We start from the raw sequence: 54,561 nt of genomic DNA, 5'->3' as shown, positions 1-54,561 counted from the left end.
CCACTGGGGCCCCGAGGCGCACCACGCCAAGCTGCCGCGGGGACGCCGGGTCGCGGTCGACCGCGTGGGTCCGCTCGAGCAGATCCTCTACGGCCCCGCGCCCGTCGCCGACGGCACCGCCAATCTGATCGGCGCGCTCAAGAAGTCGATGGCCACCACCGGGTACTCCGACCTCAAGGAATTCCAGCGCGTCGAGGTCGTCGTGGCCCCGTACGGTCACTGACGCCGGAGACCGCATGACGTCCACTCCCGCGACCGCCCCCGCACCGCCTCAGATCTTCCCGCCCACGCTGCGGGAGGTCATGCTGCGGCCTCGGTGGATCGCCCTCCTGGCGTTCTCGCTCGTGGTGGCGGGAGCGCTCGCGTGGCTCGGGCAGTGGCAGCTCGGGAGAGCCGTCGACACGTCGCCGCCCGAGCCCGGGCAGACCGAGGTCGTGCGTCCGCTCGACGACGTCGTGCAGCCGGGCGACTACCTGCCCGAGCCGCTCGTCGGGCAGAGGGTCGAGGTGACCGGCACGTGGGTGGCATCCGATTTCATCGTCGTGGCGTCGCGCTTCAACGACGACGTCGAGGGCTACTGGGTGACGGGCCAGCTCCGCGTCTCGGGGACGACCGAGCCGACCTCGATCGCCGTGGCGACGGGGTGGACGAGCGATCTCGGCCGGGCGAACGCCGCCGCCGCGCAGTTGCAGGCCGACGCCCAGGCCGACCCGGGTGCCGAGGTCGAGGTGACCGGTCGCCTGATCTCCGACGAGGGCCCCTCGGTCCCGCCCGCCGGGGCCGATCCGCAGACGCTGGTGAGGATGTCGCCGGCCATGCTGCTCGGGCGCTGGAGCGATACGGCGGGGCTGAACGTCTACCGGCAGTACATCGCGTCGCAGACGGCCATCGGCCCCCTCGACGCCATCGCGTCGCCGGCGCCCGACGAGCGCTCGCGCGTCAACTGGCTGAACATCTTCTACGCCGCCGAGTGGGCGGTCTTCGCGGGTTTCGCTCTCTACCTCTGGTACCGCCTGGCGCGCGACGCCTGGGAGAAGGAGGTCGAAGACCTCGAGGACGAACAGTTCGAGGGCGAGCAGCCCGACCCCCTCGCGGCAGAACCCGCGGAACCCCGCGACTAGACTGGCATCCATGCCCCGCGCCCCCAAGCTCGCCTCGTTCCCGGCGATCCGCGGAGCCCTGAAGCTCTACCAGATCTGCTCGATCATCACCGGTGTCGGCCTGCTGCTGCTGGTCGCCGAGATGATCCTGAAGTACACGCCCATTCACGTGGAGCTGTTCCTGGGCGGATCCGGCGGCTTCCTGTGGTTCGCGGATGCCGTCCCCGGCCCCGACTGCCAGTGGTTCTCGCTCTTCGTGCCCGGCGGCAGCGGGTGCGAGATCCTGTCGACCGGCGACGGCGTCAACGTCTCGCTGGCCATCCTCGTCGCCCACGGCTGGTTCTACGTCGTCTACCTCTTCTCGTGCTTCCGCGTCTGGAGCCTGATGCGGTGGCCGTTCCGTCGGTTCGTCTTCCTCGCCCTGGGTGGCGTGGTGCCGTTCCTCTCCTTCATCCTGGAGGTGCGCACCGCCCGCGGCGTGCGCGCCTATCTCGCCGAGCGCGAGGCCGCCCCGGCCTCGGCTCCCGTCTCCGCCCCGGAGGGCACCCGGTGACCGAACAGACCGAAACGTCCCAGCGACCCGTCCTCGTCGTCGACTTCGGCGCCCAGTACGCGCAGCTCATCGCCCGCCGCGTCCGCGAGGCCGGCGTCTACAGCGAGATCGTGCCGCACACCGCCTCGGCGGAGGAGATCGCGGCCAAGAACCCGGTCGGCATCATCCTGTCGGGTGGTCCTTCGTCGGTGTACGAAGCCGGGGCCCCGAGCCTCGACACCGACGTGTTCGACCTCGACGTGCCCACGCTCGGCATCTGCTACGGCTTCCAGGTCATGGCGAAGGCGCTCGGCGGCGAGGTGGCCAACACGGGCCTGCGCGAGTACGGCGCGACCGACGCCACCGTGGTCACCGAGGGGACGCTGCTGCAGGGCCAGCCCGCCGAGCAGAACGTGTGGATGAGCCACGGCGACCAGGTCTCGCGTGCTCCCGAGGGCTTCGAGGTCCTCGCCCGCACCGCGCACACGCCCGTCGCCGCCTTCGCGAACGACACCCGCCGCATGTACGGCGTGCAGTGGCATCCCGAGGTCAAGCACTCCGATCACGGACAGAACGTGCTCGAGAACTTCCTCCACAAGGCTGCGGGTCTGCCCGCCGACTGGAACAGCGGCAACGTCATCGCCGAGCAGGTCGAGCGCATCCGCCAGCAGGTCGGCACCGGTCGTGTGATCTCGGCCCTGTCGGGTGGTGTCGACTCCGCTGTGTCGACGGCGCTCGTGCACGAGGCCGTCGGCGACCAGCTGATCGCCGTCTTCGTCGACCACGGACTCCTCCGGAAGGGCGAGCGCGAGCAGGTCGAGAACGACTACGTCGCGTCCACGGGCGTGAAGCTCATCACCGTCGACGCGCGCGAGACGTTCTTGAACGCCCTCGCCGGGGTCAGCGACCCCGAGCAGAAGCGCAAGATCATCGGCCGCGAGTTCATCCGTGCGTTCGAGAAGGTGCAGGCCGACCTCGTCGCCGAGGCCGCGGCCGAGGGTGAGCAGGTGCGATTCCTGGTGCAAGGCACGCTGTACCCCGACGTCGTCGAGTCCGGCGGAGGTGCCGGCACGGCGAACATCAAGAGCCACCACAACGTCGGCGGCCTGCCCGAAGACCTGCAGTTCGAGCTCGTCGAGCCGCTGCGCACCCTCTTCAAGGACGAGGTGCGCGCGATCGGCCGCGAGCTCGGCCTGCCGGAAGCCATCGTCGGCCGCCAGCCCTTTCCGGGGCCCGGTCTTGGCATCCGCATCGTGGGCGAGGTCACCGCTGACCGTCTCGAGATCTTGCGTGAGGCCGACGCCATCGCGCGCGCCGAGCTGACCAAGGCGGGCCTCGACGACGAGATCTGGCAGTGCCCCGTCGTGCTACTCGCCGACGTGCGCTCGGTGGGCGTGCAGGGCGACGGCCGTACCTACGGCCACCCCATCGTGCTGCGCCCGGTGTCGTCGGAGGACGCCATGACGGCCGACTGGACGCGCCTGCCCTACGACGTGCTGTCGAAGATCTCGAACCGCATCACCAACGAGGTGCGCGACGTGAATCGCGTGGTGCTCGACGTGACGTCGAAGCCGCCGGGGACGATCGAGTGGGAGTAGGCGTCTAGCCTGCTCCCGCGCCGACGTCGTCGGCCGGCTCCGGGGCACCGCCTTCGGGTCGAGAGCGGGGCCCCTACCCCGATCGACCCGAAGACGGTGCCCCTGCGCCGTCCGGCGACGGCGGCGCTCTGTCGGTCCGCTGAGGGTGTGGGGTCGAGAGCGGGGTCCCTTCCCCGATCGACTCGAAGACGACACCCCTCCACCGGAGGGCGGCGTCGTTGCTCTGTGTCAGCCGGTCGAGGTATGAGCGCGCCTGCGGCGCGCAGGTCGAGAGCGGGGCCCCTACCCCGATCGACCCGAAGACGGTGCCCCTGCGCCGTCCGGCGACGGCGGCGCTCTGTCGGTCCGCTGAGGGTATGGGGTCGAGAGCGGGGTCCCTTCCCCGATCGACTCGAAGACGACACCCCTCCACCGGAGGGCGGCGTCGTTGCTCTGTGTCAGCCGGTCGAGGTCCCCTTGGCGGCGAATCCCCCTCAAACCGTGTCACGAGGTGGCCCCGGGGCCACTTTCGTCGCCCCGGGCCACGCACGGCACTCGCGACGTCTGCAGCTGCACGCGCGGCGCCCCGGGGCCACCTTCCGCGACCCGACGAGCAACGCGAGATCACCGAGTCTCGGGCACGCCGCGGGGTGAGCTGCGGGTGGGGGAGGATGGGGACGTGAGCGACGCTGAGTTCCCCGACGCCTGGTACCTCATCCTGTCGAGCAGGCTCATCCCCGACCTCGACGGGGGGTACACGATTTCGACCCTCGCGCGGGCGCGGCAGATGGCGGATGCCGGAGCGGCGCCTCTGCTGCTGACCGTCGACCCGGGAACCGCCGACGCCCACACCGCGCACCGGCAGACCTTCGTCGAGCGAGGGGCCGTGTCGGCATCCGGGCTCTTCCGCAATCTCTTCGACGAGGCCGTCGCCCCTGACGGCGGAGCCGCGGAGTGGGTGCGCGACGCTGCCCACGCGGGTGAGCCGGATCCCTCTCTCGAATACCGGGACGTCGCCGGAGGGGCGGTCGCGCTGCCCACCGTCGTCGACCCCGACTGGCACCTGACGACGGCGCCGATCGTCATCCGGGATGCCACCGGCGGTTCCATCGGGGTGATCGACGGGTTCGGGGCGCTCTACCGCGCGTGGCTCACGCACCTCGGCACGCAACTGCGGGCGCAGAACGAGCGACCTCTCGTCGTCATCTGCGAGTCGCGGCAGCTCGGCGAGCTGGTCGTCGGGTGGGGCGACGAGGACGTCCGGATCGTGCACACCGTCCACACGATCCACCTCGAACCGCCCTACCGTGCCGACTCCGCGCTCAACCCGCTCTGGACGCGCTGGTTCGAGATCGCCCCGCGCTTCGACGCGGTGCTCTGGCCGACGGCGCACCAGCGCGACGACGTGCGCGAACGCTTCGGAACCGCGGCGAACGACCTCGTCGCGCCGCACGCCGTCCGCGCGCCCGGGACGGTCGTCCCCGCGGCGGGTCGCGACGCCGACCTGGTCGTCGTGCTCGGGCGCCTGGCTCCCGGCAAGCGCCTCTCCGCAGCCGTCCGCGCGTTCGCCCGGGTCGTCGCCGAGGTCCCGACGGCACGCTTGGAGCTCTGGGGGGCCGGTGCCCAGCGGGACGAGCTGGACTCCCTGATCGCCGAGCTCGGGCTGGCCGGCGCCGTGTCGCTCCCGGGGCTCACGAACGACCCCGGCGCCGTCCTCGATCACGCGGCGGTGTACCTGACGACCTCGGCGTTCGAGGGTCAGGGGCTCGCCCTCGCCGAAGCCCTCGCGCACGGGACCCCCGCGGTGGCCTACGACATCCGCTACGGCCCGCGCGACATGCTGGCCCGAGGCGGCGGCATCCTGGTTCCGGACGGGGATGAGGATGCGCTCGTCTCGGCTCTCGTCCGGGTGCTGACGGATGCCGAGGCGCGCGAGAGCCTGTCGGCGGAGGCCGTGGAGGCGGCGTCGGCCCTCAGCCCCGCGCGCGCGATGCGGACGCTCGCGGCAGCCTGCGGCGACGCGCTCTCGCGCCCGCGGCGTCGCTGAGCCCGGCGCTGGTCGTCACGCGTCGTCGCGTCGATAGTCGGTGAGGTCCGGGCTCAGGCGCGCTCTGTCTGGCGGATCGCCTTCATGGCGGCGGTCCGTCGGCTGCTGCGATCAGGCGCGCGCGGCCTGGCGGACGGCGCTCACGGCGGCGGCCGGTGAGCCCCGGAACGCCGGTCCGTGACCGGGGAGGACCCAGTCGGCATCCAGGTCGGCGATGTGCGCCAGCGAGGCCACTGCCTCGGCCGGGTCGTCGGTGAAGGGCGCGGGACCCGGGCCAGTGCGGCCGGTGAGCACGTGGCGGGTGGTCAGAGCATCGCCGACGAAGACGGCGCGGACCTCGGGGGAGAAGACGGCGATGCTGCCCGGCGAGTGTCCGGGCATCGAGATGACCCGGGGCGTGCCGGGGAGGTGGAGCGTGGTGTCGCCGTCGATGACCTCGACGTCGGTCAGCCACTGCGGTCGCATCCCCTTGCGGAGGCCGAACGCGGCGAAGCTCACCAGCGGGCCGAGCCGGATCGGGCCGACGGGGTTCTTCGGCTTGTCGCCGCCCCGCGCGCGGTCGGCGTCGGCGGCGTGGACGAACACCGGAACGCCGTGGTCGCGGCGGAGGCGCTCGGCGAAGCCGACGTGGTCGCTGTCGCCGTGCGTGAGGATCACGCCGCGGATGTCGTCGAGCGGGCGGCCGATGGCATCCACCTCGCGCGTCAGATCGGCGTACATGCCGGGCAAACCGGCGTCGACGAGGGTGATCCCGTCGGGCGTGGAGATGAGGTACGAGGCGACGATGTCGTTGCCGAGGCGGTGGAGGGAGGGGGCGAGTCGCATGGGATGACCTTTCGCGGGATGGCTACGAGCAATAGCCATGATAGCTTATCTGTGTAGCCATGAGGAGGCCCGATGCCGACACCAGAACGCACGTCGCTCGCCGAGATCGTCACGCAGGCCGCCCGCCTGCTCGAGAGCGGCGGTCCGGCCGCTGTCACGATGCAGGCGGTGGCGGCGGCCGTCGGGGTCAAGGCTCCCTCGCTGTACAAACGCGTCCGCGACAGGGAGGCGCTCCTCGGAATGGTCGGCATCTCGACGGCGGACGAGCTGACACGTCGACTGTCGGATGCCGGGGGAGACCTCGGCGAACTGCTGACCGTCTTCCGCCGCTTCGGACAGGAGCGGCCCGAGGCGTTCCGTCTGCTGTTCGCGTCATCGATCGATCCGGAGCGGCTCGCGGCGACCAGTGAACCCGTGCTTCGCGCGACGGCGGCCATCGTCGGGTCCGAGCGTGCCCTCGATGCGGCGCGGTTGCTGACCTCGTGGGCGCTCGGATTCATCACGATGGAGCTGACAGGCGCCTTCCGTCTCGGGGGCGACCTCGACGAAGCGTTCGCCTACGGGATGCGTCACATCGTGGGTTCGTTGACAGCGGATCAGGACGCGGTGCGGCCGGCCCAGGGGTCGTAGTCGGCGATCAGCTCCTCCTGCGCCGGGCGCTCGGCATCCGGGATGTGCTGGAGGTTCACGCGGACGCGGTACCAGAGCGAGCTCGAGCCGCGCATGCCGTCGACCATGACATCCGCCGGATGAAGGGCGGCGCTCGCCCGCGGATGCCGCGTCTTCCACGCCTCGAGGGCGTCGAGCGCCTCGGGCTTGGTCTTGGTGCGGGCGACCTCGATGAGCGGCATGGTCGAGGCGCGACGGCCGGAGCCGTCGGAGCCGCGCGGGGGCTTCTCGGCGGGGCCGAGCTCCGTCGCGAGGGCGAGGAGCGCGTCGAGGGATCCGGCGCTGTCGTCGATCCCCGCGTGCGGGTCGCCGATCGCGCGGAATCGTTCGGGCACGGTGAGGACGGTGAACTCCTCGGGCCGACGGTCCCGCACCTCGTCCCACGTGAGCGGGGTCGAGACGCGGGCGTCGGGGAGCGCGCGGATGGAGTACGCCGAGGCGACCGTGCGGTCCTTGGCGTTCTGGTTGAAGTCCACGAAGACGCTCTCGCCGCGCTCCTCCTTCCACCACCGGGCCGTGGCCAGTCCTGGCGCACGGTTCTCGACCTCACGTGCGAGGGTCTCCGCGGCCAGGCGGACGTCGGCGTACTCCCACTCGGGGCGGATGCGCACGAGGATGTGCAGGCCACGGGATCCCGAGGTCTTCGGCCAGCCGGTCAAGCCGTGGTCGGCCAGCACGTCCCGCGCGATGAACGCGACGTCGACGATCTGCGACCAGTCCACGCCTGGCATCGGGTCGAGGTCGACGCGGAGTTCGTCGGGGTGGTCGAGGTCTTCTGCGCGCACGGGGTGCGGGTTGAGGTCGAGGCAGCCGAGGTTCACGACCCACGCCAGGCCCGCGGCATCCCGGATCACCGTCTCTTCGGCGGAGGTGCCGGAGGCGTAGCGCAGGGTCGCGGTGTCGATGAAGGCGGGGTGGTTCTCGGGTACGCGCTTCTGGAAGAACGGCTCCTGGTCGAGACCCTTCGAGAAGCGCTTGAGCACCATGGGCCGCCCGCCCGCTCCGCGCAGGGCGCCGTCGGCGACGGAGAGGTAGTACCGCACGAGGTCGAGCTTGGTCAGGCCCGGCTCCGGGAAGACGACACGGTCGGGACTGGTCACGCGCACCTCCTGGCCGTCGATGTCGAGGATCTCGGGAGGAGTCTTGGCGGGGCTCATGCCGGGAGGCTAGTGCCGCGGCATCCGGCGCCCGTACCCCTTGCGGCAGTGCGGGGGTGGTGTGCGGGTGTCGCGCCGCGGCCTGCGCGGCGCGGGCGTGAGTGTCCAGGACACGCCGCGTGTCGTCCCCGGTCGCGGCGTGTCTTGGACACTCGACGGGAGAGAGGGGCGTCAGCGCGGGAACGACGAAGGGCCGCCCCGAACGGGACGGCCCTTCGCGCGACGGATGGAGACGTCAGTTGTTGCCGCGGACGATCGCGATGAGACGCAGGATCTCGACGTACAGCCACACGACGGTGACCATGATGCCGAAGGCGCCGACCCAGCCGTAGACGCGGGCGGCACCGTTGCGGACGCCGCGCTGGATCTGGTCGAAGTCGAGCACCAGCGAGTAGGCGGCCATGATCACCACGAAGACGCCGATGATGACGCCGAGCGGGATGCCGAAGATCTCGACGTTGCTGCGCAGGCCGAAGGCTCCACCGGCGATCGGGACGTTGAACAGCATCAGGCCGAGGTTGACCAGGCTGAACACGAGGTAGCCGACCATCGCGATCATGAAGATCTTGGTGGCGCGGGCCGACGCGCGGATCTTGCCGCTCGCGAACAGGGCGAGCGTCACACCGACGACCGACAGGGTGCCCAGCGTCGCCTGGAGGACGATGCCGGGGAAGATGAACTCGAAGAACGCCGAGATGCCGCCGACGAACAGGCCTTCGAACGCCGCGTAGGCGACGAAGACGGGGACGGAGGGCTTCTTCTTGAAGGTCGCGACCATGGCCAGCACGAAACCGACGAGGCCACCGACGATCATCGGAGCGGCGCTCGGGTTCGGGTTGGCCGCGCTGACGCCGGCCATCGACCAGATCCAGCCGACGACGGCGGTGACGATCAGGATGCCGAAGAGGGCCAAGGTCTTCATGACGGTGTCTTCGACCGTCATGCGGCCGGTGTCGACGGCGCTCGCCGACGGTGCGGCGTACGCGCCTTCGATCGACGCGGCGGCGGCGGGGTCGACGGCCGGGGGCGGGCTGTAGCGCGTCTGGGCGCCACCGGCTCGAGGGTCCTGGAACGCCGGGTTGTTGAATGCCGGGTTGTTGAGGGCCACGGGAACTCACACTCCAAAAGATGGTGATCACAGCACCGTGCTGTCAGACAACACTAGCCGAGAGGGCCGCGGGAATCCTTGTGCTGACTGGGATTCTGCTTTGAGCGGACCCGCTGTTCACCCGCCCTCGCTACCGTGACGGGGTGCCTGTCGTCATCGGTCATCGCGGCGCCCCCGGATACCTCCCGGAGCACTCCCGATCCTCTTATATGCGTGCGATCGCGGCGGGGGTGGATGCCGTCGAGCCCGACGTCGTCCCCTCGAAGGACGGCGTGCTCGTGGTGCGGCACGAGAACGAGATCTCCGCGACGACCGATGTCTCGACCCGGGCGGAGTTCGCCGCACGGCGCACGTCGAAGGTGATCGACGGAGAGCGTCTGACGGGCTGGTTCACGGAGGACTTCACGTGGGCGGAGCTGCAGACCCTCCGCTGCCGCGAGCGCATCCCGGCGATCCGGCCCGCGAGCGCCGCGCACGACGACGTCGATCCCGTACTGCGCCTGCGCGACGTCCTCGATCTCGCGCGCGACGGCGGCGTCGGGGTCGTCCTCGAGATCAAGCACGCCGCGGCCTTCTCCGGCCTCGGGTTCGACATGGCCGAGCTCGTCGCGGCCGAGGTGCGCGAGAGCGGATGGGCGGATGCCGCGGACGCGCTGGTGATCGAGTCGTTCGAGCCCCTCGTGCTCGCGCGGCTGCGGGAGCGCGGCATCCGGGTTCCGCTCGTGCAGTTGATCGAGGCGGACGGGGCTCCCTGGGATCTGCGCGAACGCGACGGCTCCGACGCCGCGACCTACGTCTCGATGCTGACGGGGACGGGGTTGGACGCGCTCGCCGATACGGCCGAGGGCATCAGCCCCGACAAGAGGCTCGTCCTCGCCCCCGACCGGTGGGGGCGTGCGAAGGGACCCGCCGCGTTCGTCGGCGCGGCGCACGACCGCGGCCTGCGCGTGTTCACCTGGACGTGCCGCCCCGAGAACGCCTTCCTCCTGCCGGGGTACCGCCGGGGTGGCGGGAAGGCCGCTCTCGGCGACTGGCGGGGGGAATGGGCCGTGCTGCGCGACGCCGACCTGGACGGGGTGTTCGTCGACCACCCCGACCTGGGCGTGGAGTTCTTCCGGGCGCAACCCCGCCCGTCCTCCGGCGCGTCCGCGTGAGGATGACGGCATGACGGTGGATGTGACGGTGGTCGGCGGCGGCATCTCGGGGCTCGCCTGCGCGCGGGCGGTTCAGGATGCCGGGCGGTCGGTGCGCGTGCTCGATCGCGGTCGGCGCGTGGGCGGGCGTCTGTCCAGCCGCACGATCGACGGGCGCGCGGTGGATCTCGGGGCGTCGTACTTCGTCGTCGGCGAGGCGGAGGGGTTCGCCCACGTCGTGGCCGACTGGGAGGAACGCGAGCTCGCGCGCCCCTGGACCGACACGTTCCAGGTGATCCAGCCCGACGGCTCGCACGCCCCGAAGCCCGGACCGATGCGGTGGGCGGCTCCCCTCGGACTGCGCTCCCTCGCGCTCGATCTGGCCCAGGGGCTGGACATCGAGGCGGAACGCGTCGTCGGGCGCGTCGAGCCCTTCCGCGTCGACGGCGAGGACGCCGGCGAGGTGGTGCTGGCCATGCCCGCGCCCCAGGCCGCGCGGCTGACGGGGGAGGCCCCGGGCGGGGAGCAGGAGTGGGAGCCCGTGATCGCCGTGGTGCTGCGGTGGGACGAGCGGCGGTGGGATGCCGACCTGCACGGCGCTTTCGCGGCCGATGACGCCGACGTCTCGTTCCTCGCCGACGACGGCGACCGGCGCGGGGACGGCGCCCCTGTGCTCGTGGTGCACACGACGAGCGAGCGCGCGCACCGCCACCTCGACGATCCGGACGCGGCGGTCGCGCCCGTCGTGGCCGCGACGAAGCGTCTGCTGCGGATCGACGACGACCCGGTCGCCACCCACGCGCACCGGTGGACGTTCGCTCGTCCGACCGAGACGACCGGCGAGCCGTTCTTCCGCTCGCCGGGCCTGTCGGCGTGCGGCGACGCCTGGGGCGAGAGCGCGGCGGTGCGCACCGCGTGGACCTCGGGCGATGCGCTCGGGCGGACGCTCGCGGCATCCTGAGCCGTCGTCGGGACAGAGCCGACCGCGGCTGCCGGACGAGCGGATCCGAGCGCGCGCGACACGCGCGGGCGGCGAGCGGATCGAATCGGCGCGTTCGACTGCCGAGGCGGGCGAGGCGCCCGTGCGCCGGCACACGCGGGGGATCGGCGTGCCCGGGGGGTCGACCTAGGGTGGGCCCATGGAAGCCGGAATCGATGTGGCGGGGGTCAGGCGCTCGTTCGGCGCGGTGCAGGCGGTGCAGCACGTCACGTTCTCGGCGGCGCCGGGCCGGGTGACGGGGCTCGTCGGGCCGAACGGGTCGGGCAAGACGACCCTCATGCTGATGCTCGCCTCGCTGCTGCGTCCCGACGACGGCACGATGCGTATCCGCGGGGTCGACCCGCTGAGCGATCCCGCAGGTGCTCGCCGCCTCCTGGGATGGATGCCGGATTCTCTCGGCGCCTGGCCGGCCCTCTCCGCGCGCGAAGTGCTGGTGGCCACCGCGCAGCTCTACGGCCTGTCGCGCGAGCACGCCCGGGCTCGCGCGGACGAGCTCCTCGTGCTCGTCGACCTCGTCGGTCTCGCCGACTCCGCCGCGCGGGTGCTCTCGCGCGGGCAGAAGCAGCGGCTCGCCCTGGCCCGTGCGCTCGTCCACGATCCGCAGGTGCTGCTGCTCGATGAGCCGGCGTCGGGTCTCGACCCGCAGGCCCGCATCGCGCTGCGCGTGCTGTTGCGGCGCCTCGCGGCAGAGGGGCGCACGATCCTGATCTCGAGCCATGTGCTCTCGGAGCTCGAAGAAGTGGTCGACGACGCCGTCTTCGTGGTCGACGGGCGCACGGTCGGTGGCGACCGGGTCGCCGCTGCCGCCACCCGTGTGCGGCCGTGGCGCGTCCGTCTGCTGACCGACCCCTCGCGTGCGAGCGCGGCCGCGCGCGCCGACATCGCTTCAGCGCTGGGGCGCACGGCCGCCGAGGTGGGTGTCGACCGCCGCGACGTGCTCGTCCCGTTCGTCGACGAGACCGCGGCCGTCGCCGGATTTCGCGCGCTCGCGAGCGCCGGGTTGCCGGTCGTCGAATTCGCCCCGGCCGTGGGCGACCTGGAGCATGCGTTCCTCGACCTGCGCGCGGACACGCGCGCGGCGGAGGGTGCGCCCGGGGCGTCGGACGCCGCCCCGACCCCGCCGGGTGAGGCATCGCAGACGAACACGGCGCCGGGCACGTCACCGGGAACCGGGGGCGACTCCTCGGTCGACCGATTCGACGACGGGAGCCGCGCATGAACCTCCACCGACTGGGAACCATCGTCGGGGTCGACCTGCGTCAGCGTGTGCGTTCGGTCGCCTGGTACGTGCTTTTGGGCGTCTTCGCGCTCATCCTGCTCGGTCTGCTGCTGCTGTCCTTCGCCTCGTTCGCCCTGTGGAGCGGCGGTGACGAGTGGTTCTTCTCGATCGTCATCATGCTCGTGCTGCTGCTGGTCCTGCTGGTGTCGCCGACGCTCAGTGGAAGCGCCGTCAACGGCGACCGGGATGCCGCGACCCTCGCGCCGGTGCAGGTGACGCTCGTCACCACGGGGGAGATCGTCATCGGCAAGTTCCTCGCCGCATGGATCTCCGGGCTCGCCTTCCTCGTGGTGGCGGTGCCGTTCCTGCTGGTGTCGACGTTCGCCGGAGGGCTGAACCCCCTCGTCATCCTGAGTTCCCTGGCGATCCTCGTGGTCGAGATCGGGATCGTGGCGGCCATGGGTGTCGGACTGAGCGCGATCGTGGCGCGCCCGCTCTTCTCCGTGGCGAGCACGTACCTCATCGTCGCCGCGCTGACGATCGGGACGCTGCTGGTCTTCGGGCTCGGGGCGACGGCCCTGCGCACCTCTCAAGAGGTCGTGACGCGCGACTTCGACTTCGCGGCCGTGCCCGACGGGTGCGACCCGTTCGCGACGTCGTCGCAGAACGGATGTCCGTCCGCCGGCGAGATCGGCTGCGTCGAGAACACCAGCTACACCGATGTGCCCCGCTTCGATCGCGTCTGGTGGGTGCTCGCGGCCAACCCGTTCGTCATCCTGGCCGACGCCACGCCCCCGACCTACGACCCCGACCACGGCTCCCCGAGCGACCTGTTCTCACAGATCGCCTACGGCGTGCGCATGGCGCAGATCGCGCCGGAGCCGCGCGTCGAGTACGACTCCTGTGCGACGTACACGTCGGAACAGGTTCCCGACTACACGACCCCCGCGCAGCAGATCGAAGGCACGGCGCCCAGCTGGTTCGTCGGTCTGCTCGTGCAGATCGTCGTCGCCGGTGGATTGTTGGCGTGGGGAACGGCTCGGACGCGCACGCCGGCGAGGCGCCTGCCGCCGGGGACCCGGATCGCCTAGGCACCCGCCCTCGGGCGCGGAACGCCGCCGCGGCTCAGGCGTGGCCGTCAGCCGCGGGGAACCCCGGGTCGGGCTCGACGGCGTCGCCGGTGTGGTCGTCGAGGTCGACGTGCTCCTCCGCCTCGGCGGCGTCTTCGCGGACCTCGTCGGTGACGGCGTCGGTGGGCGCGGCGGAGTCGGCGTGGGCGTCGTCGGAGTGGCGGGAGGGGATGTCAGGAGTGCTCATGACTCCACCGTGCTCCTCGACGCCGTGCATGCGAACCGGCTTGACACGTGCGTGCGGGTCAGTCGCCGGCATCCGGGATCGAGGGCTGCGTGGCGGGCCAGGCCGGAAGGGGATCGGCGAACGCCGCCCAGGCGGCCGGGCCGGCCGCGAGCTCGGCGTCGGTGAGGGCGGCCTCGTCGAGGATGTGCGCGAGGCGCGGCGCCGACAGATCGAGACCGGTGAAGGCGATCTCCTGACCGAGGCCCATGCGGCCGTCGTCGGCGCCGAGGGGTTCGATCCACATCGCCGAGCCGACGTGCTCCCAGCGGGCCAGGATGCCGGGCCGCGAGGCGAGGCGGCAGAAGCCCGCTGAGCGCACGAGACGACCGGCCGCGCCGTCGTCCAATCGGTCGAGGGCGGCGGACAGGCGCTCGGGGTGGAAGGGGCGCACCTGCTCGTAGACGAGCGTCGCGACGCGGTTGTCGCGCATGAACGGGGCGTGTTCGCCGTTGAGCGCCCGCACCCATCCCGCGCGCTCGAGCAGCTCGCCCTCGTGCCTCGCGGGGGAGCGCAGGTCGCTCACGGGATCACGGGACAGTCGCAGCACGGCGCGGGGATTGAGGTGCGAGGCGAGTGCCATCTGCACGGCGAGAGCGGGTGTGGGGACATGCTCCCAGTTGATCCACACGATGCGGGTCGCGAGCTCGAGCGCGAGCGCGGCCTGGCGCGCGCGGGCGCCGACGTCGCCACGGGTGTCGCCGGGGCGGGCGGATGCCACCAGGGCGGCGTCGTCGAGCAGGTCGCCGATCATGTGGCGGGCGTCGACGACGCAGACCGCGTCGACGTCTGCTCCTCCGCGAGCCACGAGCGCGTGGATCAGATCGACGTCGCTGGCGAGGTCGACGACCGCGTGGTCGTCCGAGGCGCGGGGGCGCGGGGTCGGGAGAGCGTGCGCGGCTCGTAGACCGGCGAATCGCAGAAGGTGAAGAGGGCGTTCGAGAGCGACGGCGGTCCTCTCGGCGTAGGACCGGCGTTCCGGGGCGCAGACGCCCATGATGGCGATCGTGCGGGGCATGGCATCCACCTCTCGGTTGTCTCGGGATCGTGAACACCCTAGCCTGTTATTGATAACGGTTATCAAAAAGGAGGATGCCATGAAGGTCCGCGCATCAATCAAGTCCTTGAAGAAGCAGCCCGGCGCGCAGGTCGTGCGTCGGCGCGGCAAGGTCTTCGTGATCAACAAGCTGAACCCGCGCTTCAAGGGGCGGCAGGGGTAGGCCCAGGAGTGACGCTGCGATAACGCGAACGAGAACCGTTCCCGACATGACAAGCACATTGCAATCTGTTTATGCGTCCGGTGGAGTGAGGGCGTGGACAAGATCGCGGGACTCGACGAGGCCGCGGAGCTGTTCAAGGTCCTCGGCAGCCCGTCGCGCCTCGCGCTCGTCTGGCTGCTGAACCGCGAACCGCTCACGGTCGGCGCGCTGGCAACGTCATCCGGACTCTCTCAACCGCTCGTGTCGCAGCATCTGCGCACTCTGCGGCAGGCGGGCCTGGTGACCTCGGAGCGTGACGGGAAGGAAATCCGCTACGCCCTGGCCGACCAGCACGTCGCCCATGTCGTGCTCGACGCGATCGCCCACGTCACCGAACCGACCGACCAGGGGAGCGAACAATGAGCACCGCCGAAACCCACGCCGAGCACACCGTCGACGAGCACGCCCACGGCGACGACTGCGGACACCAGAAGATCGAGCACGGCGATCACATCGACTACGTGCACGGCACCCATCACCACGCCCTGCACGGCGACCACTACGACGAGCACGAATCCCAGGCCGAGCACTCGGTCGGCGACCACCGTCACGGCGACGACTGCGGCCACGAGAAGGTGGAGCACGACGACCACGCCGACTACGTGCACGACGGCCACCGTCACGCGCTGCACAGCGACCACTACGACGAGCACTGACCTGCTCCGGCGGCATCCCGTGTCACGAGCGCGGGATGCCGATCTTCGGGCCCGTCTTCCCCGCGAGGGGAGGGCGGGCCTCTGCCGTGTCCCGGCGGGCGCGAGAGCCGCGCGCTCCGCCGGCTGCGGGCCTCAGATCTGGACGCGGAAGGAGCGACCCTCGAAGGCGATCACGTCGCCGGCCTGCAGCTGACGCCCGCGTCGCCGTTCGATCTCGCCGTTGACCTGGACGTAGCCGTCGATGATCGCCTCTTTGACGTCACCGCCCGAGTCCAGCACGCCCGCGAACTTCAGGAACGGGCCGAGGCGGATCATCTCGCTGCCGACCGAGACGTCCTGGGGTGCGGGGGAGGTCATTCCTCCAGCATGGCAGGTGACGGGGAGTGCTCGGCATGGTGCCTCGGCGGCGGGGACGTGGACGCGACGGCGGGAGTCGAACCCGCCACGCCTTCGGTTATGAGCCGAGGCCCGGGACCGCCCGGATCGCCGCGATGTGCCCCCACGCTAACCTCGCCCCGCCGTCCCGACGAAGGTGCGTTGCGGTGCGTGACGGGAGGTGTCGCCGCGTGTCGCTCAACCCGCGCGCCGCCGCTCGATGATCGCCCGCGTCGAGTGCTCCAGGTGCGCACGGACGGCGTGTTCGGGGTCGCGCAGCGCCTCGGTCACGTAGGCGCCGTGCTCCTCGGTGAGGGCGCCGGACGAGTACGCGGGCCGCACGTGCGTCAGCAGCAGGTGCATCTCGGAGTCGAGGCGGCGGTATTCCTCCGCGATCCGCGCGCTGCCGGCCGCTTCGACGAGCGCCAGATGCACGCGGGCGTGGGCTGCGAGCGTCGCCGCCCAGTCACCCGATGCCTCCGCCGCAGCCAGCTCGTCGAGCGCCGCGTCGACGTCGGGAGGACGGATGCCGCGGTCGCGGACGATCCGCAGCGCCTCGGTCTCGAGGGCGCACCGCAGCTGCTGCAGCGCGACGAGAGCGTCATCGTCGAGCGACGACACCCGCACGCCGCGGTAGGGCTCGGCGGTGGCGAGTCGTTCGGCGGTGAGCCGCGCGAGCGCCGTCCGGGCGGTGTGGCGCGAGACGCCGAAGGTGTCGCTCAGCTCCTCCTCGCGCAGGGGTGCGCCGGGCGCGAGCTCCCCCGACAGGATGCCGGCGCGGACGGCGTCGGCGACGACATCGGCCGCGCGAGGACCCGGGGTGGGGGCGTCACGCGCGAGACGTGGCATCCGGAACCTCCTGACGCCGACGAACGGGAGCCGAGACCACGGCGAGACCCGCCGCGATGAGCGCGAGACCGAGGGCGCCCACCGGGGTGAGGTGCTCCTCCAGCACGAAGAGGCCCAGGAGGGTCGCGGCGAGCGGCTCGGCGAGGGTGAGTGTCGACACCGTCACCGCGGTGAGGCGCGCGAGCCCCCATCCGAAGAGCAGGTACGCGACCGTGGTCGTGACAACGCCCAGCCAGAGCGCGAGCGCGAGACCGTTCGGGGTGAGCAGCCACTCCGTGCCCGCGAGCAGGAGGACGGGGACGCTCGCGACCGCGGCCACGCCGAAGACCGTACCCATCACGCGCGTGGAGTCCCACCCCCTCTCGATCAGGGCCTTGCCGCACACCGTGTAGAGCGCGTACGACATCCCCGCGCCGACCGACCCGAGCAGTCCTCCGGGGGCCAGCGCCACGGTGCCGCCGGTCACCCCCGACACCAGCACCACCCCGGCGAGGGCGACGGCGGTGGCGAGCATCCACCGCGCAGAGGGGGCGCGGCGCAGGCGCACGGCATCCACGATGCCGGTCGCGATGGGGGCCGACCCGAGCGCGACGACCGTGCCGATGGCGACGCCGTTCTCGCGCGTGCCGAGGAAGAACAGCGGCTGGTAGGCGAGAACGCCGATCGCACCGACCGCGATGAGCGCGGCGGTCGACGCCCGCGTCGCTGTCGCGGGGCGGGGCGCGGATCTGCGGGCGAGGGCGAGCACTCCCAGGATGCCGCCGCCGACCACGATGCGTGCCGCGCCGACGGCGATCGGCGAGGCGTCGACCCCGGCCAGGGCCTGCGCGGTGCCGGTCGTGGAGAAGCACAGCGCCGCAGCGAGGATCGCGAGAGCGGGAAGCATGGATGGATTGTTACACAATCCGCCCGTGACCTCAGATCCGGAGGGCCGCCACCATGGAGCGCAGCGCGCGCAGGGCGGCCTGCTGCTCGGCATCCGTCATCCCGTGGAGCATGCGCCGCTCGACATCCCGCACGGCCGCGCTCGCCGCGGCGAGCGTCTCGTGGCCCTTCGCCGTGAGGCGTGCGGGCAGGACCTTGCCGGAGGTCGGGGTCGCGGGTCGCTCGACGATGCCGTCGCCTTCGAGGGTGTGGAGGAGCACGTTCATCGACTGCCGGGTCACGAATGCCCCGCGCGCGAGGTCGGAGTTCGACAGGCCCGGGCGCTGCGCGAGCAGCTCGAGGCAGGAGTAGTGCGTGATCGTCATGCCGAGCGGGCGGAGCACGTCTTCCATCGCCGCTCGCAGCGCGCTGGCCGCCTCTTTCAGCAGATAGCCGAGGGAGGTGTCGAGATCGATCCGCTCTTGCGTCATGTCAGTATTCTGACATACGCTTGATGTCAGATAACTGACACACAAGGAGTTCTCATGCCTGTCACCGGTCCCGACTTCGTCTCCCTGCAGGTGCGCGACCTCGCCGCCTCCCACGCGTTCTACGAGCGCTACCTGGGCCTCGAGCGATCGCCCGCCGGCCCGCCGCACGCGGTCGTCTTCTCCACCGCCCCCATCGCCTTCGCGCTCCGCGACCTCGCCCCGGGCACCGACCTCTCCGGCGTCGCGCAGCCCGGCGTGGGCGTCGCCCTGTGGCTGCTCGCGACCGACGTGCAAGCGATCCACGACGCCCTCGCCGCGGACGGCCAGCGCATCGTCATGGATCCGATCGACGGTCCCTTCGGTCGCACCTTCACGTTCGCCGATCCCGACGGCTATCACGTCACCCTCCACGACCGCGGCTGAGCGGCCCGGGGAGGCGGTCGAGCCCCGACCGCCCCGAGCGGACGCCCAGCCTGCGACGGGTAACGTTGACGCATGGCGACGACGGCGGGGCGAGGCATCCTGGCCCTGGGCGTCTTCGGCATCCTTCTGGCCTTCGGTGCGGTGATCGCCGTGCTGGTGGATCCCTTCGCGCGGGTGCCCATGATGGTCGACCCCACGACCGAGTGGCTCGCGCGCGTGCTTCTGGCCCTGGGCGTCGCCTGGCTCGTGATCGGCATGCTCGCCGCTCGCACGAGCCTGGTCCGTCGGCCCGGCGCCGCGGCCGCGCGCGCGACCTGGATCGCCTCGACGCGACCCTGGCGGGCCCGCGAGTCGAGCCTGGGTCTGCTGCCGTTGGATCGCTGGCTGATGATCCTCCTACCCGGCGGGCTGCTCGTCACCACGCGCATCGTCCAGACCCCGCGTGACGGACTCCTCGGCGTCGCCGTCGCGATCCTGGGGTGGCTCCTGTTCGCCACCGCCGTGCGGCTCCTGCTCGGCCGCCGATCGCCGTGGCCCATCATCGCGGCGGTCGGGGGAGCCCTCGTGCTGCGCTGCGTCGTCGGGCTCCTGGCCGTCGCCCTGTCGGGCCCCGACGGCGTATGGCCGTCGCTGTGGGCGGTGCCGGCCGTGCGAATCCTCTACCTGATGGTGGCGTTCGCCCTCGTGGCGTGGGTCTTCGTCGCCGCGGGCTGGTCGCTCGCTCCGCAACTCGGTCGCCCTCGCGCCGCGGGCATCGCCCTCGCGGGCATGGGGATCGGCTACGCGCTCCCCGCCGCCACCGTCGCCGTCGCGGGAGCGGGCGACGCCCTGCGCTCCTGGAACGAGCAGATCGGCATCCTGCCGTGGGATCTCGCGCGCCTCACCGGTATGCGCGACGGCGCCTTCCCGGTGGAACTCGTGAGCGTCACGGCCGTGATCGGCGCGATCGCCACGATCGTCGGCATCCTGCTCGCCCTGCCGCGCCGCGTGTACGCACGCCGCACGCGCTGAGACTCGGCGCCCTCGAGCGCCCGATCGCGGACGCCCCGCCCGCGTGGGCGACGTTCAGCGACCGAGCGTCTGATCGAACGGTCCGCCGCGGCGGATCTCGCGCACCTCTTTACCGAGCGGGAACAGCGAGACGGGCACCAGCTTGAAGTTCGCGATACCGAGCGGGATGCCGATGATCGTGACGCACAGCACGAGCCCCGTGACGATGTGCTCGAGGGCGAGCCACCAGCCGGCGAGCACGACCCACACGAGGTTCCCCAGGAACGACCCCACGCCCGCCGTCGGCTTCGCCACGATCTCGCGGCCGAACGGCCACAGCGCGTACAGCCCGATGCGGAACGAGGCGATGCCCCACGGGATCGTCACGATCAGGATGCAGAGCACCACCCCCGCGGCGAGGTAGCTGAGGAAGAGCCAGAAACCCGACAGCACGAGCCACAGGACGTTGAGGATGAGGCGCATGCGTCCATCCTCGCGGTTCGGAACGCGGCGCCCGACGGGTTTGACACCGCTTCACCTAACCTCCCGACGGTGGGGGTGCAAGCGCCCTTCGCACACCACCTCGGGGGTCTAGCGTGGGGCACCCCGAGGGAAGGAACCGATCATGTCCGACGTCACCCGCGCCACCCCCGAACGCCGCGTCCTTTCGAGCTTCAGCGACTACACGGGGGCACAGGCCGCCGTCGACCGCCTGTCCGACGCCGGGTTCCCCGTCGAGCACACCGCCATCGTCGGACACGGCGTACGCATCGTCGAGCAGGTCACGGGGCGCATGACCCGTGGACGGGCGGCGCTGCTGGGTGCCGCGTCGGGCGCGTGGTTCGGCCTGATGATCGGCGTGCTGATCGGTCTGCTGAGCGTCGGAGGATTCCTCGGGTTCGTGCTGCTGGGTCTCGTGCTCGGTGCCGTGTGGGGCGCGGTCTTCGGTTTCGCCGGACACGCCTTCACCGGTGGTCGCCGCGACTTCTCGTCGGTGCAGGGCTTCGAGGCCGAGCGCTGGGACGTGACGGTGGATGCCGAGCACTTCTCCCGCGCGCAGTCGCTGCTGTCGTCGGGTGCGGCGGGGGAGGGTCGCGCGTAACGTCGGCGGCACTGCTGTCGGGCGGGTTCCGGCGTCGTGGGGCACCGCGCGTGGCCCCGGGGCGTCGGGGGTGACCCCGGGCCACCGGCGCGCGTCGCGCTCGTGAGGCCGCCCGGCCGCGAGGCCGATGTCGGAGGCCCCGCCTAGACTTGAAGGCGCCATGACCGACGCCTCCACGCCCCTCATCGTCGGCGGTTCCGCACCGTCGGCCGCCCGACCCGACGCCGATCTGCTCGAGGGGCTGAACGGTCCGCAACGGGAGGCCGTGACCTACCGGGGTCAGGCGCTGCTCATCGTCGCCGGCGCCGGCTCGGGCAAGACGAGCGTGCTCACCCGGCGCATCGCCTCGCTGCTGCGCACGCGCGAGGCGTACCCGAGCCAGATCCTCGCGATCACCTTCACCAACAAGGCCGCCGGCGAGATGCGCGAGCGCGTCCATCAGCTCATCGGGCAGAAGGCCGACGGCATGTGGATCTCGACCTTCCACTCCGCGTGCGTGCGCATCCTCCGCCGCGAGGCGGAGCAGTTCGGCTTCACGAAGTCGTTCACGATCTACGACTCCGGCGACTCGCGCGCGCTCATCAAGCGTCTCGTGAAAGAGCACGAGGGCGACTCGTTCGGCCTCACCCCCGCGGGGACGCAGAGCCGCATCTCGAAGCTCAAGAACGAACTGGCAGACGCCGAGTCGTACGCCCGCTCCGCCAACATGAGCGACCCCGCCGAACGCGTCTTCGTCGAAATCTTCTCGTCCTACCAGCGCGAACTGCAGCGGGCCAACGCCTTCGACTTCGACGACCTCATCGCCCAGACCGTCTACCTCTTCCGCGCGTTCCCCCAGGTCGCCGACGTCTACCGCAAGCGGTTCCGGCACATCCTCGTCGACGAGTACCAGGACACCAACCACGCGCAGTACGCACTGATCCACGAGCTCACGCGCCCCGTCGGCTCCGACGCAGAGCCGTTCTCCTCGGGCGGCATGATGATCTTCGACGCGGAGCCCGCGGGCGAGGACGCGGCATCCCTCACCGTCGTCGGTGACTCCGATCAGTCGATCTACGCGTTCCGCGGTGCCGACATCCGCAACATCAGCGAGTTCGAGCGCGACTACCCGGGCGCCAAAGTCGTGCTGCTCGAGCAGAACTACCGCTCGACGCAGAACATCCTGTCTGCGGCCAACGCGGTCATCGCCAACAACTTCGACCGCAAAGACAAGAAGCTCTGGACCGACGTCGGCGCGGGCGACCCGATCATCGGGTTCACCGGCTACTCGCAGCACGACGAGGCGCAGTTCGTGGCCGACGAGATCGAGGCCCTGCACAAGAAGGGCGTCGACTACTCCGGCGTCGCGGTGTTCTACCGCACCAACTCGCAGTCCCGTGCGCTGGAGGAGATCTTCATCCGCTCCGCGGTGCCCTACAAGATCATGGGCGGCACCAAGTTCTACGAGCGCGCCGAGATCAAGGACGCCCTCGCCTACCTCGTGGCCGTCGCCAATCCGGCCGACTCGATGGCCCTGCGCCGCATCCTGAACCGTCCGCGTCGCGGTATCGGCGACGTGACCGAGACGGCGATCGCACGCTATGCCGCCGAGCACGACATCACCTTCCGCGACGCCCTCGCCAACTCCGCTCAGCTCGGTGTCGGCCCCAAGCTGCAGAAGGCGATCGATCAGCTCGACGCCGTGCTCACCGAGGCCACGGCGGTCATGCTGCCGGCATCCGGAGAACTCGCCCCCTCCACCTCGGTCACCGAGGGCCTGACGCTGCTGCTCAACAAGAGCAGCTACTTCGACGCTCTGCGCGCGAGCAAAGACCCGCAAGACGAAGCGCGCCTCGAGAACCTCGACGAGCTCATCGCGGTGACGCGCGAGTTCGCGCGCAACAACCCCGAGGGCACGATCATCGACTTCCTCACCGAGGTGACCCTCGTGGCGGATGCCGACGACCTCGACGACGCGTCGGGCTCGGTCTCGCTCATGACCCTGCACACCGCGAAGGGCCTCGAATACGACGCGGTGTTCCTCACCGGAGTCGAGGAAGACCTGCTGCCGCACCGGATCTCGGCCAACGAACCGGGCGGGCCGCAGGAGGAACGTCGTCTGTTCTACGTCGGCATCACGCGCGCCCGCAAACGACTGCACGTCTCGCTCGCGATGACCCGCGCGCAGTTCGGCGAGGTCACGGTGGCCATGCCGAGCCGGTTCCTGCAGGAGATCCCCGCCGACCTCATCGACTGGCGTCAGTCGCCGGGCGACGTGAACGGCCGCGGCGGATCGCAGTCCCGCGCGCTCAACGCGCGCGGCCGTCGCCCCGGCCAGCCCGGCGGGGGCAATCGCTACGGCGACGACCTCGTCCCCCTGCCCAAGCGCGCACCGGCCGACCCGAGCAAGTTCCCGAACCGCATCCCCGCGAAGGTGCGCGACAACGGCGACATGGTTCTGGCCGCGGGTGATCGCATCCGCCACGACGACTTCGGCGAGGGCCGAGTGGATGCCGTGACCGGCGAAGGCGCGAAGCGCGTGGCGCACGTGCGCTTCGACACGGTGGGTCCGAAGAAGCTGCTGGTGAAGATCGCGCCGATCGCGAAGCTGTAGCGCGTCCGCGCGAGGCGGGGGAGGTCACGCGGGCCGACCCGCTTCGGTGCCTGCTGAGGCGGGCGACGGGCTGCGTCGGTGCGTGCTTCGGGCTGCGGGGAGTGGGGCCGCAATGTGGTTCGGGGCGAGTTTTTGCGTTCCGGGCGTGATTTCTCCGCCCCGAGTCGAGGAATTCGCCCCGAACGCCCCGCACGGCGACCCGCCGCCGCGCACGCCGACCCGCCGCCCCGCACGGCGCCCCGACGCCCCGCACGCCGACCGCCGCCCCGCACGCCGACCCGCCGCCCCGCACGGCGCCCCGCCGACCCGCCGCCCCGCACGGCGCCCCGGCGCCCCGCGCATCAGCGCGTTGCCGCGCCCCGCCAGGGCCCACGGGGCCCTGGCCCCCGGACCGCCCGGATAGGCTGGCGGAATGGCTCTGTTCTCGCGCCGCAAGAAGTCCGAATCCGACGACGCATCGGTCGACCGGCCCGACACCATGATCGAACCGGGCGAACAGCCCGTCGACCCCGCCGGCCCGAGCGATGCCGCTCCCGCCGCTGACGCGACCCCCGCCGCTCCGGCCGAGGCCGCGCCGACCGTCGGCATCTCGATGTCGTCGTTCCGCGGAGTGGGGGCGGGGCCCGAGCCCGCACCGACCTTGACGAACGCCCCGCCGGTCGCCGCACGCCCGTCGGCCCGTCAGCCCGGCCCGATGGAGGCCCCCGAGGCGCCCGAGACGGTGCAGGGCCTGCGCGACAACGCGTTGCTCGGCAACGCCCTCGCCGAGATCTCGGGGCAGCCCGAGCCGGCCCAGCTGCTCAACGTCGCGCGTCAGCTGCTGCAGGGTCACGTGTTCCTGCGCGTGAAGGGTGACGCGCGGGCGCTGCTGGCCGAGGGCAAAGACCTTCCGCTCGCCGTCGCCAACCGCGGCGACGAGCAGCTCGTGCTCGCGTACAGCGGGGGCCTGGCGCTCCGCGCGAGCGTCGAGGCGGACGGCGACCACGACACCTCCGCGATGGGCCAGCCCATCATGGCCCTGCTGCGACACGTCCTCTCGGGCTCCTACGCCGGAATCGTGCTCGACCCGGCATCCGGTGACAACCGCGCCGTGCTGCCCAAGGCGCTCCTCGAGCGCATGGTGGCCGAGGTCGACCCGGAGCTGCGCATCAAGACCGCCCTGTGCGACACGCGTACCGACGAGACGGTGGCCACGATCGTCGAGGCGATCGTCGCCGAAGCGCCGATGTGGATCGCCGTCAACCGCACCGAGGAGGGCGGACCGATCGGCGTCGCCGAGTCGCGTTCAGCCGCGGGCGAGCGTTTCCTCGAGGTCTTCAGCCACCCGCTCGAACTCCTCGCGCTCGGCCGCGGTGATCAGCCGCTGCCCATCAGCCGTGCGCAGCTGTCGAAGGCCCTCGCGAGCGACCCCGCGCTCACCGGCATCCTGATCGATCCGGCGGGCCCGTGGATCCGCCTCACGCGCGAGGAGCTCGCGCCCGTCATCGACCTCGCCGCGCAGGACGCCGCCGCGGAGTCCTGAGCGCACGACGACAGCGGGCCGCCCCCTTCTTGGAGGGGCGGCCCGCCGTCGTTTCCGACCGGATCCTGGATGTCGAGGAGCTCGGCCCTCACACCCCGTACAGTTCGCCGACGGGGACCGCCACCGGCAGTACGTTGCCGGCGGGAGCGAGCGGGCACGCCCACATCGGGTCGTAGGCGCACGAGGGGTTGTAGGCGAAGTTGAAGTCGATGACGAGGGTGTCGGGGGCGGCTCCGCGGCCGAGGTCGGCGCCCTTGATGGTGTCGAGCAGGTAGCGTCCGCCTCCGTACGTGCCGCCCGGCCGACCGGCGGCCGCGTCGCGCACGGGCACGAACAGTCCGCCGCCGTAGGACGTGAGGCGCCAGACGTCGAGTGATCCGGTGTCGGGGAGCTCCACACGACCGATGCGCTCGAAGCCGACCTCGCCGTCGGTGCCGGTGGTCGCGACGAACGACGCCTCGTCGGCGTCGAGCAGCGGCACCTCGAAGCGCCAGGCGGCGTCGTAGGGGGCGAGGGGCAGGCCCACGAATCCGTCGCGCTGCTCCGGGAGCAGCGGCGTCGCGGGGTGATCGGCGAAGAGCGCGTCGCGCTCGATGCGCCAGAGCTCGTGGGCGTCTTCGGGGTCGTCGGCCTCGCGCACGGCGTCGTAGAGCGCGAACACGCGGCGGCGCCAGTCGGCGATGTCGAGGGCGGTGCGGGCGGCGGCGGTGGTCATGACTCGAGCGTAGGCCGGGGGTGGAAGCCGGGGCCCGGGGTGGACAGCGATACGGCGGGGCGCCCGCGTGCGCGCGCGCGGCGCGCGAGTGGGGCGTGCGCGGGGGCGTGCGCGGTGGCCCCGGGGCCACATTCGGCGCCCCGCGGCGCACGGTGCGACCGCCGTCGCGCAACGGGGCAGACACGGCGCGGGCCCGCGCACTAGCGTCGGCACATGGCATCCCCTCGCATCACGCTGACCGTCCCGGGCCCCGACGGCGACCGCGAGGTCGGCATCTCGAACCCTGACCGGGTGCTCTGGCCCGAGGTCGGGATCACCAAACGCGAGCTGGCCGAGTATCTCATCGCGGTGGGCGGCCCCTTCATCGCGGCGAACGGACACCGGCCCGTGTCGCTCGAACGCTTTCCCGAGGGTGTGGGCGGCGAGGCCTTCTTCTCGAAGAACCCGCCGAAGGGGGCGCCGGCGTTCGTCGAGGCCGTGACGGTCACCTACAACAGCGGGCGGCGGCATCCGCAGCTCTTCCTCGGCGAGATCGCCTCGGCGGTGTGGGCGGCGCAGATGAACACGATCGTGTTCCACCCTTGGGCCTCGCTCGCGACCGACCCCGACCATCCCGTCGAACTGCGCATCGACCTCGACCCGCAGCCCGGCACCGGCATCGCCGAGGCCGTCACGGCGGCGCAGGAGCTGCGGGTGGTGCTACGCGAGGCGGGCCTCGAGCCCTGGATCAAGACGAGCGGCAACCGGGGCCTGCACGTGTTCTGCCCGATCGAGCCCACGCACGAGTTCCTCGACGTGCGGCACGCCGTCATCGCCGCCGCACGCGAACTGGAACGTCGGATGCCGGATGCCGTGACCACCAGCTGGTGGAAGGAGGAGCGGGGCGAGCGCATCTTCGTGGACTTCAATCAGGCGAATCGCGACCGCACCATGGCCGGCGCGTACTCCCCGCGGGCCCTGCCCACCGCCACGGTGTCCACCCCGGTGGCCTGGGACGAGCTCGACGGCCTCGACCCGCTCGCGTTCACGGTGCGCTCGGTGCCGGAGCGGTTGGCATCCGTCGGGGATCCGTGGGAGGGCTTCGCCGAGAAGCCCGGACGCATCGACACGTTGCTGGAGTGGTGGCAGCGCGATCTCGAGAACGGGCTCGGCGAACTGCCGTTCCCGCCCGAGTTCCCCAAGATGCCCGGCGAGCCACCGCGCGTGCAGCCGTCACGGGCGAAGTCGCCGGCGGAGTGACGCGGCGCAGCGCGGACGAGGGCGGAGAACAGGAGATCGTTCCGGGACAGGACGGCGAGAGAGATCGGCGTCCGGTTCTCGACTGATCGCCTGTTTCCGCGAGTGCCGACCCGTGGGGCGGATGCCGATGGCGGCGCGGCCGCGCGGCCGGCGCGTCGCCGTGCGCCTCCCGTCACCGGGCACCGAAGCGCGCGCCGCGCGTGCCTCCGGTCATCGTGCGTCGCCCGGCACGGAAGCGCTCCGCGCGGGTGCCGTCGACCGTCGGCATGACCGACACCGAAGCGCCTGCCGCCGTCGCCCGCGCCTCAGACGCCGGCCGCCAGCGCGTCGCCCGCTGCGCTGCGGTAGTACAGCACCGCCCGGCCGTACCGGGCGCGGTTGAGCAGCCCGGCGCGTTCCATCACGCGCAGGTGCTGGTTGACCGCGGAGGTCGAGACACCGAGCCCCAGGGCGAGATCGGTCGAGGATGCCGGCTCACCCAGCGCCGCGAGAAGGGTCGAGCGGGTGCGTCCGAGCAGGTCGGAGACGGCGTCGGGTTCGGGCTGCGTGCTGCGCGACCACATCGCGCCCTGCCCGCGCGCCGGATACATGACCGTCGGCGGGAGATCGTCGTCGATGGGGGTCGAGACGCGGACGGTGAACATCGAAGGCACGAGGGTGAGGCCGTCGCCGAGCACGGGCCGACGGCGCATGTCGGGGTTCCACAGCCGCACGTCGAGGTGGCGGCCGTCGTAGCGGGCGGCATCTGAGAGTCCGTTGAGCACGGCGCCCAGACCCGACTGCGCGGCGATCCGCCCGCGGTAGGCGATGTCGGCCCGCAGGACGGCGCTCATGCGCGGCCAGTGCGGGGCGAAGCAGAGGTCCCACGCGGTGGCGAGAGCGCGTTGCAGACGAGCGACGACCAGGTCGTGTCGCCCGCGGAACACCGGTGGGACCTCGCCATGGAGGCGCTCGAGGTCGGCGACGAAGCGCGCCCGGGGGATGCGTCCGAGCGCGACCAGCTCGTCGTCGAGCGAGGTCAGCGGCGACGACGGGCGGGGGTTCACGAAGTCCGCCGTCCATTTGCGGTCGTTGACGAGCCCGAGGAGCACCTCGAGGTCGAGCAGGGGGCGCACCGACGCGATGCGCTCCAGCCACGGCTGCTGAAGGGGGAAGCCGTCGGGTTGGGAGAGGGCGCGCAGCCCCAGCCCGAGCTCCGACAGCGGTGAGACGCCGAACCGGATCGCCGAGATATCGGCGGCGTCCAACTCGTACCGGATCATGAAGCCTCACGCTACATCGATTGAACGCGCCGGCGACGCCTGCCTCAATGAGATGGTGACCAGCACGATCCCGACCGTCCCCCTGAGAACCCTCGTGCAGACGGATCGCACACTGCGCCGCCTGCTCACCGTCACCCTCGTCGACACGCTCGGCCGCGGCGCGTTCTTCACGCTGACGACGCTGTACCTGACCCTCATCGTGGGGCTCGAGCCCGTCACGGTCGGTATCGGCCTCACGATCGCCGGGGCGGTGGGCGTCGCGAGCTCACTGACCTTCGGTCACCTCTCCGACCGCGTCAGCGCGCGGAAGATGCTCATCGTCCTGCACGTCGTGCAGGGGGCGGCGCTCATCGGCTACCTCTTCGTCCGCGATCTTCCGACGCTCGTGATCGTCGCCTCGCTCGTGCTGCTCGCGCAGCAGGGAGGGGGGAGCGTGCGCTCCTCCGTCGTCGGGCGGGCGTTCCGCGGTGAGGACCGGGTGCGCATCCGCGCGACGATGCGCACCGTGACGAACGTCGGCATCGGAGTCGGCACCGCGGTCGCCGCCGTCCCCCTCGCGCTCGGTACGCCGTTCGCGTTCCACCTCACGATGACGATCGCGGGCTCGCTCTTCCTGCTCTCCGCCGTGCTCGTGGCCGGTCTCGACCCGCGGCGCGTCGACGTCCGGCGGGAGGACCCGGATGCCGAGACCCCGGCCTCCGCTCCGGTCGCCGCCGTGCGGAGCCCCTACCGCGACCCGCGCTTCCTCTGGCTGACCGCACTCATGGGGGTGTTCGGCATCCAGTTCGGGGTGTTCGAGATCGGCGTCCCCCTGTGGGTCGTCGCGCACACGATCGCCGCCGACGTCGTGGTCAGTCCGCTGCTTCTGGTCAACACGGTGGTCGTGGTGCTGCTGCAGGTGCGGATGAGTCGCGGGACCGGGACGTTCTCGGGAGCCGGGCGGGCGATGACCCGCGCCGGGTGGCTCATGGTCGCCGCGTGCGCCCTGTGGGCCGGGGCGGGATGGATCGGCGGTGAGGGATGGGGGCCCGCGGCGGCGGTGATCGTCGTGCTGCTCGCCGCGGCCGTCGCCCACTCGCTCGCCGAGATCACCTCGAGCGCCGCGGGGTGGAGCTTGAGCTTCGACCTCGCGCCGCAGGAGCGCATGGGGAGCTACCAGGGCGTCTACGGCACGGGCTATGCGGTCGGGGCGATGATCGCCCCCGCCGTCGTGACGATGACGGCGATCGACCTCGGCACCGCCGGGTGGGCGATCCTCGCGGCGATGTTCGCTGTCGCCGCAGCCGGTGTCGTGCTGATCGCCCGGCAGGCGGATGCCGCGGAGGTGCGCTGAGCGGCCTCCGACGTCGCGAGGACAGGGGATACGTCGAGAACAGGACGCGGGCGACCTGATCGTCCTGTTCTCGCAGCATCCCCTGTTCTGGTGGCGGGGCGGTGCGCAGGAACGAGCGGCGCGCGACCGGTCGGGCCCGAGGTGCCGCTCGTGCACGACGGAGCGGCCCGCACCGCGCCCGGGCTCGTTGCGAGTCAGTCCAGAGCGGCCCGCACCGCGCCCGCGCTCGCTGCGATTCAGTCCAGAACGTCGCCCAGGTCGTACGAGCTCACGGTGTCGAGCTGCGCGAAGGTGCACGAGCCGGCGTCGCGGTCGGGGCGCCACCGATCGAACTGCACCGTGTGCCGGAAGCGCATGCCCTCGAGCTGGTCGTAGCGCACCTCGAGAACGCGCTCGGGACGCAGCCGCACGAACGAGACGTCTTTGGACGCCGAGAAGCGCGAGCGGTCGGTCTCGCCGGTGACGGCGGCGCCCTCGTCGTCGCGCTCGACGTACGGCTCGAGCTCGTCGATCAGCTCGCGGCGGCGCTTGTCGGTGAAAGCCGACGCACCCCCGACGCCGTGAAGTCGACCGTCGTCGTCGTAGAGCCCCAGCAGTAGGGAGCCGACGCCCTCGCCGGACTTGTGGATGCGGTAGCCGATCAGCACGACGTCGGCCGTGCGCGCGTGCTTGATCTTGAACATCGTGCGCTTGTTCGGCGCGTAGGGCTGCGCGAGAGGCTTGGCGATCACACCGTCGAGACCGGCGCCCTCGAACTCGGCCAGCCACCGGCGCGCGAGGTCGGGATCGTCGGTGGTGCGGGTGACGTGCACCGGGTGCGGCACGTCACCGAGCAGATCGACGAGCTGCCTTCGGCGCTCGGAGAACGGCTCGTTCTGCAGGTCGCGCTCGCCGCGGGCGAGGAGGTCGAACGCGATGAACATCGCCGGGGTCTCCTCGGCGAGCAGGTTCACCCGGGATGCTGCGGGGTGGATGCGCTGCGAGAGGGATTCCCAGTCGAGCCGTTGGGTGCCCGGTTCGCCGCGCGCCACCACGACCTCGCCGTCGATGAGGCACGGCTCGGGGAGCAGTCGCGCGAACGCCTCCACCAGTTCCGGGAAGTACCGGGTGAGAGGCTTTGCGCCCCGGCTGCCGATCTCGACGTCGGTACCGTCCCACGAGACCAACGCACGGAACCCGTCCCACTTCGGTTCGTAGCTGAAGCCCCCGTCGACCTTGGCGTGGTCGGGAACCTCGGGCACCGACTTCGCCAGCATCGGTGCGGGGATGTCGTAGGACACGGTCGTCAGCTCTCGTCGCCCGCGAGCGGCACGGGGTCTTTGCGCTTCTTGCGGCGGGCCCACTCGGCCGGCTTGTCGGAGCCGTTCCAGACGGTGATGATGCCCCAGACGACGGCCGTGAGGGGCACGGCCAGCAGGGTGCCCAGGATGCCGCCGATCGCGGTCCCGCCGGCGAGCACGACCAGCACGACGAACGAGTGCAGCTTCATCGACCGGCCCATGAGGACGGGCTGGAGGAAGTTGCCCTCGAGCTGGTTGACCACGACCACGATGCCGACGACCACCAGGGCGATCACCCACCCGTTGGTGACGAGAGCGACGAGTGCGGCCAGGATGCCGGCCGTCACGGCGCCGACGATCGGGATGAACGCGAGCAGGAAGACGAGCACGGCCAGGGGGAGCGCCAGCGGCACACCCAGGACGGCCAGGCCGATGCCGATCCCGATGGCGTCGACGGCGGCGACCGACGCCGTCCCGCGCACGTACGAGCCGAGGACGGTGACCGTCTTGTCGCCGATGCGACGCGCGCGCTCGTAGTCGCTGCCGTGGAACGGGCGGAGGACGAACTCCCACATGCGCGGGCCGTCCTTGAGGAAGAAGAACAGGATGACGACCATGAGCACGAAGCCCGTGACGAACGAGGCCACGGCGCTGACCCCCGCGAGGGCGCCGGTGCCGAACTGCGCGCTCGTGACGAAGTCGCCGATCGCCTGGACGGCCTGGTCGACCTGATCGGGCGAGATGGCGAACGGCAGGGTGTGGTACCAGTCCTGGGCTTTCTGGAATCCTTCGACGGCCTGCGAGCTCAGGGTGTCCCACTGGTTGATCACGGCGTTGACGACGAGCCACCCGAGGGCCGCGAGTACGACGACGACGGCGAGCAGCGTGAGCAGGGTCGCGAGGACCGCCGGGACGCCCTTGCGTCGCATCCACATCGTGACCGGCCCGAACGCCGACGCGAAGATGAGCGCGAGGATCAGGGGGATGATGACGAGCGTCACCTGACGGATGCCCCAGATGACACCCGCGACCAGCACGACGACGATGATGATCTGCACCGCGCGTACGGCGAGACGCCCGAACCCATCGGCCCACAAGCTCTTCGGCGGCGTCTGCACGGTCTCGGCGACGGCTTCGACCGCGCGACGCGGCGCGGGATGGCGAGAGAAGAGGCCCATGCAACGACGTTAGCGGGAGGTCCCGACATCGTCCGCGCGGCTTGCGCGGGTGGGGACCGGCGGATAGGGCGGCGATCCGTGAGACCCCGGCGCGGACGACCGAGAGCGATCGCGGCGCCGGGGTCTCGGCATCCGGGGTCAGACGAAGGCGCTCATGCCCGTGATGTCGCGGCCGAGAAGGAGGGCCTGCACGCTCTCCGTGCCCTCGTAGGTGTGGATCGCCTCGATGTCCGCCATGTGCTGCATCACGCCGTTCTCGAGCAGGATGCCGTTGCCGCCCAGCAGGTCGCGCGCGACCGACGCCACCCGGCGGGCCGCGCGCGTGTTGTGGTACTTGGCGAGGGAGGCCTGGGTGGGTCGAAGGCCGCCGGAGGTCTCGAGGTCGGCGAGGCGCCGGCAGTACAGCTGCATCGCGGTGAGTTCGTCGAGCATCTGCGCGAGGCGCTCCTGGACCATCTGGAACTTCGCGAGGGGCTTGCCGAACTGCATGCGCTCGGTGGCATACGTTCGCGCGATCTCGTAGCAGGCTGTCGCGTGGCCCAGGGCCGACCACGCGACGCCCGAGCGGGTGGCGAACAGCACGACCGACGCGTCCTTGAAGGTGCGGGTGCCCGGGAGCACGGCATCCGCGGAAAGACGCACGTCGTCCATCGCGATGTGGGCCTGATGGATGCCGCGCAGCGACACCTTCCCGGTGATGACGGTGCCCGTGTAGCCCGGGGTGTCCTGCTCGACGAGGAAGCAGCGCACGTTGCCGTGGTCGTCGCCGCCCTCGTCGTCGACGCGGGCCCAGACGAAGGTGATGCCGCCGGAGGCGCCGTTGCCGATCCACTTCTTCGTGCCGCTCAGCGACCAGCCGTCGAGGGTGCGGGTGGCTGTGGTCTCGAGCGAGACGGAATCCGAGCCGTGGTCGGGCTCCGTGAGCGCGAAGGCGCCGAGGACGGTGCCGGCGGCGAGGGGGGTGAGCCAGCGCTTCTGCTGCTCGCGCGATCCGTAGAACGCCAGCGTGCGCAGCGCGAGGCCGCCCTGCACGGCGAGGGCCGTGGCGAGCGACCCGTCGTGGCGCGAGATCTCCATGTTGACCAGTCCCGCGGCCAGGGGAGAGGTGCGCGGAAGGTCGGGGTGCTCGATGCCATCGGTGAACAACTCGAGCTCGCCCATGCGCCGCACGAGGTCGATCGGGTAGGTGGCGGCATCCCACTCGCCCTGCATGCGCTCGCCGACCTCGTCGGCGAAGGTCTTCGCGGCATTCCACGCGGCGCGGTCGGCGTCGGGGATGTCGGCGAAGACGGCGTAGTAGTCGGTGTCGCGGCGGCCCAGCAGGTCGTAGTGGGCGACGCGCTCTCCGGGGAGGGCGCGGGCATCGGCGTCGATGGTCATGGTTCCCAGTATCGCTCATGCTGATACTCGGTGTCACGCCGTGGGGGTTTCTCACGGCAACCCCTCGCACTCGCCCCGCGTGCGCGCCGACGCGCTCCTCGAGTGTCCAGGACACGCCGCATGGCGCCGCCGCGAACGGCGTGTTCTGGACACTCAACAGGGGGGATGCCGGGGGCAGCGGCGGTTCGGGAAGAGCGACGAGTGTCCAGGACACGCCGGGTAGCGCCCCTGCGAACGGCGTGTCTTGGACACTCGACAAGGGAGAAACCCGCGGCTCGGGCAGTGCCGCGCCGCGGCGCGGGAGGCCTTGGGTCAGTCGCCGAGCGAGGCGCGCAGGCGGCGCGTCACCTCGGCGGCGGGCATGCGGCGCGGGAACGCTGCCACGATGAGGTCGTCGGCGGACGCGTCGTCGCCGTCGGCGTGCACGCCGTAGCGACGCAGCACGTCGTCGAGTGCGCGACGCAGAACGGATGCCGGCACCCGGGCGCCCCGCATGAGCCGGCGCAGCACGTGGTTGTGCACCGCCGTGACCAGGGCGGCGAAGCCGACGGCATCCAGGGGGTCGAGGCCGGGGAGGGCCTCGCGGAGGTATTCGTCGAAGAGGCGTTCGTAGCGGAACACCGTGACGATCTCGCGGTCGCGCAGATCGGGGATCTCCCGCACGATCACATAGCGACGGCGGGCGAGCTCGGGGTCGGCCGCGAAGTGGCGGAACACCCGCACCGACGCCTCGCACACCGCGGCCCACGGGTCGTCGTGCGGCTGCGACAGATAGGCGCGCGTCTCGGCGAGCAGCACCTCGTGGTCGGCGAAGACGACGTCTTCCTTCCCACCGAACTGCCGGAAGAACGTCGAGCGCGACACTCCCGCGGCCTGCGCGATCTGCTCGACCGAGGTCTGGTCGTAGCCGTTCGCGACGAAGAGGTCGATGGCGGCGGCGACCACGGCCGTCCGGCTCGGCGGGGCAGGGGTCTCGCTCACGTGATGAGCCTAGGCGTCGGAGGCCGGAGAATCGCGCGATTCCCGACCGCGGGCGGTGAGCTCGTCGCGGACGGCTTCTCGGACGACACCGTAGACCGCGGAGAGGGCGACGGCGGCCATGACCACGACGAAGACGAGCGAGGTGAGCGGGTCCATCCGTCCGCGCTGTCACGCCGGCGGTGTCGGCGCATCCTCCACCCGCGGCTAACCGAAACCGCCGCCGGGGGCAAGAGGATGCCGAGACCTCGGCCCCCGCGATGGGATGGACCGCATGACCTCCCCCCTGTGGCTCCGCGATCAGACGCCCGTCGAGGGCACCCCGTTCGAGTCCGGCGCACGGCATGACGTGGTGATCGTCGGCGCGGGCCTCACCGGCCTGTCCACCGCCGTCATGCTCGCCGAGGCCGGCCTCGACGTGGCGCTGGTCGATGCGGGCGGGGTGGGGCAGGGGGCCACCGGCGCCTCCGTCGGCATGGCATCCCTGCTGCAGGGGACGACCCTCGCGTCGCTGCGGAGGCACCACCCGGCGAGCCTGGTGCGCGCCTATGTCGACGCGAACCGCGCGGGCCTGGAGTGGCTCGCCGACCGCGCCGGCGGTGCCGCCGACCGTCGCACCGCTTTCACCTTCGGGCGGGGGATCGCCGCCGACGCCGCCCTCGACGCCGTGCGTGACGCGGCCCGCGACGCCGGTCTCACACTGCGCGAAGACGCCCCCGCCGACCTCGGCGGCCGCACTCCCGTGCGCGCCCTCGCCCTCGACGATCAGCTGGCCCTCGACCCCGCGCTGCTCGCGCGGACGCTCGCCCGCACCGCGGTGGAGGCCGGAGCGACCCTGCACACCGGCGTGCGCGTGACCGACGTGCATGCGCTGCCCACCGGCCGCGTCGAGACAGACCGCGGCCCGCTTTTCGGCGACACGGTCGTCCTCGCGACCGGCACGCCCATCACCCGCCGCGGCCTCTACGACCTGAAGACCCGGGCCCTGCGCTCGTGGGCGATCGCCTTCGAGCTCGAGGGGGATGCCGAGGCCCCCGGCGGCATGTGGAGCGAGGTGGGCGTCGACGGGCGCAGCGTCGTGGCGGCCCCGTCGTCGTTCGGGCGTTCCGCGCTCATCGTCACCGGGGCACGGCATCCGGTCGGGTCGGCATCGTCGGAGGTCGCGCTCGCCGAGGGGCTCGCCGCGTGGGCACGCCGGACGCTCCCCGTCGGCGCGGAGATCGCCCGCTGGTCGGGGCAGGACTACCAGTCGCACAACCTCGTGCCGTTCGTGGGCGGGATGCCGCGCGGTCTCGGCCGCCTGCGTTTCGCCACGGGATACGCCGGGTGGGGCATGACCAACGCCCCGGCGGCGGCGATGCGCCTGACCGCGGAGATCCGCGGCGTCTCGCGCAGTGAACGACCCGAGTGGATGCGGACGATCGGCACGCGCCTGACCGTGCCCGCCGATCTCGGTCGAGGGATCGGCGAGGCCGCGCGGCGTGCCCGGGTGGCCGCGATGGCGCTCGCCGAGGCGGTTCCCGCGCCGACGAAGAGACCCGCGGAGGGCGCCGGACTCGTGGCCCGCCAGGGACTGCGCACGGCCGCCGTCTCCACGATCGACGGACGCACGCGCGCGGTCACCGCGCCGGCGCCGCTGACGTGGAACGACGCCGAGCGCACGTGGGACAGCCCCGTCGACGGCTCGCGCTACGCGCCCGACGGCACGCGGGTCGAGGGCGCGGCATCCGCAGATCTGGGTGCCTCCGTGCGGTGAGGACAGTGTGTCCTGCCATCGCCATGTGCGAGCGTCGCGGTCGGACCTTCCGGGGCTTCGGTTCGCGGACGGGCGTCCCGTCGCTCAGCTCTTCGCGCCGGTGAGCGCGAGCGCGCCGCCGAGGCCGATCATCATGACGCCGCCGGTCGCCGACAGCGTCGAGATGCGCTTCGGCGACCGCGCGAACCATGCGCGCGCCGTGCCGGCGGCGACGGCCCACGCGCTGTCGCAGGTGAGGGCGAGAACCTGGAAGATCAGGCCCAGGAGCAGCAACTGCAGCCACACGGCACCCGCGTGAGGATCGACGAACTGGGGCAGCACGGCGACGAAGAACGCGATCGTCTTGGGGTTCGTCATCCCCACGATGAAGCCCTGGCGCAGCAGGGTCCATGACGAGGCGGGTGCGGCGGAAGCGCCGGCGACGTGCGCGTGGCGGTGACGGATGGCCTGGATCCCCAGCCACACGAGGTAGATCGCGCCCACGATCTTCAGCACCGTGAAGGCGACGATCGAGGATGCCACGAGGGCACCGACCCCGAAGGCGACGGCGAGCACCGCGGGGACCGTGCCGAGGGCGTTGCCCACGACGCTGAGCACTCCCGCGCGGCGGCCCAGCGCGATGGAGCGACCGATGACGAAGAGCACGCTCGGACCCGGGATGACGATGATGACGACCGACGCGGCCACGAAGGCCACGAGGTTTTCGATCGGAGGCATGCGTGCAGCGTACTGCCCGTGCGCATAGCGGACGTTTCCTCCTCGTGCCCGCGCCCGCGAAGCACGCGTGAGGGGTCAAGAACTGTCGCTTGCGCAGCGGCCAGGCGACAAATTCTGACCCCTCACGAGCGGTGCAGGCCTGCGCGCGCTAGGCGGGCACGGCCTCGCGCGCGAGCAGCTCGGTGATCCGACCCACGCAGCCGCCGCAGCCGGTGCCGGCGCGGGTGGCGGCCTTGACGCAGGCGACCGTCGACTCGCCGGTCGCCACGGCGTCGCGGATGGCGCCCGCGCTCACGCCGTTGCACCAGCACACCGTGGCATCGGCCGCGAAAGGGTCGGCGACCACGGCCATACCGGCGTCGGGCGCGTCGAGTCGCAGGAGCGACGACCGATCGGCGGGCAGCTCCGAGCCCCGCTCGAACAGCAGGGCGAGTTCGGCGCCGGTGCGCGGCATCCCGACCGCGACGAAGCCGGTGAGGACACCGTCGACGGTGATGAGTTTGACGTACGCACCGCGCGCGGGGTCGGCCCAGATCGTGACCTGCGGGCCATGGCATCCGGGAGCGTGCGCGAAGGGGTCGGCGTCGACGGCGCCGCCGGCGACCACGTCGATGCCCTCGGCCTTGAGCATGACGACGCCCGGGCGCTCGGCCGGTGCGGGCGCCGAGGCTCCAGACGAGAGCAGCGTCGCGAGGCGGTCTGCCTGGCGCCAGCCGGGGCCGATCAGTCCGCTCGGCCCGCCGGGGACGCGTCCGTCGGGCGCCGCGTCGGCGGGGTCGGCGACGTGCGCGCAGTCGCCGATGGCGAAGACGTTCTCGTCGGTCCAAGAGCGGGAGGAGCCGTCGACGAGCACGCCGGCTGACACGGAGAGTCCGGCCCTTGCGGCGATCTCGGTGCGCGCACCCACCCCGCACGACAGCACGAGCAGGTCGCCCGCGAGCACGCGCCCGTCGGCGCAGACCAGGCCGTCGAACCACGCCTGCCCGTGGTCGTCGTAGCGGTGCACGATGCTCTCGGCCCGCGCGTGGTGCCTCATCTCGACCCCCGCGGCCACCGCGGCGGCGGCGACGACGCGCCCGCCGTTCTCGTCGAGCGTGCGGTTCATCGGCGCCGCGGAGTGGTACGCCACCGTCACTTCGGCGCCCGCCTCGGCCGCGGCGAGGGCGAGCTCCATGCCGAGCACCCCCGCGCCGAGCACGACGATCCGCCTCCCGGCCGAGACCGCAGCGCGCACCACCTCGGCGTCGGCGAGGTCGCGCAACGCCACGACACCGCGCGGAAGGTCGCCGTCGAGGGCCGCGGAGCGTCGCACCCCGGCGAGCGTGGGCACGTTCGCGCGGGCGCCCGTCGCCAGCACGAGTCGGTCGTAGGGCAGACGGATTCCGTCGTCCAGCCGCACCGAGCGGAGCGTGCGGTCGACTCCGGCCACCGCGACCCCGAGGAGGAACCGCGCTCCCGCCTGTTCAGCGACGCGACGGTCGCCGAGGTCGAGCCCGGCGCGATCCATGCGTCCGACGGCATATTCGGCGATCAAGACGCGGTTGTACGCGTCGTGGGGCTCGGTGCCGACGACCGTCAGGTCGATGCGCCCCTCGCGCACGGCGGGCAGCAGACCCTCGACGAGCCGCGCTCCGACGGGGCCGTAGCCGACCAGCACCACGCGTTCAGACATGGGTTCCCTCCTCGATGCGAACAGGGGCCGGATGCGCCGAGACCGCCACGGACCCCCGCGGGAACGCGGGCACGGGCACAGTGGCCTCCGGAGCCACGCGCACCCGCGTGCGCTTGAACTCCGGCATGGCCGACGTCGGGTCGACGAGCGCCTCGGTCAGCCGGTTGGCGCACTCGTCGCCGGCGTAGTGGAACGGCAGGAAGACGGTGTCGTGGCGGATGTCGGTCGTCACCGTCGCCCGCGCCCGCACCACGCCCCGCTCGTTCGACACGGCGACGAGGGCATTCTCGCGGATGCCGAGCCGCGAGGCCGTCGCGGGATGGATCTCGAGCCGCGCCTCGGGGCGGGCCCCGTTCAGCTCGGCGACGCGGCGGGTCTGCGTGCCCGACTGGTACTGCTGCAGGTAGCGGCCGGTGACGAGGGTCAGCTCGTCGCCGCGGTCGGTGGGCGTCGGGGGAGTGGCATCCACCGCCACGAGACGCGCGCGGCCGTCGGGGTGGGCGAAGCGCTGAGTGAACGGACGCGGGGTGCCCTCGGCGCGGTACGGCCAGTACGCCTCGACGCCGGTGTCGAGCAGAGCGTGCGAGAGGCCCGAGTAGTCGGCGACGCCGCCCTCCGAGGCTCGGGCGAGCTCGTCGAACACCTCGGCCGGATCCGTCGACCAGGTTGATGCCGCGCCCAGGCGCCGCGCGATCTCGGCCAGGATCCACAGCTCGCTGCGGGCGCCGTCGGGTCCGGGGAGCGCTCGGCGACGGCGGATCACCCGACCCTCGAGGGAGGTCATCGTGCCCTCCTCCTCGGCCCACTGCAGCACGGGCAGCACGATGTCGGCGAGCTCCGCGGTCTCGGAGAGGAAGAAGTCGGAGACGATGAGGGTGTCGAGGGCGGCGAGCCGCGAATGCACGGCATCCACGTCGGGCGCCGACACCACGACGTTGGACCCGGCGACGAGCAGCGTCTTCACCGGCCCGCCGAGTTCGGCGAGAAGGGCGGTGGCCGGGATGCCGGCATCCGGGATCTCATCGGGGTCGATGCCCCACACCCCGGCGACGTGGCGGCGGGCGTCGGGGTCGCGGATGGAGCGGTATCCGGGCAGTTGGTCGGCCTTCTGGCCATGCTCGCGCCCGCCCTGGCCGTTGCCCTGCCCGGTGAGGGTGCCGTAACCCGAGCCCTCGCGGCCGACGAGGCCGAGGACGAGGGCGAGGTTGATCGCGGCGGTCGCGGTGGCGGTGCCGTCGACGTGCTGTTCGACGCCGCGTCCGGTGAGGATGTACGCGCGCCCCGCCGCGAGCCGGCGAGCGGTCTCGCGGAGCTGAGCGACGGGGATGCCGGTGGTCGAGGACGTCCGCTCCGGCCACCATGCCCCGACCGATCGCCGCACCGCGTCGAACCCCGTCGTGCGCTCCTCTATATACGCGCGGTCGAGGAGGTTCTCGGTGATGACGATGTGCGTGAGGCCGAGCAGCAGCGGAAGGTCGGTGCCGGGAGCGGGCTGCAGGTGGGTTCCGGCACCGTCTTCGGTGAGGCGCGCGGTGGCCGAGCGGCGCGGGTCGACGACGATCAGCCCGCCGGCTGCGCGCGCCCCGGCGAGGTGGGCGAGGAAGGGCGGCATGGTCGTGGCGACGTTCGAGCCGAGCAGCAGGATCGTCGAGGCGTCGTCGAGGTCGGTGACGGGGAAGGGCAGGCCCCGGTCCATCCCGAACGCGCGGTTGGATGCCGCTGCCGCCGACGACATGCAGAAGCGGCCGTTGTAATCGATGCGGGAGGTGCCGAGCGCGACGCGAGCGAACTTGCCGAGCTGGTACGCCTTCTCGTTGGTGAGACCGCCGCCGCCGAAGATCGCGTTCGCGTCGGGGCCGTGCATGGCTTTCGTGTCGCGGAACGCCGCGGCCACGGCATCCAGTGCTTCATCCCAGGTGGTCTCGGCGAGGGTCCCGTCGGGGCGCCGCATCAGTGGCATCCGGAGTCGGTGGGGGGATGCCAAAAGCTCCGCCGACGTCCAGCCCTTGGCGCAGAGCCCTCCCCGGTTGGTGGGGAAGTCGCGGCCCGTGACCGTCGTGGCGCCCGCGTGGCTGACGGTCATGGCGCACTGCAGTGCGCAGTAGGGGCAGTGGGTGTCGGCGGAGCTCATGGGGTCAGATCCGCGTTCCGGTCTTCTTCGACATCCGCAGGTAGACGCCCGCGGTGAGGGCGAGGAACGCGACGTACGCGAGGGCGAACCAGCCGAGGGCGGGGGTGTACGAGCCGAACGTCGTCTTCGAGAAGCCGAGCAGCTGCGGGATGAAGAAGCCGCCGTAGGCGCCGATCGCCGAGATGAGGCCGAGGGCCGCGGCGGCCTTGCGCTGCGCGCCGACGCCGCCGTTGGCCTTGAGGGCGAAGATCGTCGGGATCATGCGGTACGTCGAGCCGTTGCCGATGCCCGCCGCCGCGAACAGCACGAGGAAGCACAGCAGGAAGACCGCGAAGTTCTGCAGCGGCAGGGTGAGCATCACACTCAGGATGCCGAGCCCCATCACCGTGAAGGCGCCGATCGTGATGACGGTTCCGCCGAAGCGGTCGGCGAGCTTGCCCCCGTAGGGGCGGGCGAGCGAGCCGACGAGGGCGCCGAGGAAGGCGAGGGTCACGGTCGCGGTACCGATGGCGATTCCCTTGAAGTCGGGGAACGTGTCGGCGAGGAGTTTGGGGAAGACGCCCGCGAAGCCGATGAACGAGCCGAAGGTGCCGATGTAGAGCAGCGAGAGCACCCACATGTGCGGCTCTTTGAGAGCGGCGAGGGATGCCGTGATGTCGGCCTTCGCGGCGGAGAGATTGTCCATGCGGAGGTACGCGCCGACCATCGCGACGAGGATCAGCGGCACCCAGATGAGGCCCGCGAGCGGCAGGTTGAGGGTGGCGGCGGCGCCGACGGTGATGACGATGGGCACGACGAACTGCGCGACCGAGGCGCCGAGGTTGCCGCCGGCGGCGTTGAGTCCGAGGGCGTATCCCTTCTGCGCGGCAGGGTAGAAGAACGTGATGTTCGACATCGAGCTGGCGAAGTTGCCCCCGCCGAAGCCGGCGAACGCGGCGATCAGGAGGAGGAGGCCGAAGGGCGTCGCGGGGTTCGACACCGCTATGGCGAGCCCGATGCTCGGGATGAGCAGAAGAGCGGCGGAGACGATCGTCCAGTTGCGGCCGCCGAAGCGCGGAACCATGAACGTGTAGGGGATGCGCAGCGTCGCACCGACGAGGCTCGGCATGGAGATGAGCCAGAAGATCTCACCCGTCGACAGCTGGAATCCCGCCGCAGGCAGCGACACGACGACGACCGACCACAGCTGCCACACGACGAAGCCGAGGAACTCGGCGAAGATCGACCACCGCAGGTTGCGGGAGGCGATGGCCTTGCCCTCTTTCGCCCACTGCGTGGCGTTCTCGGGGTTCCAGTTGTCGATCCAGCGGCCGGGGCGGTGTTGTAGCTCGGCGCTCTCGGCCTTGGGCGCTGCGGCTGCGGGCGGCGTGGCGGTTTCGGGGCGCGGGTCGGTGACGGTCACGGGGGCCTCCGGTGGGCGATGCGGGGGAGGTGCAGCGCCTCGCATGGGCGGGGCGTGCCGTCAGCGTAGGGAGGAGGGGTTTCCCGGGAGGGCGTTAGCGGGGGCGGGGAGGTAACGGTTGGCTCACCCCGGCGGGCGGGCTGGGAGAGGGGGAGTTTACGTGGGCGTTACATGCGAGCGGTCATCCGGTAGGAGAGGCGTAAGGGCTCTTGTGCGGTGTCAGAGCGCGCCTTTGGTCACCGACGCCCGCCAATAAGTCCCGGCGAAGGACCTCAGAAACCAGGTTGTCTCTAGATCCAGTGGTTCAAATCTAGGAAGAGCAGTTTCGGTGGGCGCGCGGGCTGAAGAAGCGCAGGGGGCCATCCCAAGTCCGGCAGAGCGTATTCGGCCTCTGCCTTAGGGCGTGGACTTGTGCTCACTGAGCTTCTCCCTCACAGAATGCCGGTTCTCCGGTGTGTCTATGATCGTGGTGACCTCCGGGAACGCTTCGCCTAATCAGATATGCCGGGTGTGTGCTTGTCGGCGTGCTCGATGCCGTACCGCTATCGATACCGAACGACCGCCCCGCGAATGGCATCCGCGTACTGGTAGATCTCGTCGAGCTCGTCGATCGGGTGCCGCGTCTCGACCTTCTGCTCGTCGAGAAGTCCGAGGTATTTCTGGCGCCCGTTGAAGTGCAGCCGGGCGATGGGCTTGCGGTTGTTGTCGTCGAGGAGCACGGCGAAGTAGCTCTTCGCATCGCGATGGGTGATTCGCTGGGGCTTGGTTTCGCCGCAGGCGATGGCCTTTACGATCTGGTAGCCCTCGAGCTCCTCAAGCGTCGTCTCGATCTCGGTGTCGCGGTTCAGATCGTCCTGCGCGGCCGGCTCGCTTGAGACAGTGGCAGGCTCTGTGGTCGGGATGGCAATCCCAGCCCCAGCTCCCAAGGCGGTCTTCAGCCGGTCGTTGACGCTCTCGGTGAGGAACTGACGGGAGGCCTTTCCGACGAGCGCCGTGAACTGTTCGCGGACGCGCGCTGTGTACGAGCCCTCGTACACGCGCTGAGTGAAGAACTTGATCCACTCGTCGCTCGGCTCGCGGAATTGACCGGCGATCTCGCGCTTGAGCGCACCCACGTACTTCAGTTCCTCGGCTGCGCTGATGATCGACTCGAGATCGAAGCTGTCCTTGCTCAGCTTCTGGACCTCGGGGATCAGCGTGTCGTCGATGTCGAGCAGATCCAGAACCAGGAACGGCTTGGCATCCATCTTGTTCGGTGCGTCGAGGTCGGTGAAAAACTGCCATACAACACCGTTAGTGAGAGCTGCGATGCGGGCGTTTGTCGTCGAGAAGTAGCGGAAGAGCTGGGACGCGTGCTCGATTTTGGGCACGCCGTTGGAGGCTTTGCACTCGATGAGGATCTGAACCTCGCCGCCCCGCATGATCGCGTAATCGACCTTTTCGCCCTTCTTGATCCCGACGTCTGCGGTGAACTCGGGGACGACCTCAAGCGGGTCGAATACGTCATAGCCGAGGATCGTCGAGATGAAGGGCATGACGAAGGCATTCTTCGTCGCTTCCTCTGTACCGATCGCCGAGGCTTGATTGCTCACCTTTGTCGCGAGCGCGGCGATGCGTTCGTGAAACTCCATTGGTCCCCCCAACAGTGACGAATATGTGGTGACCATAGCGGAATCACAGAAAATCCATGTTGAGGACTCGCTGGCCTGCGCCCAACACCGATGCTGAGGTACACCCGGTTCTGTCGCAAAGCGCGCTAGGCGTCGTGCTGCGCTGCTCACCTCGATGAGAGACGAGAGCGACCCCGCGGGTATACCACCACCCCGACTGTGATCACCGCGGCGCCAATCAACCACGCGGTAGACGCGGGTAGACCGAGAGAGATGCCTCGGTAGTGAGTGACATTCGAATCTGCCGGTGCAGGTCCTGACCGACCAGGCGCGGGCGATGGGCCGACCGCCGGTTAGGGAGAGTCAATTGTTAGGTCGGCTCACGCGAAGCGGCGCACCTCGGCTGGCCGACGCTGTGGAGCCCGCGCTGGCTGACTCGCAGGCGTCAGACGAGGCACGGGGAGGGTCGAGCACATAGCGACCAACACCGGTGGTGTTACGCCCTACTACGCCTCAGATCACCCACCCGCACGGCATCCCGTAGCTTCATCTCACCAACCCCCTCGAAGGCAGGTGAAGCCATGTCCCGCACGATCTCGTCGACAGTCCACCCGATCCAGCGCTGCATGGCGGCCTCGAACCCGTCTGCGTGGTGGGACGGCCTCGTCACCGAAGCCGACGGCTCGACCGCGACGATCGCGCCGCTGAACGGCACGACGGTGCGGCTGCGGATCATCGGCCCGGCCGTCGACATCGCGGTGGGGGAGCCGGTGGCGTACCACCCGGTCGCCGAGCTGCTCAGCGCGTCCGCGATCATCACGACCGCGCGCGCCGCATAGCCGAGCGGCCGCCGACGAAACGTCAGCGGCCGCAGTAAAGAACAGAACTCAAGCGCTCATCGACGCCATCATGGCCTCGCACTTCATGACCATGTCGTCGCAGGCCATGGCGCAGTAGCGGCACATCTCGTCCATGTCGCCGTGGGCGCGGCACTCGGCGGCGCACGCCTTGCCCATGATCATGCAGGCGGTCATCATGGCGCTCATCACGTCCATATTCATGCCGACCGGACGCATCATCATGTGCATCGTCGCCTGAGCCATCTCGACCATGTTCGAGCACATGGCGCAACAGGTCGCCATCTCGGGGCCGTGCATCATGTCGCTGCCGGCGCACATCGCCGCGGCCATCGCGCACGCGTTCAGGGACTGCATGCATTCCTGCATGGCATCCATGTCCATGGTCATCTCGCCCATGTCCATCGACTTCATCATGGCCATCGTGTCCATTGCTTCTCCCGAGTGCTCGTTGTGACGGAGGGACCGGATGCCGCGAAGGGACTCCGGCGTACGGGCGATGCTACGCCGGAGGCGGTGACGGTCGACAGTGCCCGCGGCAGGTTCATCAGGTCGTGTAATGCCCATCTACCGGTGACGTCGAACGCCCGCCGCGGGCGATGAGCGTCCACCTTCACCGAACGCGGATGCCGACCGACCTCAGTTCCATTCCGGCGAGCCGCTGCACGACCTCGCGGTCGCCGCGGCGCCAGGCGCCGAGGGCGTCGGGGCCGACCTTCGCGATGGCGGCCACCTTCTGGTGGGTGAGGGCGCGGAGCGCGAGGAGGTCGGAGTCGAGACCGGCGCGCAGCTGAGCGCGGGTGCGCGTCGCGCGCGTGACGAAGCGCAGGCGGGGAAAGAGCCACACGAGCAGCACGATCAGGATCGGCAGGCCGGCGACGCCGATCCCGAGCACGGTCGCCGCCTGCAGCACGAGGTCTTGTTGCGTCTGACCGGCCGAGGCGAGGGTGTCGCCTGCGGAGCGGGCCGTGTCGAAGGGGGCGCTGATGCCCGACCCGATGAGGGGGACGCCGCTCAACCGGGCGCCGACATCGGTCATCGACGATCGGAAGTCCGCGCCGGCGGTCTGCATGTCGCGCCCGAATTGCGCGAGTCGGCTGACGGTGGAGAAGACCGTGATCCCCGTCGCGACGCTCAGCGCGATGAGAACGAGGGCGACGACGTCGACCGTCACCTGACGCACCCGCTGCGCCGCGAAGTCGGAATACAGTTTCACGTCGTCACTCTCGCACGGGATATCGCCGAGACGCGTTACGCCATGCGCCGGAATCGCGGACCGGAATAGCCGTCGCGTTCGACGGACCCGGTGAACATCTCGACCGGGCGCACCCAGTACGAATAGTCGTCGTAGAGCTTTCGGTAGGAGACGAAGATCTCCTCGGTCTCGGAATGCCGGGTGATGCCGAAGACCTCATACCGCTGACCTTTGAAGTGTTCGTAGATGCCGGGTTCGATTTCCACTCTCCGACCATCCTTCCCCCGAACGACGCGTCAGCGCGCACGGTCTCGGTGTCCGAGTCTGCCAGCAGCAGCGGCTTCGCCGAGCGAGCGAACCTTGGCACTACCTCCACCCCCTGTCGAGGCACTGCGTCGTTCGCCGAAGCCGTCCTACCGTCGCCGCCGACCGGGAGGACGTGATCATGATCGATCGCATCGAACACATCTGGGGCACGCGCACGCCGTTCGCGCAGGGGGAGCGGTGGCCGGTGCGCGTCGACCTGAAGCTCGCCGACGGGCTCACGGAGGACGACGTCGACCGGTGGGTGCAGTCGGCGTGCGTGCTGTGCAGCAACGGGTGCGGCACCGACATCGCCGTGAAGGACGGGCGGATGGTGGGGGTGCGCGGTCGCCCGATGGACATCGTCAATCACGGGCGCCTGGGTCCGAAGGGACTGTTCGGCAGTTGGCAGGGGATGACGAGTCCCGACCGCCTCACCCGACCCCTGATTCGCGTGGACGGCGAACTGGTCGAGACCGACTGGGACACCGCGATGACCCGGATCGTCGAACGCAGCCAGAATCTGCTGCACGAGAAAGGCCCACTGACCCACGGCTTCTACAGCTCGGGGCAGCTGTTCCTCGAGGAGTACTACGCCCTCGGCATCATCGGCAAGGCGGGCCTCGGCACCCCGCACATGGACGGCAACACCCGGTTGTGCACGGCCACGGCTGCGGCATCCATGAAGGAGAGCTTCGGTTCCGACGGCCAGCCCGGTAGCTATGCCGACATCGACGAGTGCGACGCCATCTTCCTGTTCGGACACAACATGGCCGAGACGCAGACCGTGCTGTGGACGCGCGTGCTCGACCGCCTCGCCGGCCCCAACCCGCCGCGCGTGGTGTGCGTCGATCCGCGGTTGACCGAGGTCGCCCGCCGCGCCGACGTGCACCTTCCGGTGCGACCGGGCACGAACCTCGCACTGATGAACGGACTGATCCGCGAACTGCTCACGAACGGCTGGATCGATGAGGACTACATCACCGCGCACACCGTCGGCTTCGACGAGCTGAAGACCACGGTCGAGCCGTGGACGCCCGAGGTCGTCGCCGAGACCTGTGGCGTCGACGCCGACGACGTGCGCGCAGCCGCCCGGATCTTCGCGCATTCGCCGCGCGTGCTCTCGACGGTGCTGCAGGGGTTCTATCAAGCGTCGGATGCCACGGCATCCGCGTGCCAGGTCAACAACCTGCACCTGCTCACCGGCAGGATCGGGCGACCGGGTGCCGGGATCCTGCAGATGAACGGGCAACCGACCGCGCAGAACGCGCGCGAGGCCGGCGCGGACGGCGACCTGCCGGGGTTCCGCAACTGGGAGAACCCGGAGCACGTGAGCCAGCTCGCCGAGCTGTGGGGCGTGCACGTCGACCGGATCCCGCACTGGTCGCCGCCGACGCACGCGATGCAGATTTTCCGGTACGCCGAACAGGGGAGCATCGAGTTCCTGTGGGTGCAGGCGACGAACCCTGCCGTGTCGATGCCGCAGTCCGAGCGGATCCGGCGGATCCTCGCGAAGCCCGAGCTGTTCCTCGTCGTGCAGGACCTCTACCTGACCGAGACGGCGATGCTCGCCGACGTCGTGCTGCCGGCGGCGGGATGGGGCGAGAAGGAGGGGACGTTCACCAACGTCAACCGCACGGTGCACCTGTCGGAGAAGGCCGTCGAGCCGCCGGGGGAGGCGCGCAGCGACCTCGACATCTTCCTCGACTACGCCCGGCGCATGGACTTTCGCCGCGACGACGGCGCCCCGCTGCTCGACTGGATCGGGCCCGAAGACGGCTTCCGCGCCTGGCAGGAGTGCACCCGCGGGCGGCTCTGCGACTACACCGGCCTCAGCTACGACAAGCTCCGCGGCGGCAGCGGCGTGCCCTGGCCGTGCAACGACGAGCACCCCGACGGGACGGTGCGCCTGTACGGCGACGGCGTCTTCCCCACCGACCTCGACCGCGCCGAGACCTACGGGCACGATTTGCTGACCGGGGCGACCATCGGACCGGTGACCTACAAGGCGATGCGCGTGGACGGCCGCGCGATCCTCAAAGCCGCGGCCTACAACCCGCCGCACGAGTCGCCGAGCGCGGACTTCCCCCTCCAGTACTCGACGGGGCGGACGGCGTACCACTTCCACACCCGGACCAAGACGGGGCGCACGCGGCAGCTGCAGCGCGCGGCACCCTCGGCGTGGGTCGAGTTGTCGCGGACGGATGCCGCGGAGCGCGGCATCCACGAAGGCGACCTCGTGCGGGTGACCTCAGCACGCGGCGAGATCGTCGTGCCGGCCCGTGTCGGCGACGTGCGGGAGGGGTGCGTCTTCGCGCCGTTCCACTACGGGTACTGGGAGGAGGGGCGATCGGGGCCCGGTGGGCATCCGACCGCGGCCAACGAGCTCACGATGACCGAGTGGGACCCGGTGTCGAAGCAACCTCTGTTCAAGGTCGCGGCGGTGCAGGTGCACAAGGTCGCGGACGGGGTGGCGCCGGCGCCGGCACCGACGACGACGGCATCCCGTCCGAGCTCCTCCGTGCCCGCCACCGTCGGCGGACCCGAGGGGGAGGCCCAGGAGTCGCTGCGGCCTGTCGAGCCGCCGCAGATCGCGACGGGGGAGGAATCGTGAACCTCGCATCGTACCTCGGGCTGCTGCACGCGGGGGAGGACGTGCTCGCGCAGTCGTTCCGGCAGCTCGCCGACGGCCACGGCGACGAACCCGACGTCTTCCACCTCTCGCACACGCTGGCGCAGCAGTGCGACGAGCACGTCCGCCGGCTCGCCCCGGTCGTCGAGCGGTACGGCGAGGAACCGGATGCCGAACCCGAGCGCTTTCACGCGGAAGCGATGAACGAGAGTCGAGGCGGGCCCCTCGGGCTGCTGCGCGACCTGCAGGACCTGCATGCTCTCGTCTCCTTCGTCGACACGACGTGGACGGTGGTGAAGCAGGCCGCCCTGGCTCTGCGCGACGAAGAACTGCTCGCGATCATCGAGGACTGCGAGGCGCAGACGAAGACGCAGCAGGCCTGGCTCTCGACGCGGCTGAAGCAGGCCGCTCCCCAGGCGCTGCTCGTGGCGTCATGATGGAGCGGGTCGGCGCGCGGCTGCGGCAGCGACCGAGCGGTGCGGCCTTGTATGCAGGGGTGCTGTCGCTGGTTGCGCTCGCGCTCGCCGGCGCGGTCGGGCTCGCCACCCGGCAGCCGTGGCTGTTCCCGAGCCTCGGGCCCACCGTGATGCTGTTCTTCGAGTCCCCCGAGACGCCGTCGTCACGCCCGCGGAACGCGCTCGTAGGGCACGGGGTGGGGCTCGTCGTCGGAGCCGCGTGCTTCTACGCCCTCGGGCTGAACGGGCAGCCGCCCGTGCCGTCCGGGGGTCTCACCGCGAGCTACCTCGCCGCGGGAGCCCTCTCCGTCGCGACCACCACGGTGGTGCTGACGTTGCTGAAGACGCCCCACCCGCCCGCGGGGGCGACGACGCTGATCGTGAGTCTCGGCATCCTGACCCAGCCGACGCAACTGGCCGCGATGGCGGGGGCGATCGTCCTGGTCACTGTGGCGGGGTGGGGGCTGAACAGGCTGCTGCTGGGGAGGGAGCACGAAGGAGGATGAGCTCAGCCGGTACCCCTCCCGGCGGACCGTGGTGCCAGGGTCACGGCCGCAAAGAGCAGTCGACCCACCGGGATGCGCAGGATCGGTTACCTGTGCGTTTCCCGAGTGCAAGAATCCCTGACACCCCGAATCCTGGCGCGCGAAGGAGCGGCCGATGTTCTCGCTGACCGGTGTCCACCTGCATCCGACGTGGAAGCGCGTCGAAGACGACTTCGTGATGGGCGCGTGCTCGCGTCGACTGTTCGGGTACGTCAGTCGGGATCCCGAGGGCGTGTGGAGCGCGTTCGACGAGGAGGCGCGCGTCGTCGCAGCAGGTGTCGACCTCCGGGAGGTGTCCGAGGCCTTGTGGGCGCATCATCTCGCGACGCACGACGACCACTGCGCCCCCGCCGGCGAGGCGCCATGGTGGCGCCGGCCGATCCGCGTCGCGCGCGAACGTCACGTCGCCTCAGCGCGGTGACCGCTCGGCCCGCGCGCCCCGAGGGGTGAGCCGGGCCGCGGCGCAACCCTCGGACGAGGTCGCGACGAACGGCCCTACGGTGACCGATGTGACGCAGCCCACTCCGACGCTCCACACGGTGAACGACCTCGCTCTCCGGTCGTTCTCGACCCGGCGCGCGAACGCTCCCATCTACGTCCTCCTCCACGGCATCGGCATGTCGCACCGGTACCACGCGCGCTTGCACGCGCAGCTGGCGACGGATGCCGAGGTGCACTCGATCGACCTGCCCGGCTTCGCCGGACTCCCCAAGCCGGGCCGCAATCCCGGCATCCGGGACGTCTCGGAGGCCCTCGGGCTCGTGCTCGATCTGCTGGACGTGCGGGACGCGGTGGTGGTCGGGCACTCGATGGGCGCGCAGTGGGCGGTGGAGCTGGGCGTGCGGCGGCCCGACCTCGTCGGCGGGGTCGTCGCGTTCGGGCCCGTGACCGATCGCGCACGGCGCGGGCCGTTGACGCAGGCGGCGCTGCTGGCGCGCGACTCGGCTCTCGAGCCGCCTCGCCTCAACGGCATCGTCGTCACCGACTACGCGCGCTGCGGACCCGCCTGGTACGCCCGTCAGGCCCGGCACATGCTGAGCTACCCGATCGAGGACCGCGTCGCGATGCTGACCGTGCCCCTGCTCGTCGTGCGGGGAGGAACGGACCCGATCGCGCGACAGGCTTGGGCGGAGCTCCTGGCCGCGCGCGCGGCCGACGGCGAGGTGGCGGTGATCCCGGGCCATCGTCACCTGGCGCACTTCACCGCACCCGCGGCGTCGGCGGAGCGGATTCGGGCCTTCGCCGCGGCGAAGGTGCGCCCTCCGCTGCCGTGAGGGCGGCTCGTCGTCGCCGGGCGTGAGGTGTGACTCGACTCAGCGAGCCCTGTCATCCCTCTGGCCGCGGGGAATGGTCAGCCCGACGGCCAGGCCCCCGACGATGAGCGCGATCGCCAAGAGCCCGATCAGTCCGGGGAGCACGATCGTGGGGGCAGCGGCTTGCTCGGCGATGTCGAGGGATGGACCGATCTCATCGATCCAGATACCGTACGCGGTGCCGTCGATGATCAGCAGCACGATGATGGTCGTTCCGATCGCCGCCGTGAGCAGCCCCCACACTGAACCTCGCATCCCCGCAGCCTTGCAGGATGCGAGCGAGATGCGAAGCCGAAAGAGCACGAGGCGCTAGGCGGAAGCACCCGGGACGCCGTGGTCGTCATCGTGTCGCGCCCGATGGAGGGGCGAGAAGAGGATGACGAGGGCGGCGACGGCGAAGACGATCGCGGCCACGCCGAGGGCGACGGGATAGCCGAAGAGGGTCACGAGGAAGCCGGCGGAGAGCGCTCCGAAGAAGAAGATGACGCGGTTGGCGGTGCGGATGGTCGAGTTCATCCGGCCCTGCAGGAAATCGGGGGCGACGGCCTGTCGATAGCCCATTTCATTGGCATCCTCGATCCCCTGCGAGAGGGCGTAGAGGAACTGCACGGCGGCGAGCAAGGGCAGGAGAAGCGCGAGGGACGTCGTCGCGGTCAGGGGGAGGAGCGCCAGCGCCAGCCAGGGTGCGACGGTGAGGGTGCGCCCGAGGAGAATCGCACGTCCGGCCCCCAGGCGCGCGCCGATGCGGGGGGCGACGACCGCGCCGAGGAAGCCGCCGACCCCGCCGACGGCGAGGATCAGGCCGAACGCCCACTCGGGCACGCCGAGCTCCCGCAGCGTGAAGACGCCGAAGAGCGTCGTCACGATGCTGTGCGCGAGAAACCACGTGTGCACAGAGAGCGCGAGCGGGCGGAGCGTGCGATGCCGGTAGGTGTACCGCACTCCCTCGACGATGTCGTGACCGAGATGGCGACCGAGCGGGCGGGGCTCGGCCCGCGTCTCGGTCACGCGGATACGCGACTGCAGCAGCGCCGAGACCGCGATCAGGCCCGCCTCGACGAGGAACAGCACCGGCGCGCCCACGAGGGTGAGCAACGCGCCGCCGAGGGCGGGGCCGGCTGTGCCGGCGACGGTCGCACTCTGCCCGAGGCGGGCGTTCGCCATGACGAGGGACCGCCGGGCGACCAGATGGGGCAGAAGCGGTTGCGCCGCGGAATCGGCGAACAGCGTGAGGACGCCCAGCGCCAGGACGACGACCGCGAGCGACCAGAACGTCAACGTGTCGGTGAGCAGGAGCACGGGGATCGTCGCGAGCACCACCGCCCGGCCGACGCTCGTCAGCACCAGCGTGGGCTGGCGTCGCCACCGGTCCATGAGGGCGCCGATGATGAGCCCGAGGAAGAGGTACGGCACGACACCCAGGGCGCTCAGGATGCTGATCTGCATCGGCGTCGCCTGGATGACCGTGACGATGAGGACCTGGAAGGCGACCCCGGCGATCGCCGTGCCGAAGGCGCGGAGGGTCGTCGCGCTCCAGAACAGCGCGAATGCCGGCGTGCGCAGGACTTCCGCCGGCCCGACGGGCCCGGCTGGTCCCGCGGCGGCGTTGCTCACACCGATCAGCCTAGGCGGGGGCCGATCGAGCGGTCCGTCTCTCGAGCGGTGTGCACCCCGGCGACGAGGCCTCTCGCGGAACCGCGGGGTGAGAGCCTTCCGCTTCCGCCGGCGACGGCATGATCGTGTGACGGGGTCGGCACAGGCAGGACAGATGCGCGGAGTCCGACCCCGCAGATTGTTCGGCGGTCGTCGGTGCGAACCGCGCGAATGCCCGGGAAGTGGTTTCAATGAGAGGATGAATGCGTGACCGAGGAGATCCCTTTTCCGCCCCGACGCAACGCCGCCGTTCTGCAGGAATGGGTCGACGATTTCCTCGCGGCCGGCAACAGCAATGGCGCCGACATTGTGGTCGCGCAGCAGGACGGCGAACGCACCAATGACACGGGTCTCGTCATCATGCGACTGCGCAAGGCGCGCGCCAGCATCTACATGGAGCCCCGCGGTTTCGACGACCCGGCGTGGGAGATGACCCTCACGGCCCGACCGGAGGATCTGACGGCACCGCCCCACGAGATGGGCGCACTGGGGGCCGAGATCGTCGTCGCCGCCAACCTCTGCACCTACCTGCAGTACCGTTCGCTCGAGTGGGACCGCAACAGCGGTCGACACTGACGACGACGCCCGTCCGCCCGGGTCGCCGCCCTCAGCTCTCGTGCAGCACGGCCGTGAGCTCGGGCAGCAGGTCGCGCGCGAGGAAGCCGATGCCGACGCGCTCGGTCAACCGGTCTCCGGCGCGCGCGTGCGTCCATCCGCCCCACACGGCCGCGCGCTCGGCATCCATCCCCTGCGCGGCGAGGCCCACGATCGCACCGGACAGCACGTCGCCGCTGCCCGCCGTGCCGAGTCCCGACCCGCCGGGCTCGGCCTGCCAGCAGCGGCCGTCGGGATGCGCGACCGTGCCGAAGCAGTGCACCACGGCGTCGTAGCGCTCGGCGATCTCGGAGATGTCGGCCGCGCGGTCGCGGCCGAGGTCTCGCTCGAGCAGCAGCTCGGCCTCCTCCTCGTTCGCGTTGATCAGCAGGTCGGGCGGCAGCAGGCCGCGATCGAAGGAGGGCAGGATGCCGAGCGCGAACGCGTCGAGCACGAGCCGGGCCACCTCGGCTTCGGCCACGGCGTGCAGCGCCGCGCGGGTGGCATCCGGGTCGTCGAAGCCGGGACCCAGGAGCACGGCATCCGCGGAGTCCAGCGCCGAGCCCAAGGCAACGTCGACGGAATCCGAACCGGTGGGCAGCTCGTAGACGCCGGCTTCGGGCATCGCGGGGCCGAGGCCGGCGGCGACTCCGGCGGGCGCCGCAATGCCGACGCGACCCGCTCCCACGCGCAGCGCGGCCTCGGCCGACAGCAGCACGCCGCCGGGGGAGCGGCGGGACCCGCCGACCACGACGATCTGCCCGCGCGACTTCTTCGAGCCGCCCGGGTCGGGCACGCCCCACGCGCGGAGGAACGCCAGGGTGACGGGTTCGGGCATGGTCTTCGCGGGCACGGTCTTGTCAGGCATCGTCTTCTCCGGAGTGCACGGTGACATCGGCGCCCTCGCTCTCGAGGTGGTCGACGGCCGAGAAGGAGACCAGCTCCCACCCCTCGTCGCGCCGCACGAGCTCGGTCACGGACGCGTTGCGCACCGTGTGCGTGGAGGCGAACGCCAGCAGCTTCGCCTCGTCGAGGGGGAGCAGCACGTAGAGCATCAGCATGATGACCGCGTCGTGCGCGACGACGAGCACGGTCGGCCCGGGTCGATCGAGGGCCTCGCCGAGGAACGATCGCAGCCGCAGAGCGACGTCGGCCCATGACTCCCCGCCCGGGGGTCGGTGGAAGAACTTGCCGAGGTGCCGTCTGCGCGCGGCCTCCTCCGGATGCAATTCCTCGACGCCCTTCGCGGTGAGCAGGTCGAGGATGCCGAGTTCGCGGTCGCGGAGTCGTTCGTCGACGAGCGCGTTCGGCGCGGGGGATCCGCTCGCGACCGACAGCGTCTGCAGGGCGCGGCGGTAGGGCGACGACCAGTACTCGTCGATGCTCGACTCGACCCCGCGGAGCCACGTGCCGAGCGCCTCGGCCTGTTCGCGTCCGACCGGGGAGAGCTGCACATCGGCGTCGCGGGTGTCGAGCGCGATCACCGGCGAGCCGTCGCGTTCCGCCTGGGATGCGGC

58 protein-coding genes and 1 tRNA gene (2 of these 59 running past the window's edge) are annotated in these 54,561 nt (G+C 71.1%); 29 read left to right on the top strand and 30 right to left on the bottom strand.

Features of this window, described 5'->3' with window-relative positions:
- The 5 genes from RWH45_RS03455 to RWH45_RS03435 form a co-directional block, all read left to right on the top strand.
- A protein-coding gene (locus RWH45_RS03455) for a GuaB3 family IMP dehydrogenase-related protein (RefSeq protein WP_076673877.1) crosses the window boundary here: on the top strand, positions 1 to 223 show its end. 893 nt of this gene lie to the left of the window's left edge; the window shows 223 of its 1,116 coding nt (coding positions 894–1,116); its start codon lies off the left edge, out of view; the stop codon is at positions 221 to 223.
- A 13-nt stretch (positions 224 to 236) separates the two neighbouring features.
- Positions 237 to 1,121, top strand: coding sequence for an SURF1 family protein (locus tag RWH45_RS03450; RefSeq protein ID WP_315993521.1), 885 nt, complete (start codon positions 237 to 239; stop codon positions 1,119 to 1,121).
- Between the two features lie 10 nt (positions 1,122 to 1,131).
- On the top strand, positions 1,132 to 1,653 hold the full coding sequence (locus RWH45_RS03445; protein ID WP_315993520.1) for a DUF3817 domain-containing protein: 522 nt from the start codon (positions 1,132 to 1,134) through the stop codon (positions 1,651 to 1,653).
- Positions 1,650 to 3,230 carry a glutamine-hydrolyzing GMP synthase gene (guaA, locus tag RWH45_RS03440; protein WP_315993519.1) on the top strand — a complete coding sequence of 527 codons (1,581 nt, stop codon included), beginning with the start codon at positions 1,650 to 1,652 and terminating at the stop codon, positions 3,228 to 3,230. Before RWH45_RS03445 ends, guaA begins: the two co-directional genes overlap by 4 nt.
- A gap of 658 nt (positions 3,231 to 3,888) precedes the next feature.
- On the top strand, positions 3,889 to 5,256 hold the full coding sequence (locus tag RWH45_RS03435) for a glycosyltransferase (RefSeq protein WP_315993518.1): 1,368 nt from the start codon (positions 3,889 to 3,891) through the stop codon (positions 5,254 to 5,256).
- A gap of 111 nt (positions 5,257 to 5,367) precedes the next feature.
- Here RWH45_RS03435 and RWH45_RS03430 read toward each other — a convergent pair whose 3' ends face one another.
- The gene (locus RWH45_RS03430; RefSeq protein WP_315993517.1) at positions 5,368 to 6,081 is read right to left on the bottom strand and encodes an MBL fold metallo-hydrolase; all 714 of its coding nucleotides are present in this window, start codon (positions 6,079 to 6,081) and stop codon (positions 5,368 to 5,370) included.
- Positions 6,082 to 6,153: 72 nt separating this feature from the next.
- Between RWH45_RS03430 and RWH45_RS03425 the strand changes: the two genes are divergently transcribed.
- Positions 6,154 to 6,711: a TetR/AcrR family transcriptional regulator gene (locus tag RWH45_RS03425; RefSeq protein ID WP_315993516.1), complete on the top strand. Its 558-nt coding sequence runs from the start codon at positions 6,154 to 6,156 to the stop codon at positions 6,709 to 6,711.
- Here RWH45_RS03425 and ligD (RWH45_RS03420) read toward each other — a convergent pair.
- Both ligD (RWH45_RS03420) and RWH45_RS03415 read right to left on the bottom strand, forming a co-directional pair.
- On the bottom strand, positions 6,678 to 7,907 hold the full coding sequence (gene ligD, locus RWH45_RS03420; RefSeq protein ID WP_315993515.1) for a non-homologous end-joining DNA ligase: 1,230 nt from the start codon (positions 7,905 to 7,907) through the stop codon (positions 6,678 to 6,680). The two genes, RWH45_RS03425 and ligD (RWH45_RS03420), sit on opposite strands and share 34 nt — an antisense overlap.
- Before the next feature lie 235 nt (positions 7,908 to 8,142).
- The gene (locus RWH45_RS03415; RefSeq protein WP_315993514.1) at positions 8,143 to 9,015 is read right to left on the bottom strand and encodes a Bax inhibitor-1/YccA family protein; all 873 of its coding nucleotides are present in this window, start codon (positions 9,013 to 9,015) and stop codon (positions 8,143 to 8,145) included.
- A 143-nt stretch (positions 9,016 to 9,158) separates the two neighbouring features.
- Between RWH45_RS03415 and RWH45_RS03410 the strand changes: the two genes are divergently transcribed.
- From RWH45_RS03410 to RWH45_RS03395, 4 genes are all read left to right on the top strand, one after another.
- The gene (locus tag RWH45_RS03410; protein ID WP_315993513.1) at positions 9,159 to 10,169 is read left to right on the top strand and encodes a glycerophosphodiester phosphodiesterase family protein; all 1,011 of its coding nucleotides are present in this window, start codon (positions 9,159 to 9,161) and stop codon (positions 10,167 to 10,169) included.
- A gap of 10 nt (positions 10,170 to 10,179) precedes the next feature.
- Positions 10,180 to 11,109 carry an NAD(P)/FAD-dependent oxidoreductase gene (locus RWH45_RS03405; RefSeq protein ID WP_315993512.1) on the top strand — a complete coding sequence of 310 codons (930 nt, stop codon included), beginning with the start codon at positions 10,180 to 10,182 and terminating at the stop codon, positions 11,107 to 11,109.
- 178 nt (positions 11,110 to 11,287) lie between these two features.
- Positions 11,288 to 12,367, top strand: coding sequence for an ABC transporter ATP-binding protein (locus RWH45_RS03400; protein ID WP_315993511.1), 1,080 nt, complete (start codon positions 11,288 to 11,290; stop codon positions 12,365 to 12,367).
- On the top strand, positions 12,364 to 13,458 hold the full coding sequence (locus tag RWH45_RS03395; protein WP_315993510.1) for an ABC transporter permease: 1,095 nt from the start codon (positions 12,364 to 12,366) through the stop codon (positions 13,456 to 13,458). The genes RWH45_RS03400 and RWH45_RS03395 overlap by 4 nt, the downstream gene beginning before the upstream one ends.
- 34 nt (positions 13,459 to 13,492) lie before the next feature.
- On the opposite strand, the gene RWH45_RS03390 is transcribed toward RWH45_RS03395, so the two are convergent.
- The gene (locus RWH45_RS03390) at positions 13,493 to 13,684 is read right to left on the bottom strand and encodes a hypothetical protein (protein WP_315993509.1); all 192 of its coding nucleotides are present in this window, start codon (positions 13,682 to 13,684) and stop codon (positions 13,493 to 13,495) included.
- Positions 13,685 to 13,742: 58 nt separating this feature from the next.
- Positions 13,743 to 14,738: a GTP-binding protein gene (locus RWH45_RS03385; protein ID WP_315993508.1), complete on the bottom strand. Its 996-nt coding sequence runs from the start codon at positions 14,736 to 14,738 to the stop codon at positions 13,743 to 13,745.
- 79 nt (positions 14,739 to 14,817) lie between these two features.
- Between RWH45_RS03385 and ykgO the strand changes: the two genes are divergently transcribed.
- The 3 genes from ykgO (at position 14,818) to RWH45_RS03370 (ending at position 15,635) form a co-directional block, all read left to right on the top strand.
- Positions 14,818 to 14,940: a type B 50S ribosomal protein L36 gene (gene ykgO, locus RWH45_RS03380; protein ID WP_056226526.1), complete on the top strand. Its 123-nt coding sequence runs from the start codon at positions 14,818 to 14,820 to the stop codon at positions 14,938 to 14,940.
- 93 nt (positions 14,941 to 15,033) lie between these two features.
- Positions 15,034 to 15,342 carry an ArsR/SmtB family transcription factor gene (locus RWH45_RS03375; protein ID WP_315993507.1) on the top strand — a complete coding sequence of 103 codons (309 nt, stop codon included), beginning with the start codon at positions 15,034 to 15,036 and terminating at the stop codon, positions 15,340 to 15,342.
- Entirely contained in the window at positions 15,339 to 15,635 is a 297-nt protein-coding gene (locus RWH45_RS03370; protein WP_315993506.1) for a hypothetical protein, read from the top strand. Before RWH45_RS03375 ends, RWH45_RS03370 begins: the two co-directional genes overlap by 4 nt.
- A 132-nt stretch (positions 15,636 to 15,767) precedes the next feature.
- Here RWH45_RS03370 and RWH45_RS03365 read toward each other — a convergent pair whose 3' ends face one another.
- The 5 genes from RWH45_RS03365 to RWH45_RS03345 all read right to left on the bottom strand — a co-directional run bounded on the left by RWH45_RS03365 (position 15,768) and on the right by RWH45_RS03345 (position 18,214).
- Positions 15,768 to 15,992 carry an RNA-binding S4 domain-containing protein gene (locus RWH45_RS03365; RefSeq protein ID WP_315993505.1) on the bottom strand — a complete coding sequence of 75 codons (225 nt, stop codon included), beginning with the start codon at positions 15,990 to 15,992 and terminating at the stop codon, positions 15,768 to 15,770.
- 58 nt (positions 15,993 to 16,050) lie between these two features.
- Positions 16,051 to 16,126 (bottom strand) — tRNA-Met (locus tag RWH45_RS03360).
- Between the two features lie 82 nt (positions 16,127 to 16,208).
- Positions 16,209 to 16,859 (bottom strand): GntR family transcriptional regulator, encoded by a 651-nt coding sequence (locus tag RWH45_RS03355; RefSeq protein WP_315993504.1) that lies wholly within the window; start codon positions 16,857 to 16,859, stop codon positions 16,209 to 16,211.
- A complete protein-coding gene (locus RWH45_RS03350) occupies positions 16,840 to 17,745 on the bottom strand; it encodes a DMT family transporter (protein WP_315993503.1) in 906 nt (301 codons plus the stop codon). The genes RWH45_RS03355 and RWH45_RS03350 overlap by 20 nt, the downstream gene beginning before the upstream one ends.
- 31 nt (positions 17,746 to 17,776) lie before the next feature.
- A complete protein-coding gene (locus tag RWH45_RS03345) occupies positions 17,777 to 18,214 on the bottom strand; it encodes a MarR family winged helix-turn-helix transcriptional regulator (protein WP_315993502.1) in 438 nt (145 codons plus the stop codon).
- 54 nt (positions 18,215 to 18,268) lie between these two features.
- Between RWH45_RS03345 and RWH45_RS03340 the strand changes: the two genes are divergently transcribed.
- Complete coding sequence (locus RWH45_RS03340) at positions 18,269 to 18,637, top strand: VOC family protein (RefSeq protein WP_315993501.1); 369 nt, start codon at positions 18,269 to 18,271, stop codon at positions 18,635 to 18,637.
- Positions 18,638 to 18,709: 72 nt separating this feature from the next.
- On the top strand, positions 18,710 to 19,648 hold the full coding sequence (locus RWH45_RS03335; RefSeq protein WP_315993500.1) for a hypothetical protein: 939 nt from the start codon (positions 18,710 to 18,712) through the stop codon (positions 19,646 to 19,648).
- A 54-nt stretch (positions 19,649 to 19,702) separates the two neighbouring features.
- Here RWH45_RS03335 and RWH45_RS03330 read toward each other — a convergent pair whose 3' ends face one another.
- Positions 19,703 to 20,110, bottom strand: coding sequence for a YccF domain-containing protein (locus tag RWH45_RS03330; RefSeq protein WP_315993499.1), 408 nt, complete (start codon positions 20,108 to 20,110; stop codon positions 19,703 to 19,705).
- Positions 20,111 to 20,252: 142 nt separating this feature from the next.
- On the opposite strand from RWH45_RS03330, the gene RWH45_RS03325 reads away from it, so the two are divergent.
- The 3 genes from RWH45_RS03325 (at position 20,253) to RWH45_RS03315 (ending at position 24,844) form a co-directional block, all read left to right on the top strand.
- Entirely contained in the window at positions 20,253 to 20,729 is a 477-nt protein-coding gene (locus RWH45_RS03325; protein ID WP_315993498.1) for a YflT domain-containing protein, read from the top strand.
- 160 nt (positions 20,730 to 20,889) lie between these two features.
- Positions 20,890 to 23,322, top strand: coding sequence for an ATP-dependent helicase (locus RWH45_RS03320; RefSeq protein ID WP_315993497.1), 2,433 nt, complete (start codon positions 20,890 to 20,892; stop codon positions 23,320 to 23,322).
- 412 nt (positions 23,323 to 23,734) lie between these two features.
- On the top strand, positions 23,735 to 24,844 hold the full coding sequence (locus RWH45_RS03315; protein WP_315993496.1) for an SseB family protein: 1,110 nt from the start codon (positions 23,735 to 23,737) through the stop codon (positions 24,842 to 24,844).
- A gap of 88 nt (positions 24,845 to 24,932) precedes the next feature.
- Here the strand turns inward: RWH45_RS03315 and RWH45_RS03310 are convergent, their stop codons facing one another.
- Positions 24,933 to 25,559 (bottom strand): DUF1684 domain-containing protein, encoded by a 627-nt coding sequence (locus tag RWH45_RS03310; protein ID WP_315993495.1) that lies wholly within the window; start codon positions 25,557 to 25,559, stop codon positions 24,933 to 24,935.
- Positions 25,560 to 25,772: 213 nt separating this feature from the next.
- Here RWH45_RS03310 and ligD (RWH45_RS03305) point away from each other — a divergent pair, with 213 nt between their 5' ends.
- Positions 25,773 to 26,798 (top strand): non-homologous end-joining DNA ligase, encoded by a 1,026-nt coding sequence (gene ligD, locus RWH45_RS03305; protein WP_315993494.1) that lies wholly within the window; start codon positions 25,773 to 25,775, stop codon positions 26,796 to 26,798.
- 305 nt (positions 26,799 to 27,103) lie between these two features.
- Here the strand turns inward: ligD (RWH45_RS03305) and RWH45_RS03300 are convergent, their stop codons facing one another.
- Entirely contained in the window at positions 27,104 to 28,060 is a 957-nt protein-coding gene (locus tag RWH45_RS03300; protein WP_315993493.1) for an ArsR/SmtB family transcription factor, read from the bottom strand.
- Between the two features lie 55 nt (positions 28,061 to 28,115).
- Between RWH45_RS03300 and RWH45_RS03295 the strand changes: the two genes are divergently transcribed.
- The gene (locus RWH45_RS03295) at positions 28,116 to 29,393 is read left to right on the top strand and encodes an MFS transporter (protein WP_315993492.1); all 1,278 of its coding nucleotides are present in this window, start codon (positions 28,116 to 28,118) and stop codon (positions 29,391 to 29,393) included.
- Positions 29,394 to 29,629: 236 nt separating this feature from the next.
- Here RWH45_RS03295 and RWH45_RS03290 read toward each other — a convergent pair whose 3' ends face one another.
- The 5 genes from RWH45_RS03290 to RWH45_RS03270 all read right to left on the bottom strand — a co-directional run bounded on the left by RWH45_RS03290 (position 29,630) and on the right by RWH45_RS03270 (position 34,368).
- The gene (locus RWH45_RS03290; RefSeq protein ID WP_315993491.1) at positions 29,630 to 30,673 is read right to left on the bottom strand and encodes an ATP-dependent DNA ligase; all 1,044 of its coding nucleotides are present in this window, start codon (positions 30,671 to 30,673) and stop codon (positions 29,630 to 29,632) included.
- A 5-nt stretch (positions 30,674 to 30,678) separates the two neighbouring features.
- Positions 30,679 to 31,851, bottom strand: coding sequence for an AI-2E family transporter (locus RWH45_RS03285; protein ID WP_315993490.1), 1,173 nt, complete (start codon positions 31,849 to 31,851; stop codon positions 30,679 to 30,681).
- A gap of 138 nt (positions 31,852 to 31,989) precedes the next feature.
- Positions 31,990 to 33,231 (bottom strand): acyl-CoA dehydrogenase family protein, encoded by a 1,242-nt coding sequence (locus RWH45_RS03280; protein WP_315993489.1) that lies wholly within the window; start codon positions 33,229 to 33,231, stop codon positions 31,990 to 31,992.
- Between the two features lie 312 nt (positions 33,232 to 33,543).
- Positions 33,544 to 34,212, bottom strand: a complete 669-nt coding sequence (locus RWH45_RS03275; protein ID WP_315993488.1) for a TetR/AcrR family transcriptional regulator — start codon at positions 34,210 to 34,212, stop codon at positions 33,544 to 33,546.
- Positions 34,213 to 34,221: 9 nt separating this feature from the next.
- A complete protein-coding gene (locus tag RWH45_RS03270) occupies positions 34,222 to 34,368 on the bottom strand; it encodes a hypothetical protein (RefSeq protein WP_315993487.1) in 147 nt (48 codons plus the stop codon).
- Positions 34,369 to 34,483: 115 nt separating this feature from the next.
- On the opposite strand from RWH45_RS03270, the gene RWH45_RS03265 reads away from it, so the two are divergent.
- On the top strand, positions 34,484 to 35,965 hold the full coding sequence (locus RWH45_RS03265; RefSeq protein WP_315993486.1) for an FAD-dependent oxidoreductase: 1,482 nt from the start codon (positions 34,484 to 34,486) through the stop codon (positions 35,963 to 35,965).
- Between the two features lie 84 nt (positions 35,966 to 36,049).
- On the opposite strand, the gene RWH45_RS03260 is transcribed toward RWH45_RS03265, so the two are convergent.
- From RWH45_RS03260 to RWH45_RS03240, 5 genes are all read right to left on the bottom strand, one after another.
- Positions 36,050 to 36,682, bottom strand: a complete 633-nt coding sequence (locus RWH45_RS03260; RefSeq protein ID WP_315993485.1) for a LysE family translocator — start codon at positions 36,680 to 36,682, stop codon at positions 36,050 to 36,052.
- 148 nt (positions 36,683 to 36,830) lie between these two features.
- Positions 36,831 to 38,354 (bottom strand): FAD-dependent oxidoreductase, encoded by a 1,524-nt coding sequence (locus RWH45_RS03255; RefSeq protein ID WP_315993484.1) that lies wholly within the window; start codon positions 38,352 to 38,354, stop codon positions 36,831 to 36,833.
- Positions 38,347 to 40,485, bottom strand: a complete 2,139-nt coding sequence (locus RWH45_RS03250; RefSeq protein WP_315993483.1) for a molybdopterin oxidoreductase family protein — start codon at positions 40,483 to 40,485, stop codon at positions 38,347 to 38,349. Before RWH45_RS03250 ends, RWH45_RS03255 begins: the two co-directional genes overlap by 8 nt.
- Before the next feature lie 4 nt (positions 40,486 to 40,489).
- A complete protein-coding gene (locus tag RWH45_RS03245) occupies positions 40,490 to 41,887 on the bottom strand; it encodes an MFS transporter (protein WP_315993482.1) in 1,398 nt (465 codons plus the stop codon).
- A 542-nt stretch (positions 41,888 to 42,429) separates the two neighbouring features.
- Positions 42,430 to 43,518 (bottom strand): type I restriction endonuclease, encoded by a 1,089-nt coding sequence (locus RWH45_RS03240; protein ID WP_315993481.1) that lies wholly within the window; start codon positions 43,516 to 43,518, stop codon positions 42,430 to 42,432.
- A gap of 286 nt (positions 43,519 to 43,804) precedes the next feature.
- Between RWH45_RS03240 and RWH45_RS16275 the strand changes: the two genes are divergently transcribed.
- Complete coding sequence (locus RWH45_RS16275; RefSeq protein WP_496196595.1) at positions 43,805 to 43,975, top strand: VapC50 family PIN domain-containing toxin; 171 nt, start codon at positions 43,805 to 43,807, stop codon at positions 43,973 to 43,975.
- Between the two features lie 103 nt (positions 43,976 to 44,078).
- Positions 44,079 to 44,336, top strand: coding sequence for a nuclease (locus RWH45_RS03235; protein WP_315993480.1), 258 nt, complete (start codon positions 44,079 to 44,081; stop codon positions 44,334 to 44,336).
- 48 nt (positions 44,337 to 44,384) lie between these two features.
- Here the strand turns inward: RWH45_RS03235 and RWH45_RS03230 are convergent, their stop codons facing one another.
- The 3 genes from RWH45_RS03230 to RWH45_RS03220 all read right to left on the bottom strand — a co-directional run bounded on the left by RWH45_RS03230 (position 44,385) and on the right by RWH45_RS03220 (position 45,815).
- A complete protein-coding gene (locus RWH45_RS03230) occupies positions 44,385 to 44,786 on the bottom strand; it encodes a four-helix bundle copper-binding protein (RefSeq protein WP_315993479.1) in 402 nt (133 codons plus the stop codon).
- A 181-nt stretch (positions 44,787 to 44,967) separates the two neighbouring features.
- Positions 44,968 to 45,570 carry a hypothetical protein gene (locus tag RWH45_RS03225; RefSeq protein ID WP_315993478.1) on the bottom strand — a complete coding sequence of 201 codons (603 nt, stop codon included), beginning with the start codon at positions 45,568 to 45,570 and terminating at the stop codon, positions 44,968 to 44,970.
- 35 nt (positions 45,571 to 45,605) lie between these two features.
- Entirely contained in the window at positions 45,606 to 45,815 is a 210-nt protein-coding gene (locus RWH45_RS03220) for a DUF1653 domain-containing protein (protein ID WP_315993477.1), read from the bottom strand.
- A 179-nt stretch (positions 45,816 to 45,994) separates the two neighbouring features.
- On the opposite strand from RWH45_RS03220, the gene RWH45_RS03215 reads away from it, so the two are divergent.
- The 5 genes from RWH45_RS03215 (at position 45,995) to RWH45_RS03195 (ending at position 50,758) form a co-directional block, all read left to right on the top strand.
- Positions 45,995 to 48,466, top strand: a complete 2,472-nt coding sequence (locus RWH45_RS03215) for a molybdopterin oxidoreductase family protein (RefSeq protein WP_315993476.1) — start codon at positions 45,995 to 45,997, stop codon at positions 48,464 to 48,466.
- Positions 48,463 to 48,921 (top strand): hypothetical protein, encoded by a 459-nt coding sequence (locus RWH45_RS03210; protein ID WP_315993475.1) that lies wholly within the window; start codon positions 48,463 to 48,465, stop codon positions 48,919 to 48,921. Before RWH45_RS03215 ends, RWH45_RS03210 begins: the two co-directional genes overlap by 4 nt.
- Positions 48,918 to 49,445, top strand: a complete 528-nt coding sequence (locus tag RWH45_RS03205; RefSeq protein ID WP_437127319.1) for an HPP family protein — start codon at positions 48,918 to 48,920, stop codon at positions 49,443 to 49,445. Before RWH45_RS03210 ends, RWH45_RS03205 begins: the two co-directional genes overlap by 4 nt.
- Positions 49,446 to 49,599: 154 nt before the next feature.
- Positions 49,600 to 49,905 (top strand): hypothetical protein, encoded by a 306-nt coding sequence (locus RWH45_RS03200; protein ID WP_315993473.1) that lies wholly within the window; start codon positions 49,600 to 49,602, stop codon positions 49,903 to 49,905.
- 88 nt (positions 49,906 to 49,993) lie between these two features.
- The gene (locus RWH45_RS03195; protein WP_315993472.1) at positions 49,994 to 50,758 is read left to right on the top strand and encodes an alpha/beta fold hydrolase; all 765 of its coding nucleotides are present in this window, start codon (positions 49,994 to 49,996) and stop codon (positions 50,756 to 50,758) included.
- A gap of 39 nt (positions 50,759 to 50,797) precedes the next feature.
- Here RWH45_RS03195 and RWH45_RS03190 read toward each other — a convergent pair whose 3' ends face one another.
- Both RWH45_RS03190 and RWH45_RS03185 read right to left on the bottom strand, forming a co-directional pair.
- Positions 50,798 to 51,052, bottom strand: coding sequence for a hypothetical protein (locus tag RWH45_RS03190; RefSeq protein ID WP_315993471.1), 255 nt, complete (start codon positions 51,050 to 51,052; stop codon positions 50,798 to 50,800).
- Positions 51,053 to 51,106: 54 nt separating this feature from the next.
- Positions 51,107 to 52,411, bottom strand: coding sequence for an MFS transporter (locus tag RWH45_RS03185; RefSeq protein WP_315993470.1), 1,305 nt, complete (start codon positions 52,409 to 52,411; stop codon positions 51,107 to 51,109).
- Between the two features lie 246 nt (positions 52,412 to 52,657).
- Between RWH45_RS03185 and RWH45_RS03180 the strand changes: the two genes are divergently transcribed.
- Positions 52,658 to 53,026 (top strand): hypothetical protein, encoded by a 369-nt coding sequence (locus tag RWH45_RS03180; RefSeq protein WP_315993469.1) that lies wholly within the window; start codon positions 52,658 to 52,660, stop codon positions 53,024 to 53,026.
- A 31-nt stretch (positions 53,027 to 53,057) separates the two neighbouring features.
- Here RWH45_RS03180 and RWH45_RS03175 read toward each other — a convergent pair whose 3' ends face one another.
- Positions 53,058 to 53,912, bottom strand: a complete 855-nt coding sequence (locus RWH45_RS03175; protein WP_315993468.1) for an ADP-dependent NAD(P)H-hydrate dehydratase — start codon at positions 53,910 to 53,912, stop codon at positions 53,058 to 53,060.
- A protein-coding gene (locus RWH45_RS03170) for a histidine phosphatase family protein (RefSeq protein WP_315993467.1) crosses the window boundary here: on the bottom strand, positions 53,905 to 54,561 show its 3' portion. It continues 54 nt past the right edge of the window; 657 of the gene's 711 nt are visible here — the last part of the coding sequence; its start codon lies off the right edge, out of view — the gene reads right to left on this strand; its stop codon occupies positions 53,905 to 53,907. Before RWH45_RS03170 ends, RWH45_RS03175 begins: the two co-directional genes overlap by 8 nt.

The organism is Microbacterium galbum (assembly GCF_032464915.1).
Lineage (GTDB): Bacteria > Actinomycetota > Actinomycetes > Actinomycetales > Microbacteriaceae > Microbacterium > Microbacterium galbum.
The sequence above is the reverse complement of the archived record's forward strand: the minus strand, read 5'-3'. Positions and strand labels throughout refer to the sequence as shown.

What these genes read in the sequence shown, in the direction of transcription:
- RWH45_RS03450 (WP_315993521.1), top strand. Translation starts at nt 237, where the DNA reads ATGACGTCCACTCCCGCGACCGCCCCCGCACCGCCTCAGATCTTCCCG.
- RWH45_RS03445 (WP_315993520.1), top strand. Translation starts at nt 1,132, where the DNA reads ATGCCCCGCGCCCCCAAGCTCGCCTCGTTCCCGGCGATCCGCGGAGCC.
- RWH45_RS03430 (WP_315993517.1), bottom strand. Translation starts at nt 6,081, where the DNA reads ATGCGACTCGCCCCCTCCCTCCACCGCCTCGGCAACGACATCGTCGCC.
- RWH45_RS03425 (WP_315993516.1), top strand. Translation starts at nt 6,154, where the DNA reads ATGCCGACACCAGAACGCACGTCGCTCGCCGAGATCGTCACGCAGGCC.
- ligD (WP_315993515.1), bottom strand. Translation starts at nt 7,907, where the DNA reads ATGAGCCCCGCCAAGACTCCTCCCGAGATCCTCGACATCGACGGCCAG.
- RWH45_RS03405 (WP_315993512.1), top strand. Translation starts at nt 10,180, where the DNA reads ATGACGGTGGATGTGACGGTGGTCGGCGGCGGCATCTCGGGGCTCGCC.
- RWH45_RS03400 (WP_315993511.1), top strand. Translation starts at nt 11,288, where the DNA reads ATGGAAGCCGGAATCGATGTGGCGGGGGTCAGGCGCTCGTTCGGCGCG.
- RWH45_RS03395 (WP_315993510.1), top strand. Translation starts at nt 12,364, where the DNA reads ATGAACCTCCACCGACTGGGAACCATCGTCGGGGTCGACCTGCGTCAG.
- RWH45_RS03390 (WP_315993509.1), bottom strand. Translation starts at nt 13,684, where the DNA reads ATGAGCACTCCTGACATCCCCTCCCGCCACTCCGACGACGCCCACGCC.
- RWH45_RS03385 (WP_315993508.1), bottom strand. Translation starts at nt 14,738, where the DNA reads ATGCCCCGCACGATCGCCATCATGGGCGTCTGCGCCCCGGAACGCCGG.
- ykgO (WP_056226526.1), top strand. Translation starts at nt 14,818, where the DNA reads ATGAAGGTCCGCGCATCAATCAAGTCCTTGAAGAAGCAGCCCGGCGCG.
- RWH45_RS03370 (WP_315993506.1), top strand. Translation starts at nt 15,339, where the DNA reads ATGAGCACCGCCGAAACCCACGCCGAGCACACCGTCGACGAGCACGCC.
- RWH45_RS03365 (WP_315993505.1), bottom strand. Translation starts at nt 15,992, where the DNA reads ATGACCTCCCCCGCACCCCAGGACGTCTCGGTCGGCAGCGAGATGATC.
- RWH45_RS03355 (WP_315993504.1), bottom strand. Translation starts at nt 16,859, where the DNA reads ATGCCACGTCTCGCGCGTGACGCCCCCACCCCGGGTCCTCGCGCGGCC.
- RWH45_RS03350 (WP_315993503.1), bottom strand. Translation starts at nt 17,745, where the DNA reads ATGCTTCCCGCTCTCGCGATCCTCGCTGCGGCGCTGTGCTTCTCCACG.
- RWH45_RS03345 (WP_315993502.1), bottom strand. Translation starts at nt 18,214, where the DNA reads ATGACGCAAGAGCGGATCGATCTCGACACCTCCCTCGGCTATCTGCTG.
- RWH45_RS03340 (WP_315993501.1), top strand. Translation starts at nt 18,269, where the DNA reads ATGCCTGTCACCGGTCCCGACTTCGTCTCCCTGCAGGTGCGCGACCTC.
- RWH45_RS03335 (WP_315993500.1), top strand. Translation starts at nt 18,710, where the DNA reads ATGGCGACGACGGCGGGGCGAGGCATCCTGGCCCTGGGCGTCTTCGGC.
- RWH45_RS03330 (WP_315993499.1), bottom strand. Translation starts at nt 20,110, where the DNA reads ATGCGCCTCATCCTCAACGTCCTGTGGCTCGTGCTGTCGGGTTTCTGG.
- RWH45_RS03325 (WP_315993498.1), top strand. Translation starts at nt 20,253, where the DNA reads ATGTCCGACGTCACCCGCGCCACCCCCGAACGCCGCGTCCTTTCGAGC.
- RWH45_RS03320 (WP_315993497.1), top strand. Translation starts at nt 20,890, where the DNA reads ATGACCGACGCCTCCACGCCCCTCATCGTCGGCGGTTCCGCACCGTCG.
- RWH45_RS03315 (WP_315993496.1), top strand. Translation starts at nt 23,735, where the DNA reads ATGGCTCTGTTCTCGCGCCGCAAGAAGTCCGAATCCGACGACGCATCG.
- RWH45_RS03310 (WP_315993495.1), bottom strand. Translation starts at nt 25,559, where the DNA reads ATGACCACCGCCGCCGCCCGCACCGCCCTCGACATCGCCGACTGGCGC.
- ligD (WP_315993494.1), top strand. Translation starts at nt 25,773, where the DNA reads ATGGCATCCCCTCGCATCACGCTGACCGTCCCGGGCCCCGACGGCGAC.
- RWH45_RS03300 (WP_315993493.1), bottom strand. Translation starts at nt 28,060, where the DNA reads ATGATCCGGTACGAGTTGGACGCCGCCGATATCTCGGCGATCCGGTTC.
- RWH45_RS03285 (WP_315993490.1), bottom strand. Translation starts at nt 31,851, where the DNA reads ATGGGCCTCTTCTCTCGCCATCCCGCGCCGCGTCGCGCGGTCGAAGCC.
- RWH45_RS03280 (WP_315993489.1), bottom strand. Translation starts at nt 33,231, where the DNA reads ATGACCATCGACGCCGATGCCCGCGCCCTCCCCGGAGAGCGCGTCGCC.
- RWH45_RS03270 (WP_315993487.1), bottom strand. Translation starts at nt 34,368, where the DNA reads ATGGACCCGCTCACCTCGCTCGTCTTCGTCGTGGTCATGGCCGCCGTC.
- RWH45_RS03265 (WP_315993486.1), top strand. Translation starts at nt 34,484, where the DNA reads ATGACCTCCCCCCTGTGGCTCCGCGATCAGACGCCCGTCGAGGGCACC.
- RWH45_RS03260 (WP_315993485.1), bottom strand. Translation starts at nt 36,682, where the DNA reads ATGCCTCCGATCGAAAACCTCGTGGCCTTCGTGGCCGCGTCGGTCGTC.
- RWH45_RS03255 (WP_315993484.1), bottom strand. Translation starts at nt 38,354, where the DNA reads ATGTCTGAACGCGTGGTGCTGGTCGGCTACGGCCCCGTCGGAGCGCGG.
- RWH45_RS03250 (WP_315993483.1), bottom strand. Translation starts at nt 40,485, where the DNA reads ATGAGCTCCGCCGACACCCACTGCCCCTACTGCGCACTGCAGTGCGCC.
- RWH45_RS03240 (WP_315993481.1), bottom strand. Translation starts at nt 43,518, where the DNA reads ATGGAGTTTCACGAACGCATCGCCGCGCTCGCGACAAAGGTGAGCAAT.
- RWH45_RS03235 (WP_315993480.1), top strand. Translation starts at nt 44,079, where the DNA reads ATGTCCCGCACGATCTCGTCGACAGTCCACCCGATCCAGCGCTGCATG.
- RWH45_RS03230 (WP_315993479.1), bottom strand. Translation starts at nt 44,786, where the DNA reads ATGGACACGATGGCCATGATGAAGTCGATGGACATGGGCGAGATGACC.
- RWH45_RS03215 (WP_315993476.1), top strand. Translation starts at nt 45,995, where the DNA reads ATGATCGATCGCATCGAACACATCTGGGGCACGCGCACGCCGTTCGCG.
- RWH45_RS03205 (WP_437127319.1), top strand. Translation starts at nt 48,918, where the DNA reads ATGATGGAGCGGGTCGGCGCGCGGCTGCGGCAGCGACCGAGCGGTGCG.
- RWH45_RS03200 (WP_315993473.1), top strand. Translation starts at nt 49,600, where the DNA reads ATGTTCTCGCTGACCGGTGTCCACCTGCATCCGACGTGGAAGCGCGTC.
- RWH45_RS03190 (WP_315993471.1), bottom strand. Translation starts at nt 51,052, where the DNA reads ATGCGAGGTTCAGTGTGGGGGCTGCTCACGGCGGCGATCGGAACGACC.
- RWH45_RS03175 (WP_315993468.1), bottom strand. Translation starts at nt 53,912, where the DNA reads ATGCCTGACAAGACCGTGCCCGCGAAGACCATGCCCGAACCCGTCACC.